The sequence below is a fragment of the Streptomyces sp. NPDC090088 genome (assembly GCF_044747345.1).
Taxonomy (GTDB): domain Bacteria; phylum Actinomycetota; class Actinomycetes; order Streptomycetales; family Streptomycetaceae; genus Streptomyces.
The window spans coordinates 684152-728527 of record NZ_JBIVDZ010000006.1 but is presented as its reverse complement, the minus strand read 5'-3'; the positions used below and the strand labels follow the sequence as shown (position 1 = coordinate 728527).

The following is a 44376-nucleotide window of genomic DNA, read 5'->3' as shown; positions in this document are numbered from 1 at the left end:
CTGGCGTTGACTTTTGGCACGCTGTTGAGTTCTCAAGGAACGGTCGCTTCCTTTGTACTCACCCTCTCGGGCTTTCCTCCGGGCTTCCCTTCGGTGTTTCCAACCTTACCAGATCCGTTTTCCGTTCCGTTTCCGGTCGGAATTCATTTCCGGTGGCCGTTGGAGGGCCTTTGCCTTTTCGGTTGCCTTCCGGCTCCCTTTCGGCGATTCCGACTTTATCAGAAGTTCTTGGCCGTTCTGACCGGCCGCTCATTTCTGAGTAAATCGGGAGTGGCTTCGATGTTCGGAGAGAAGTCTCCGTTATGAAGCAGATCGATTCTAACGATCAGCCCTGAACCTGTCCAATTCTAGGCAACTGTTTGAATCTACCTCCCCACCCGACCCGTGTCAACGGGTCTTCCGGGGCGAAGAGGAGACTAGCAGCTCACGGGAGGTCTCCGCACATCAGGCGGCCGTTGGGACGAACGCACTGCGCTCGGCCTCCTCCAGGTCGCCCGTCTCGCCGACGCGCGCGGCCCGTCCGCCGAGGACGAAGACGTACGCCAGGAAGGCCAGCTCCGCTGCCACCCCGATGCCTATGCGAGCCCAGGTGGGCAGGCCGGACGGGGTGACGAAGCCTTCGATGGCACCGGAGACGAACAGGACCAGGGCCAGGCCGATCGCCATGCCCACGGCTGCGCGCCCCTCCTCCGCCAGGGCCGCACGACGACTGCGCGGGCCCGGGTCTATCAGGGTCCAGCCGAGACGGAGTCCGGTGCCGGCGGCCACGTAGACCGCGGTGAGTTCGAGCAGCCCGTGCGGGAGGACCAGGCCGAGGAAGGTGTCGAGACGGCCGGCCGAGGACATCAGGCCGAAGCCGACGCCCAGGTTGAGCATGTTCTCGAAGAGGATCCAGAGGACCGGGAGGCCGAGGAAGACGCCCAGGACCAGGCACATCGCTGCGGCCCTGGCGTTGTTCGTCCACACCTGGGCAGCGAAGGAAGCCGCGGGGTGGCTCGAGTAGTAGGTCTCGTACTCGCCGCCGGGCCGGGTCAGCTCGCGGAGCTGGCTGGGGGCCGCGATGGTCGCCTGCACGTCCGGATGCGTGCCTATCCACCAGCCCAGGAGGATCGCGATGGCGGTCGAGAGGAGCGCGGTGGGGACCCACCAGTGACGGGAGCGGTAGACGGCGGCCGGGAATCCCTGCCCGAGGAAGCGGGCGACATCGCGCCAGGAGGCGCGGCGGGTGCCGGTCACCGCACTGCGCGCGCGTGCCACGAGCTGGCTGAGGCGTCCGACGAGCTGGGGATCGGGAGCGCTGGACTGGATCAGGGAGAGATGGGTGGCGGTGCGTTGGTAGAGGGCGACGAGTTCGTCGGCTTCGGTTCCGTTGAGGCGCCGCTGCCGGCGCAGGAGCGCGTCGAGGCGGTCCCACTCGGCTCGGTGTGCGGAGACGAAGACGTCGAGGTCCATCGGGTCTGCCTGCTCCTCGGCTGGTCGTCGACTGTCTGTCTTAGCTGTCAGCTTGTCGTACTGCGGCACGATGCGCCCTCAGCTTGGCAGACTTGCTCCGTACAGGGCAGACCAGGGGAAGGCGGCGGGCGTGAGTGAGCTGGTGACGGGCGAGGCGGTGGCGCTCGAACTGCGTCCCGCGAAAGTGCCCAGCAGGGCGCTGGCGGTGCTGCTCGACCTGATCGTGGCCATGATCGTGTACATCGGGGTGACGATCGGCCTGGTGGCGGCCACTGCTTCGCTCGATGAGGCCGCGCAGATCGCGCTGTCGATCGCCACCTTCCTGTTGCTGCTGGTGGGCGCGCCGATCGCGGTGGAGACACTGAGCCACGGGCGCTCGCTCGGGAAGATGGCCTGCGGACTGCGCGTCGTACGCGACGACGGCGGGCCGATCCGCTTCCGGCACGCGCTGGTGCGTGGTGCCCTCGGTGTGGTCGAGATTCTGATGACGTTCGGGGTCGTCGCCTGTATCTCCTCGCTGGTCTCGGCGCGTGGGCGGCGACTGGGCGACGTGTTCGCCGGGACGCTGGTCGTGCGGGAGCGGGTGCCCGTCGGGCAGGCCCGTTTCATTCCGCCGCCTCCGCCCTGGCTGGCCGGACGATTCGGTGAGCTGGACCTGTCGGCGGTGCCGGACGGGCTGTGGCTGGCCGTACGGCAGTACCTGACGCGGATGCAGCAGCTTGATCCGCAGGTCTCCTGGGCGATGGCGGAGCGGCTCGCGACCGATCTCGCGAACCGGACGGGGACGCCGGCTCCGCAGGGCATTCCGCCGGCCGCGTATCTGGCGGCGGTGGTGCAGGAGCGGCAGGCCCGTGAGGCCCGGCGGGCCTTCGCCGAGCATGCCGCCTCTTCCGCCCCCGGGGCACCCGGCACGTTCGCTCCGCCGGCGCCGACTGCTCCCCATGGGTACGGCCCCCCGGTGCCGGGTGCTCCGTACGGATACGGACAGGGCTACGTTCCCCCGGTTCCTCACCAGGGCTACGCCCCTCCGGTGCCGCTGGCCCCTGCGCCTCCCACCCCGTATCAGCCCGTACCGCCAGTGCCGACTGCGATGTATCCGCCGCCGGTGGAGCAGGCTCCGGCCCCAGCACCCGTCCCTCCGCCGACGCCGACGCCGACGACCGAGCGGCCGTCCACCGGTTTCGTACCGCCGGCGTAAGCACGACCCGGCACATCCAGCGCATCCACCACATCCGGTCCGTCCGGCCCTCCGGCGCGTCCGGCGTGGTCAGTCGTGGTCGGTGGTCAGTGGTCAGTGGTCAGTGGTCAGTCGTTGAAGACGGACGGTGGCGACTGCAGGTCCTCCAGCTCGATCCCGGGCGCTGCCAGGACCACGTCGCCGGCGAGGTGCACGGTGTGCTGTTCACCGGTGTCCAGGGCTGTGACCTGGTATTTGTCCACGGTCAGGGGGCCATTGTCAGTGGCGTGTGTTTCTCTTTCCAGCAAGGCCCAGGACTGGTCCACGGTGCGTGGGGCGAGGACCGGGGCCGTGAAGGCCACGAGGCGTACGCGGGTCGCGGCGGCGGAAGGGGTGAGGCGCAGGAGGCGGGCGGTGGCGATCAGGAACGCGGGGGACGTGCCGGTGAAGGCGTGCGCGCGCACATTGCCTTCGGTGGCTTGAGTGCCGGTGGGGTCCGTGCGGACCCAGGTGACGCCGTCGAGGGCGGCGGCGCGCACCTGCCAGCTCCCGGCGTGGAGTTCGAGGCGGATGGGGCGGCCGAGTTCGTCGAGGGCGAGATCGACGGAACCGGTCTGGTCACCGGAGGGGGTGGTCACTTGGGAGACATAACGCCAGCCGGAGGGGCCGGGGGCGCACTGGAAGTGTTCTTCGCCGAGGGGGGTGTGATCGTGCGGATCGTGGAGCGAATAGCGGCCGCGGGGCATGGGGGTCCTGGGGCTTGACGGGGGAAGGGTCCGGCGCCCGGTCCGGTCGTACGGCCGGAGGGGTGGTCGGCGGACCAATGGGACAGGCCCCCGGCACGGGGGTGCGGGGGCCTGTCCCGGTGGACCGGAGGACCTGCCTCCGGGGAGCGCGTCCGGTGCACGGGCGCGTTCCCCGGGGGTCGGGGCTCGGACTCGGTACCGGACTCAGTAGCGGTAGTGGTCCGACTTGTACGGACCCTCGACCTTCACGCCGATGTACGAGGCCTGCTCGGGGCGCAGCGTCGTGAGCTTCACGCCGAGCGAGTCCAGGTGCAGGCGGGCGACCTTCTCGTCGAGGTGCTTGGGCAGCGTGTAGACGCCGACCGGGTACTCGTCGGGCTTGGTGAACAGCTCGATCTGGGCCAGCGTCTGGTCCGCGAAGGAGTTGGACATCACGAACGACGGGTGGCCGGTGGCGTTGCCCAGGTTCAGCAGGCGGCCCTCGGAGAGGACGATGAGCACCTTGCCGTCGGGGAAGGTCCAGGTGTGGACCTGCGGCTTGACCTCGTCCTTGACGACGCCGGGGACCTTGGCGAGGCCGGCCATGTCGATCTCGTTGTCGAAGTGGCCGATGTTGCCGACGATGGCCTGGTGCTTCATCTTGGCCATGTCCGAGGCCATGATGATGTCCTTGTTGCCGGTCGTGGTGACGAAGATGTCGGCCTTGTCGATGACCTCGTCGAGGGTCGTGACCTGGTAGCCGTCCATGGCCGCCTGGAGCGCGCAGATCGGGTCGATCTCGGTGATGATCACCCGGGCGCCCTGGCCGCGCAGGGACTCCGCGCAGCCCTTGCCCACGTCGCCGTAGCCGCAGACGACGGCGGTCTTGCCGCCGATCAGGACGTCGGTGGCGCGGTTGATGCCGTCGATCAGGGAGTGGCGGCAGCCGTACTTGTTGTCGAACTTCGACTTGGTGACGGCGTCGTTGACGTTGATCGCCGGGAAGAGGAGGACGCCGTCGCGCTGCATCTCGTACAGGCGGTGGACGCCGGTCGTGGTCTCCTCGGTGACGCCGCGGATCTCGGAGGCCAGCTGGGTCCACTTCTGCGAGCCGTCCGTGATGGTGCGGTGCAGGAGTTCGAGGATGACGCGGTGCTCGTCGGACTCGGCGGTGTCGACGGACGGGACCTTGCCGTCCTTCTCGTACTCGACGCCCTTGTGGACGAGGAGGGTGGCGTCACCGCCGTCGTCGAGGATCATGTTGGGGCCGCCGGTGGGGCTGTCCGGCCAGGTCAGCGCCTGCTCGGTGCACCACCAGTACTCCTCCAGGGTCTCGCCCTTCCAGGCGAAGACCGGGACACCCTGCGGGTTGTCCACCGTGCCGTTCGGGCCGACGGCGATGGCGGCGGCCGCGTGGTCCTGGGTGGAGAAGATGTTGCAGGACGCCCAGCGGACCTGCGCGCCCAGGGCGACCAGGGTCTCGATCAGGACGGCGGTCTGCACGGTCATGTGCAGGGAGCCGGTGACGCGGGCGCCGGCCAGCGGCTGCGCGGCGGCGTACTCCTTGCGGATCGACATCAGGCCGGGCATCTCGTGCTCGGCGAGGGTGATCTCCTTGCGGCCGAACTCGGCCAGGGAGAGGTCGGCGACCTTGAAGTCCTGTCGGTTGTCGACAGTCGTCATTGCGAACTGCTCCTCGGGGTTGGGACGAGGGTGGGTACGGCTGGTCTGCGCGGCGGCGGACACAGGGTGCCCGAGAAGAGGACACAGGCATGCCCGCGTGCGCGCAGCGCAGTCCGTCGGAGGCCCTCTCTCCCTCGGCCGGTCCGTGTGGGACCGCCCGACCGCCATCAGCAGCGACGTCTGGCTCCGTCCCAAGCTACACCGGAGGAGCGGGCGGCCCCCAGTCCGCCTCCGAACAGTTCACGCCGTTCGAGGGGTGGGGACGGCGCGGAAGAGTGCGGGCCCGCCTCCCCGAGTGGGGAAGCGGGCCCGTGCTGTCGGCCAGGGATCAGTGGCCGGCCGGATGCGGGGTGGGGCCGCCCGGGGTGGCCTTCGGGTCGGGGCCCTTGGCGGCCTCGGCCTCGCTGTAGATGTCGGGTTCGAGGTAGATCACGCGGGCGATGGGGACGGCCTCGCGGATGCGGGCCTCGGCGGCGTTGATGGCCTTCGCGACCTCGGCGGCCGTGTCGTCGTGCTGGACGGCGATCTTGGCGGCGATCAGGAGTTCCTCGGGGCCGAGGTGGAGGGTGCGCATGTGGATGATGCCGGTGACCGTGTCGCCGTCGACGATCGCGGCCTCGATCTTCTTGACCTCCTCGACGCCGGCGGCCTCGCCGAGGAGGAGGGACTTGGTCTCGGCGGCGAGGACCAGGGCGATCAGGACGAGCAGCACGCCGATGCAGACCGTGCCGATGCCGTCCCAGACGCCGTCGCCGGTGAGCAGGGCGAGACCGACGCCGAAGAGGGCGAGGACGAGGCCGATGAGCGCGCCGAAGTCCTCCAGGAGGACGACGGGCAGCTCGGGGGCCTTGGCGCGGCGGATGAACTGGGACCAGGACAGCTTGCCCCGCAGTTCGTTGGACTCCTTGATGGCCGTGCGGAAGGAGAAGCCCTCGGCGATTATGGCGAAGACGAGGACGCCCACCGGCCAGTACCAGTGCTCCACCTCGTGCGGGTGGCTGATCTTCTCGTAGCCCTCGTAGATGGCGAACATGCCGCCGACCGAGAAGAGGACGATCGAGACGAGGAAGGCGTAGATGTACCGCTCGCGGCCGTAGCCGAAGGGGTGTTGCGGGGTCGCCTCGCGCTGGGCCTTCTTGCCGCCGATGAGCAGCAGGAACTGGTTGCCGGAGTCGGCGAGCGAGTGGACGCCCTCGGCGAGCATCGACGAGGAGCCGCTGAACGCGAACGCCACGAACTTCGATACCGCGATCGCGAGGTTGGCGCCGAGTGCCGCCACGATCGCCTTGGTGCCGCCTGACGCGCTCATGTGTTCGCGTTGTCCCTTCTCGTACTCGTCTTCGCCGGCTCTCGTCTTTGCCCGTGCTTTGCCGGTGGGCCATTCTTGCAGCCCTGTCCCGGGAGGGACGCGGGCCCCTCAGATGATCACCGTGGCACGGAAGACCGTGCCCGCGCCCGACACCTCGGCCTTCTCGCCCGCGGGAACGAACACCGACTGCCCGGGGGCGAGGTCGTACTCGCCCGTGCGGACCGTGCCGGCCGTGCAGAGCAGGATCTGCGGGGTGGGCAGGGTCAGGTCGTGGGCGGTGGTGCCCTCGGGCAGGACGTACCGGGAGAGCCGGAACTCGTCGATCGGCGTCTCGTAGACCTCCTCGCCGTCCGGGGCCGCCTCGGGGCGCAGCACACCGGCGTCGGCCGCCTCGAAGCGGACGATGCGCAGGAGTTCGGGGACGTCGACGTGCTTGGGGGTCAGGCCGCAGCGCAGGACGTTGTCGGAGTTGGCCATGATCTCGACGCCGAGGCCGTTGAGGTAGGCGTGCGGGATGCCGGCGCCGAGGAAGAGAGCCTCGCCGGGCTGCAGCCGGACGTAATTCAGGAGCATCGCGGCGATCACACCGGGGTCGCCCGGGTAGTGGTGCGCGATGTCGGCGTACGGCAGGTAGTCGCCGCCGAGGCGGGTGCAGGCGGCCGTCGACTCGGCGACCGTGTGGGCCATCTCCTCGCGGTCGGCGGTGAGGATCGCGGTGAGGACCTCGCGCAGGGCCGCTTCCTCGGGGTGGGCGCGCAGCAGGTCGACGTACGGCTTGAGGGAGTCGACGCCGAGGCCGTCGAGGAGTTCGGCCGCCTGCTCCGGAGCGCGGAAGCCGCACAGTCCGTCGAACTCGGTGAGCGCGCAGATCAGTTCGGGCTTGTGGTTGGCGTCCTTGTAGTTGCGGTGCGGGGCGTCCACCGGGATGCCGCGCCGCTCCTCGTCCTCGTAACCCTCCCTGGCCTGCTCCAGGTCGGGGTGGACCTGGAGGGAGAGCGGGGCGCCGGCGGCGAGGATCTTGAGCAGGAAGGGCAGGCGCGGGCCGAACCTGGCCACGGCCGCCTCGCCCAGCTCGGCCTTCGGGTTCGCGTCGATGATGTCGACGAGCGTGCCGCGCTCGGTGCGCGAGGGGGCGCCCGGGTGCGCGCCCATCCACATCTCCGCCTGCGGCTCGCCGCTCGGCTCGACCCCGAGCAGCTTCGGGATGGCGGTCGGGGAACCCCAGGCGTAGGGGCGGATGGTGTTGTCGAGGCGGTCCATGACTTCTCTCTGCGCTCTGCCGGTTCTGTCTGCGTAAGGCGCGGTACGGCGGCGAGTCACGTCGTGCGGCGTCGCGCGGCGATCGTGTTCACCTTGTGTTCCGCCACCGGTCCGCCCTGGTACGGCCCTCAGGCCGTCCTTCGTACGGCGGGCCCGGTGTCGGTGTCCACCTCAGGCCCCGGAAGCGAGCGTGAGGTAAACGGCGGCGAAATCGGTGACGGCGATCAGTTCCGCCAGGGTCTCCAGCTCGTCGCCCGCCTCGGGCTCCAGTTCGCTGATCGGGGTGTCGTGGCCGAGGGCGAGGTCGCGGGCGGCGGGCGCGGCGGTGAGTCCGCCGATGGGCCGGTCGCGGAGCAGCACCACGCGCGCGTGCAGCGCGGGCGCCTCCTCCACGCGGTCGCGGAAGAAGTCGTCGGGGTCGGCGCTGGCGGCGAGCGGACCCGCGAGCAGGGCGGTGTGGGCCGCCAGGGCCTCGGGGAGTTCCGCGACCAGGGCGGGGCGGCCGGCCAGTTCGGCGAGGGCCGCGGCGAAACGGCGGCCCGCGGGGCCGGCGGATTCGCCCTCCGTCCAGACCACGGGGAGCGCGTCGGCGAGTTCCGAGGCGAGGGTCTTGGCGGGGTTGCTGTAGGTCACGATGGCCGGGCCGCAGCGCTCGGCGATGTGGTCGAGGCGGTCGGCGACCTTCTCCAGGGACTCCGGCGGGGCGGTGAGCAGGCCGATGCGGTCGAGGAGCGCGAGCAGTGGGGTGAGCAGTGCCCACAGGACGCCCGGGGAGGAGCCGGCGAGGGGTTCGCCGTGGTCGTACGGTGCTGTCGCCATCGGCATGAACAGGCCGTGGGCGCCGGCCACCGCCTCGGCGAGCGGGGTGCCGGCGGGGGCGACGGCGGCGACCGAGCAGCCGCGCCGGTAGGCCTGGTCGGCGAGGAGGGAGAGGCTGGGTTCGGTGCCGTCCGGGGTGGCGATCAGCAGCAGGTCGACGGATCCTGCCCAGCCCGGGAGCTCCCAGCGCAGGGCGCCGGCGGCCGGGGCGACGCCGGTGGGGGCCAGGCGGGTGACGGGGCTGCCGGGGCCGGCCAGCGTGCCGAGGAGGTCGGCGGCGTGGGTGGCGGCGACTCCGGGGCCCGCGATCAGGACGGCGCGCGGGCGGCCGTCAGGCTTCAGCTCCTGGACACCGGCCTCGGTGGCGTGCCGGGCGGCCGTACGGACGCGGGCGCCGGCCTCGGCCGCACCGCGCAGCAGACCTCGGCGGTCGGCCTCGGCGAGGCCCTCCGGGGCGTCGAGCAGCGATTCGTCGAGCATGGGAGCGGCCTCCGGTTGCCGAGGTCCTTGTCCTGGTGTGGTGCGGTTGTGGGAATTGCTGCTGTGCTGCTTACGCCGGGCGGCGGGCCTCGTCGACGAGGAGGACGGGGATGCCGTCACGGACGGGGTACGCCAGGCCGCAGTCCTGACCGGTGCAGATCAGCTCGGCCTCCTGCTCCTTGAGGGGGGCGTGGCAGGCCGGGCAGGCGAGGATCTCCAGGAGGCCGGCTTCGAGCGGCATGGGGTTTCCCTTCGGGGGCGGGATGTTCGCGTGCGGTCAGGTTACCGCCGGTGGGGTGGGTTGGGCTGGCCACGGGTGACGGGTGACCGTCCGCCGGAGCGACCGCCCAGGGGGCTCAGCCCCTGATGATCGCCAGTACCTCGTCCCGCACCTTCGTCATCGTCGCCTCGTCCCTCGCCTCCGCGTTCAGGCGGAGCAGCGGTTCGGTGTTGGAGGGGCGGACGTTGAACCACCAGTCGGCGGCGGTGACGGTGAGGCCGTCGAGGTCGTCCAGGGTGAGGTCGTCGCGGTCTCCGTAGACCGCGCGGATCTCCGCGAGGCTGGCCCGCTGGTCGGCGACCGTGGAGTTGATCTCGCCGGAGCCGGTGTAGCGGTCGTACTGGGCGACGAGCGACGACAGGGGTGCCGTCTGGCCGCCGAGGGCCGCGAGGACGTGCAGGGCGGCCAGCATGCCCGTGTCGGCGTTCCAGAAGTCCTTGAAGTAGTAGTGGGCCGAGTGCTCGCCGCCGAAGATCGCGCCGGACTTCGCCATCTCGGCCTTGATGAAGGAGTGGCCGACCCGGGTGCGGACCGGGGTGCCGCCGTTCTCCCGGACCACCTCGGGGACGGTCCAGGACGTGATCAGGTTGTGGATGACCGTGCCCTTGCCCCCGTTCTTCGCCAGTTCGCGCGCGGCGACGAGGGCGGTGATCGCCGACGGGGAGACCGGCTCGCCGCGCTCGTCCACGACGAAGCAGCGGTCCGCGTCGCCGTCGAAGGCCAGGCCGAGGTCGGCGGACTCCTCGCGGACGCGCCGCTGAAGGTCGACGATGTTGGCGGGGTCGAGCGGGTTGGCCTCGTGGTTCGGGAAGGTGCCGTCCAGCTCGAAGTACATCGGGACCAGGGTCAGGGGCAGGCCCTCGAAGACCGTCGGGACCGTGTGGCCGCCCATGCCGTTGCCCGCGTCGACCACGACCTTCAGGGGGCGGATGGAGGCGAGGTCCACGAGGGAGCGCAGATAGGCCGCGTAGTCCGTCAACGTGTCGCGGGTGGTGATCGTTCCCGGCGTGGCGGCCGGTTCGGGGGCGCCCTCCTGCGACCAGCGCTCCGCCAGCTCCCGGATCTCCGCCAGGCCCGTGTCCTGGCCCACCGGCGCGGCGCTCGCGCGGCACATCTTGATGCCGTTGTACTGCGCCGGGTTGTGCGAGGCCGTGAACATCGCGCCGGGCAGGCCGAGGGCGCCCGAGGCGTAGTACAGCTGGTCGGTCGAGCACAGGCCGATCTCGGTGACGTCGACGCCGCGCGCCGCCGCGCCGCGCGCGAAGGCGCGGGTCAGACCGGGCGAGGAGGGTCGCATGTCATGGCCGACGACGATCGCGGCGGCGCCGGTCACCTGGACGAACGCGGCGCCGAACAGTTCGGCGAGCCCCTCGTCCCACTGGTCCGGGACCACCCCGCGCACGTCGTACGCCTTCACGATCTGCGACAGATCAGCAGCCACGGGCCAACCCTCCTGAATTCCCATCGGTCGCCCCAAACTACCTGGCCCGGGTAAGGGCCGGACGCGGATCCCCCGGCGGACTCCGGACCGACTTCCCGAGGACATCCCCCCGTGATCCGCGACGATCCGACACCGGTCCGGCTCGGTCCGAAACCTGCCCTGCACGGTCCGGTGTCCGCTCCATTCGGTCCGCCGTCCGCCCGATTCAGTCCGATGCGGTCCAACACGGTCGATGCGGCCCAACGCAATCGATGCGGTCCGAGGCGAACCGATGGCACAGCCCGACTCGCTCCGGCGCTGCCCGACTCACTCCGATGCTGCCCGACACACGCCGAGCCGCCCGGTGGCGCCCATACGCGCGCCACCGCGATTCAGACGCGATCGCACACGATCAGCCAGAACCAGCGACGCAACCCGGCGCGTTCCGGACCGCTGCCCGACGCACTCCGAGCCGTCTCGACGCGCTTCGAGCCGCCCCGAGCCGCCCCAAGGCACAGCAAGCCACCCCGATGCGCGCCGTCGCGATCAGGCGCAGCCGGCCAGGACCAGCCACGACTTGCCGCGACCGGACAAGACCGGCCCTCCCGAGGCCCGCCCCGTGCCCCTCGCCCCCAGCCTCACCCTCACCCTCACGGCAGCATCCACCCCAGCACCGGCGAACTCTGTCCCACCACGATCAGGCACATCACCAGGAGCAGGCCGAGGCTCCACGGCAGTACCTTGCGCAGCAGGTCGCCCTCGCGGCCGGCGAGGCCGACGGCGGCGCAGGCGATCGTGAGGTTCTGCGGGGAGATCATCTTGCCGAGGACGCCGCCGGAGCTGTTGGCGGCCGCGAGGAGTTCCGGTGAGAGGCCCGACTCGTGCGCGGCGCTCACCTGGAGGGCTCCGAAGAGGGCGTTGGCCGAGGTGTCGGAGCCGGAGACGGCGACGCCGAACCAGCCGAGGACCGGGGAGAGGAAGGCCAGACCCGCGCCGGCCGCCGCCACGAAGTGGCCGATGGTGGCCGCCTGTCCGGAGAGGTTCATGACGTAGGCGAGCGCGAGGACGGACGTCACGGTGAGGATCGCGAACCTCAACTCCCGTACCGTCGCCGCCCACTCCGTGACCGCCACGCGCGCGTGCACCCGCAGCACGGCCGCCGTGGCCACGCCGGCGAACAGGACGAGCGTGCCGCCCGTGGAGACGACCGGCCAGGTGAAGAGGTTTCCGCCGACCGGTTCGCCCTTCGGGTTGACGACGTCCAGGAAGGGCCAGTCGTAGACCTGGGTGGCCCGCGCCAGCCAGTCCTTGACGGCGGGGATCTGGGCGACGGAGAAGATCACGACGATGAGGGCGTACGGGGCGTAGGCGCGCAGGACTTCGGGGCGCGGGTCGGGTTCGTCGAGGTCCGCGCTGCGGGCGCCGGTGAGCACGGCCGCGCGGACCTCCTCCGTCGCGGGCACGCGCGCGTGCGGTACGGCGAGCAGGGCGGCCGTGCCGGCCAGGGCGGCGCAGATGTCGGCGAGTTGGGCGGAGAGGTAGTTGGAGGCGGCGAACTGGGCGACGGCGAAGGCGGTTCCGCACGCCAGGGCGGGGACCCACGTCTCACGCAGCCCGCGCGCGCCGTCGACCAGGCCGACCAGCACCAGCGGCACCACCAGGGCGAGCAGCGGCGTCTGGCGGCCCACCACCGAGGCGACCGAGTCCAGCGGCAGCCCGGTGACCTGGGCGAGTGTCACCACGGGAGTGCCCATCGCGCCGAAGGCGACCGGGGCCGTGTTGGCGACCAGGGAGACCACGGCCGCGCGGACCGGGTCGAAGCCGAGGGCGACGAGCATGACCGAGCAGATCGCGACCGGGGCGCCGAATCCGGCCAGTGCTTCGAGGAGGGCGCCGAAGCAGAAGGCGATCACCAGGGCCTGGACGCGCGGGTCGTCGGAGAGTCGCCCGAACGAGCGACGCAGCACGTCGAAGTGCCGGGTGCGGACCGTCATCCGGTACACCCACAGGGCGTTGACGACGATCCACAGGATCGGGAACAGGCCGAACGCGGCGCCCTGGGTGGCGCTGGAGAGCGTCTGGCCCAGGGGCATGCGGTAGACGAGCGTCGCGACGAGTACGGCCGCGAGAAGGCCGCACAGGCCCGCCAGGTGGGCTTTCGTACGGACACCGCCGAGCAGGACCAGGACGATCAGCAGCGGCAGGGCGGCGACGAGGGCGGACAGACCGAGCGAGCCGGCGACGGGTTCCAGTTCCTGGACGTACACGGGCGCCTCCCCGGATTCCGACATGCGGAAAGCGATTTCCCGCCGACGGTTACCCGGAATGGTCGTGTCCGTGACAAGCACACGTCAATGGGCGTGCGTCACTGAACGGAACGCGAGCAGAGGGGGATCGCAAGAGAAGGAACGATTCGCCACCCACAGGGGTGCCGACTGTTCCGAGGGGACGTCAGTTGTCCGGTGACCGCAGCACCCGCAGATGGCCGCGCCGCGCGACCTCCATCGGGTCCGCGCCGCGTCCGCCGCCGCCCGCCTGGGCCGCGCGCTCCTGCGGGCGGGCCGCCTCGCGCACCGCGTTCGCGAGCGCCTCCAGGTCGTCCCCGCTCGGCCGCGCGGGCGCGGAGCCGTCGAGGAGCCGGACGACCTCCCAGCCGCGCGGGGCGGTGAGGCGCTCGGAGTGCTCGGCGCACAGGTCGTAGCAGTGGGGTTCGGCGTAGGTGGCGAGCGGGCCGAGGACCGCGGTCGAGTCGGCGTAGACGTACGTCAGCGTCGCGACGGCGGGTCGGCCGCAGGCGGTTCGCGAACAGCGACGTACAGGGCTCACGACGTTGGACGGTACCGCACTCTTGAGCGGGCCGCGACGACTCTCCCCCAGGTCACTCCACCGTGTCGTGTTGTGAGACGCCCCACACACCCCTCCGGACACGCCTCGCTGACCTGGGTGGACGGTGCCGTTCGGGATCTCGGGCGGCACCGCATCCGGTCATGACTCGGTACAAACACCGTCAATTGCCTTGAGTTCGTCGGTCTCGTAGGGATACGGAAACGAGCCCAACCTTGGCTGGAATGGTCATCCTGCGACATGTCGCTCCGGGGGGTGTTGGCGCGCGGAGCGGCACGGCGGGAGCCCGCGAGGACTACGCTTCACCAGTGATGGAGAACCGTGTACCGCCCCGTGCCGCCGACCCCGGGCCTCGTCGACGCGATCGCCACGGTCGGGGAATGCGCGGGCCGATCGCGCCTCCTCAGGTGCCGCTGGCCGCGAGCCGCGCCGACGTGTTCGCGGACCTGGTGCAGGACTCCGTGGAGCGGCTGGAGCGGCGCTGGCCGCAGCTCGCCGACATCGATTTCCTGGTCCTCGAAGTGCCCCGGCTCCAGGACCGGCACGGGGAGAGCTGGAGCGACGAGGCGGTGCCGCTGGGCGGCATCATTCCCGCGCGCGAGGGACGGCGGGCGCGGGTGGTCGTCTACCGGCGGCCGGTCGAGATCCGCACCAAGGGACGCGACGAGCGGGCCGCGCTGGTGCACGAGGTCGTGGTGGAGCAGGTCGCCGAGCTGCTCGGACTCACCCCGGAGACGGTGGATCCCCGGTACGGCGAGGACTGAGCACCCGGCGCCCCCGCCCCGCATCACTTCTGCAGCACCGACACGTCCTGGTCCGCCTCCGGTACGGCCACCGTGCCCCGGTCGTCCGGGAGGGTCTGGATCGTGAAGCCCGGAACGCCCTCCTCGGTGGCCGCCAGGGTGCGGGCGCCGTAGACCGGGGCGCCGGAGAGCGGTTCCACGGTCAGGGCGTAGGTGCCCTTGAGGCCGGACGGGACCGGGGCGGCGATGTCCTGGGTGGTGCCGGACTTGATCGTGAACGTCTTGGACACCGCCGTGCCGCCCTCGCTGCCCGCCGACGCCGTGACCTTGACCTGTGCGGTGCCGGTGGGGGCGGTCAGGGAGAGGGTGGTGCCCTTGCCGCTGTTGTCGGCGGACGTCGCGCGCGTGCCGATCGGCGCGGTCGCCGGGATGTACGCCGTCTCCTGCTTGCCGGGCTTGCCGCGGGTGACGCGCAGGGCGGCGACCACCGGCACGGACTGGTCGGTGGGCGTGAGGATCAGCGAGCCCGCCTCGCCGCGCGTGACGTCACCGAGGTCGGCCGCGGTGGTCATGCCCGACTTCACGTGCAGCGTCTCGTTGCCGGCCGGGGTGATGGTGCCGTCCGGGGAGGCGAGGCGCACCTTAAGGTCCGCGTCGTTGTCGCCGGGGGTGAAGGCGATCAGCCGCACGTCCGTGGCGTCCTTGGGGATGCCGGGCAGCACCAGGCTGCCCGCCGGGTCGGCGGCGGCGGCCAGCCAGTCGCCGCCGGTCTTGTCGTCCAGGGCCTGCACGCTCGCCCCGACCCGGCCGCTGCGCACGTTCACGTGCACGGTCAGGTCGGTCTGCCGCTCGTCGGAGAGCGTGGACAGCAGGACCGGCTCGCTGGCGTTCGGCGGGACCGTGATGCCCTCCCCCACCGTGGACTTGAGCTGGCCGTCCTTGCCGTACAGCTCGATGTCGACGACGGCGGCGCTGTCGTCGGGGTTGGTGAGGTGCACGTAGTCGGTGCGGCTCGCGGCGGTGCTGGCGCCGGGGAACCAGAAGTCGGTGTCGGCCGGCGTGCAGTTGACCCCCTGGAGGCCGCGTCCGGTGCCCGCGGCGACCTCGGTGGTCTCCTGGACGGTCCAGCCGGACGCGTACTTGCCCTCGGCGGTGCCGACGTAGGCGGGCCCGTCGGCGCCGGAGGTGTCACCGGTGACCGGGGTGCCGGGCGCCTTCGGGGTGAGGACCGGCTTGGCGGCCTTCTTCTTGCCGCCGCCCGTCCCGTCCGCGGACTGCTCGGTGGCCGCCTGCAGCGCGGCCTTGCCGTCGCTCGCGGCGCCCTTGGTGACGGGCGTGAACGACGTGTACGAGGTGTCGGCGATGTCGGACAGGCTGGGCGCCGGGCACAGCAGCGTGGTGCGCTCCACGGGCAGCTGGGCGGCCGCCTCGGCGGTGTGCGCGGGGGTCGCGGCCGGCTGGTCGAGCGCGGCGAACCCGGTGACCGCCGCGAGGGCGGCCGTACCGGCGAACAGGGACAGGGTGGTGCGGTTCACTGCTGCTGGCTCCCGTCGTGGTGCTCGCCGCCGGTGCCGTGGTGCTGCTGGGCGGCCGGGTCATAGGCGGGGTCGTAGCCCTGCTGGTACGTCGGGTCGTACTGCGGCTGCCCCTGCTGCCCGCCGTAGGCGTACGGGTCGTACTGGCCGGTCTGGTAGGGGTCGTACGTCTGCTGGTCGTAGCCGCCGGTCTGGTACTGGCCGGTGCCCGGGTCCTGGTACTCGGCCGCGTAGGCGGCGTTGTATCCGTCGGCCGCCGGGTACGACGCCGGGTCCCACTCGTCGTACGACTGCTGGTGCGGGACCGCGACCGGGGGCTGGTCCCCCTCGGCGTCCGGAACGGGCACCGGGAAGTCGGTGCCGTCGTCCGGAGCCGTCTCCTCCTCGGCCTCCGCCTGGGCGCGCAGGCGGCGGGCGCGGCGGCCCTCGCCCTCGACGGCCTGGGCGGGGATCGGCTGCTCCTCGGGGAGGTCGTCGTCGACGTCGCGGCGGCGGCCCGGCAGGGCGAGGACGACCAGGACGACGGCGAGCGCGCCCTGCGCCCACAGCCAGGCGATGTGGGCGACCGGGGTGTCGTAGGTGACGTCGAGCTTCCCGCCGGAGGAGGGCAGCGCGAAGCCCTGGGCCCAGCCGTCCACGGTGGTGCGGGTGAGCGGCTTGCCGTCCAGGGTGGCGGTCCAGCCGGCCGCGGCCGAGTCGGCCAGGCGCAGGATCCGGCCGTCGGCGCCGGACGGGACGGTGGTGTGGATGTCGACGGGTCCGGCGGCGACGGAGACGGGCGTGCCGGAGCCGTTGGCGGAGACGATGGTCGCGCGGGAGACCTGCTGGTCGACGCGCCACAGGGCGCCGCCGTCCTGCTGGCTGAGCCGGCTCAGGCCGGGCGTGGCGTCCAGCACGCGCGTGACGTCACGGGGTGCGCCCTTGTGGACGAGCACGTAGCGCACCGCGAACCCGCCGAGCTGGTCGGCCTGGTCGGCGCCGGAGCCGGCGACCAGGTTGGCGACGACCTTGTCGAGCTGGGCGTTCTCGCCGTCGGCCGCGGCGGCCTCGGCGTCTCCCATGCGGGCGCCGGAGCCGCGCACCAGCATGTAGTCCACGTGGGCGGTGCTGTCGCTGTCGAGGACGAGGGTGCGGACCTGGTCGGTGGTGCCGCTGTCCTCGGCCACGAACGCGGGCACCTGGGTGGGGTCCCGGCGCTCGACCGGGCCGTCGGCGCCCGCGATCATCCAGCCGGCGGCGAGCAGCAGCGGGCCCGCGGCGGAGGCGAAGGCGATCAGGGCGGCGACCGGCTGGCGCCAGCCGAAGCTCTGCTCGGCGACCCGCGCGCGTGCCCCGTCGGCGCCGAGCGCTGCGGCGGACAGGATCGCGATGCCGTAGACGAGGGTCGCGGGGCCCGCCCAGGTGGAGCCGTTGGAGAGCACCGCGAAGACCAGGCCGATCAGGGCGACCACCCAGGCGGTGCGGACCGCCGACTGGCGCTCGGAGCGCAGCAGGGCGGCCAGCGCGGCCAGGACGACGCCGATCAGCATCAGCCCGTCCACCGTGCCGGGGCCGCCCGGGCTGGCGCCGAGCAGGTCCAGGGCGGAGGCGGCCGAGGCGCCGTACTCCAGTCCGGCCTCCTTGAAGAAGCCGGACGGCAGCAGGGTCAGCGACCAGGGCGCGAGGACCAGCAGCGGGGTGCCGAGCTGGACCAGCAGCCGCAGGCCGGAGGCGACCAGGTCGGTGCGGCGGATGGCCAGCACGGCGACGCCGAGGACCAGGGCGATCGGCCAGACGATCGGCGTGAACGCGGTGGTGATGGTCAGCAGCAGCGCGTACGCCCAGGTGGCGCGCCAACTGCCGCGCGCGCCGGAGGAGTTCGCGAGGCCGCCGGCCGCGACGCCCGCGCGGGCGATCAGCGGCAGCAGGATGGCCAGGACGGCGGTGCCGATGCGGCCGCCGGCGAGGGCGCCGGTGGCGGCGGGCAGGAAGGCGTAGGCGATGGCCGCCCAGGCGCGCAGCAGGCGCGAGGTGACCAGCGGCCGGGAGGCGAAGTAGGCGGTGAATCCGGCGAGCGGCACCGAGCAGACCAGCAGCACGGTGACCGCGAGCCCGGTCGAGCCGAACAGCAGGGAGGCGAACGAGGCGACGATCGCGAGATACGGCGGGGCGGACGGGGTGCCGCCGGCGCCGACCGCGTGCCAGGCGTCCAGGTAGCGGGACCACAGCTCGCCGGAGGTGCCCGGGGCAGGCAGCAGGGCGCCGCCCGCGAGCGCGCCGGTGCCGAGCAGGGCGCGGCAGGCGACCAGCGCGAACAGCAGCAGCACCAGGAAGAGCACCGGGCCCGGCTTGCGGGCGATGCGCTTGAGGCGGGCGAACTGCTCGATCTCCAGGAAGTCGGCGTCGTCGCCGCCGGGGCCGGACTCGACCGCGCCGCCGTGCCGGCCGGCCGCGGAGATCTCGTCGTCGCCGCCGAAGAAGTTGCCGGCGACCTGTTCGACGGTGGCCCGGACGGTGGCGCCGGGCGGCGGGAACAGCGGGCGCAGCTCGCCCTTGTCGAGCTGGGAGGGGCCGCGCCTGCGCCGTCCGGCGATGATCCGCTCGGGCCGCAGCAGGGTGCCGAGCAGACCGCGGATCTCGTCGAGGGCCTGTCCGGGGACCTTGCCGACGAGGTAGGCGACCGTGCGCAGCAGGGTGCCGAGGACCAGGCGGAACAGGATCCAGGGCAGCGCGGCCGTGCGGGCGTTGACCAGCAGGGTGTAGATCGCGCCGGCCTTGTCGACCTTGTGCGGGGAGGTGGCGGTGCGGCCGGCGCAGTCGACGGCGCGGCGCTCGCGGGAGGCGGCCTCGGCGTGCCGTACGAGCGCCTCGGGGGCGACCAGGACGCGGTGGCCGGCGTTGTGCGCGCGCCAGCACAGGTCGACGTCGTCGCGCATCAGGGGCAGCCTGCGGTCGAAGCCGCCGAGCTCCTCGAAGACGTCGCGGCGGACCAGCATGCCTGCGGTGGAGACGGACAGCACGGGGCGCACGTGGTCGTGCTGGCCCTGGTCCTGCTCGCGGCGGTCCAGGCCGGTCCAGCGGCGGCCGGAGTTGGCGATGGTGACGCCGACCTCGAGGAGCTGCCTGCGGTCGTACCAGCCGCGCAGCTTGGGGCCGACGATCGCCACGTCGTCGCGGCCCAGCTCCATCTCGTTGTCCACGACCCGCAGCAGCTGGGCCAGGGCGTCGGGTTCCGGGGCGCAGTCGTCGTGCAGCAGCCAGAGCCACTGGACGGGCTCGCCGTAGGGCAGTTCCGGCATGTCGTACGCCTCGTCGCGCCACTGGCGCGTCACGGGGTCCCAGCCGCTGGGCCGCTTCAGGTACGGCAGCTCGTCCGGGGTGAGGACGGGCGCGGTGCGGCTGACCTCCTCGACGGCCTGGCCGAAGCCGGTGCGGCGGGCGAGGTGCAGCACGTTGCCGTCGCCGAGGGACTCGGTGAGCAGCCGCGCGGAGTCGTCGGCGCTGCCGGTGTCGGCCGCCACCGCGTACTGGACGGGGCGCTCCTGGCCGAGCAGCCCGGCGAGCGCGTCGGGCAGCCAGCGGGCGCCGTCGTGGGAGACGAGGACCGCGGTCACCACATGACGCGGAAACTCTGGTGTGGCAGCGGTGTCTTGGGCTGCCGTGTGGCTGTGCACGGACATCGAGGTACGGGCCCCGGTTCGATGGACTGCGGTGGACTCCTGCGCCCGCTGGTGGCGGCGAGGCGTCTCGGACGAGCGACCACACTATCGGCTGGGCATGTCGACGGCCCGCCGCCTGTGGATAACCCACCGGCGACGGGCCGTTAGCGCAGATCAGATGTGTGCGTTGTGTGGACGCCCGCTTCACGCGCCCGCTTCAGACGGCGGCCTTCTTGAGCCGGCGGCGCTCCCGCTCGGACAGTCCGCCCCAGATGCCGAACCGTTCGTCGTTGGCGAGGGCGTACTCGAGGCACTCGGAGCGCACCTCGCAGGCGAGGCAGACCTTCTTGGCCTCTCTGGTGGAGCCGCCCTTCTCGGGGAAGAAGGACTCGGGGTCGGTCTGGGCGCACAGCGCGCGCTCCTGCCAGCCGAGTTCCTCGTCCGCGTCGTCGACCAGCAGTTGCTGCACCAGCTCGGTCATGTGCGCCCCTCGTCTGTCTTTCGCGTCCCCGTGCCTGGCCGTTACCGATTTCGGCTGAACGACACGAGTGAAATTACAAGTGTGCTGCTCCGGGCGAGTCAAGCCGAGATCTGCTATTGGGCCCGTTATTCACTCTGCGGAACCAAGGCCGAGCGGAAAGTGTTCAAATCGCCATAAACCTTGACATGCAGACGAGACCCATGAGGGCCCCCGACCCCATACAGAGGCTGTACGAAGAAGGACGCCCAGATGTTCGATCGCGTTCCGAGGTGGCTCGCGCGCCCGGTTGTGCGCCATGTGTCCCGGGTGGTTGATGAACAAACCTTTCGGCAGCCAGGTGAACCGGATGAGGTGAAACATGTCCCACATACCGGGCGTCGAGTTGACACGCGAGGTGTGAACCGATGTGCTTGTGGGCATGCTCGCGAACTTGGCGCTCACCTCGACCCGCACCGCCGGGTCCCACGGTGCTGCCCGTGCTCGCTGTAGCTGTTGCTGTTCCAGCTGTTGAGCCGTAGCCACACCCCGGCCGCTCCAGCTGCAGACCGAGTCCCCCGGACTCGGTTTTCGCATTTCGTTCCCCTCTGACCTTCTTCACTGAGGAACCACGCACCCCCATGAACAGCGACAACGACCTCCAGATCGCCGGCGACATCCTCGAAGTCCCGCACCTGCTGCAGCCCCCGCGCGAGCACCCGGTGACCGTGGCCGAGTTCGTCGGCCTCGCCCGGGCGATCGCCGCGGACCGCGCGCAGTGGGAGCACCTCGTCGAGTACGACGCGACCAGCCGCTGGTACCACCGGCTGCGCACCGGTCCCGGCTACGAGGTCTGGCTGCTGTCCTGGGTGCCCGGACAGGGCAGCGGACTCCACGACCACGGCCGCTCCTCCGGCGTGCTGACCGTCCTGGAGGGCACCCTGACCGAGCGCACCGAGCGGGGCACGCGCGCGTTGGGCGCCGGCGCGCAGCGGGTGTTCGCGCCGGGGTACGTGCACGAGGTGGTGAACGACGCGCTGGAGCCGGCGGTGAGCCTGCACGTCTACTACCCGGGCCTGACCGACATGCCCATGTACACCACGCAGAGCTGCGAGGCGCGTCCCGTGACTGCGTGACGCGTTGTCGGACCCGCCTGCAAGACTTGGCGCATGCGCATTGTGGTTCTGGCAGGCGGTATCGGCGGTGCCCGGTTCCTGCGCGGTCTGAAGCAGGCCGTGCCGGACGCCGACGTGACCGTCATCGGCAACACCGGGGACGACATCCACCTCTTCGGGCTGAAGGTCTGCCCGGACCTCGACACGGTGATGTACACGCTCGGTGGCGGCATCAACGAGGAGCAGGGCTGGGGGCGGGCCGAGGAGACCTTCCACCTCAAGGAGGAACTCGCCGCCTACGGGGTGGGCCCGGACTGGTTCGGGCTCGGCGACCGGGACTTCGCGACGCACATCGTGCGCACCCAGATGCTGGGAGCCGGATACCCGCTGAGCGCGGTGACCGAGGCGCTGTGCGACCGCTGGAAGCCGGGCGTCAGGCTGATCCCGATGACCGACGACCGGGTCGAGACCCATGTGGCCGTCGAGGTCGACGGCGAGCGCAGGGCCGTGCACTTCCAGGAGTACTGGGTACGGCTGCGGGCGTCCGTGCCCGCCCACGCGGTCGTGCCGGTCGGCGCCGAGCAGTCCAAGCCGGCGCCCGGCGTCCTGGAGGCCATCGCCGAGGCGGACGTGATCCTCTTCCCGCCATCCAACCCGGTGGTCTCCGTCGGCACGATCCTCGCGGTGCCCGGCGTCCGGGAGGCGATCGCGGGCGCCGGGGTGCCGGTGGTGGGCCTCTCCCCCATCGTCGGGGACGCGCCGGTGCGCGGAATGGCCGACAAGGTGCTCGCGGCGGTCGGCGTGGAGTCGACGGCCGCGGCGGTCGCCGAGCACTACGGCTCCGGACTGCTGGACGGCTGGCTCGTCGACACCGTGGACGCGGACAGCGTGGCGCGGATCGAGACGGCCGGCATCCGCTGCCGGGCCGTACCGCTGATGATGACCGACCTGGACGCGGCCGCGCAGATGGCGCGGGAGGCGCTGGCGCTGGCCGAGGAGGTGCGCGGGGTATGACCGACGCGACGACCGGGGGGACCGACGCGGTGCCCGGGTACCGGGTGTGGGCGCTGCCCGGGATCCCCGAGGTCCAGCAGGGCGACGACCTGGCGAAGCTGATCGCCGCGGCCGAGCCGGGTCTTGCCGACGGGGACGTGGTGATCGTCACCTCCAAGATCGTGTCCAAGGCGGAGGGGCGGATCGTCGAGGCGACCGACCGGGAGGCCGCCATCGACGCGGAGACCGTGCGGGTGGTGGCCCGGCGCGGGACCTTGCGGATCGTGGAGAACCGGCAGGGTCTGGTCATGGCGGCGGCCGGGGTGGACGCCTCCAACACCCCCTCCGGGACCGTGCTGTTGCTGCCGGAGGACCCCGACGCGTCCGCGCGCGCGATCCGCGCGGGGCTGCGGGACGCCCTCGGCGTCAACGTCGGGGTCGTCGTCACCGACACCTTCGGGCGACCCTGGCGCTCGGGGCTCACGGACGTCACCATCGGCGCCGCCGGGGTGCAGGTGCTGGACGATCTGCGCGGGGGCGTGGACGCGTACGGCAATCCGCTGGTCGCGACGGTCGTCGCCACGGCCGACGAGCTGGCCGCCGCCGGTGACCTGGTGAAGGGCAAGGCCACGGGGATGCCGGTGGCCGTGGTGCGCGGCCTCGGGCACATCGTCGCCGAGGACGGGGACCCGGGCGGGAGCGCACGCGCGCTGGTCCGGGACGCGGACAGCGACATGTTCCGGCTCGGCACGTCCGAGGCGGTCCGGGAAGCGGTGACGCTACGGCGCACGGTGCGGGCGTTCACCGACGATCCCGTCGACCCCGGGGCGGTACGGCGGGCGGTCGCCGCGGCCGTGACGGCGCCGGCGCCGCATCACACGACGCCGTGGCGGTTCGTGCTGCTGGAGTCGGAGGAGGCGCGCGTCCGGTTGCTGGACGCGATGCGGGACGCCTGGATCGCCGACCTGAGGAAGGACGGCAAGTCGGAGGAGTCCATCGCGAAGCGGGTACGGCGGGGGGACGTGCTGCGCAACGCGCCGTATCTGGTCGTGCCCTGCCTGGTGATGGACGGGTCCCACACGTACGGGGATCCGCGGCGGGACGCCGCCGAGCGGGAGATGTTCGTGGTCGCGGCGGGGGCCGGGGTGCAGAACCTGCTGGTGGCGCTGGCCGGGGAGCAGTTGGGGTCGGCGTGGGTGTCGTCGACGATGTTCTGCCGGGATGTCGTGCGGGATGCGCTCGCGCTTCCGGCCGAGTGGGAGCCGATGGGGGCGGTCGCGGTGGGGAAGGCCGCGGAGGCTCCGCGGGAGCGGCCGGTGCGGGAGGTCGGGGACTTTATCGAGGTGCGGTGAGTTGCTTGCGCCTGTGGGGGTGGGGGTGTTGTGAGTGGGCGAGTGCGGGTGGAGTGTGGCTGATCGCGCCCACGCGGCGGTAGCCGCATATCGGACACAGCCCCGCGCCCCCAAAAAGACGGGGCGCTTGAGGCCTAGGATTCTTTGAATGGCTGGTCGGTTTGCTCCTCGGCCCACGCGTGTGACTGTGCGGGGTGGGCAGGTTGTCGTGCCTGCCGGTGTGCCGAAGCAGGCGGTCGCGCCGGGGCGGGTACGGGTGTGGAAGCCGGGCGGGGCTCTTGATCTGGGGCTGGTGCTGGGGCCGCTGCGGCGTGGGCCCGGGGATCCGACGTTCCGGGCCACCCGGGACGGGTCGGTGTGGCGGGCCAGCCTGACGCCGGCCGGGCCGGGGACGCTGCGGGTCGCCGGGTACGGCGGTGAGGTGCGCGGGGAGGCCTGGGGGCCGGGGGCCGAGTGGCTGCTGGAACGGCTGCCGGAACTGCTCGGCTCGGCCGACGATCCTTCGCTCTTCGTACCCCGGCACCGGGTCGTGGCGGCCGCCCGGCACCGGCGGCCGGGGTTGCGGCTGACGCGGACCGGGCTGGTGCTGGAGTCGCTGATCCCGTCGGTCCTGGAGCAGAAGGTCACCACCGACGAGGCGTACCGGGCCTGGCGGTCGCTGGTGCGGAAGTTCGGGGAGCGGGCGCCCGGGCCCGCGGGGGTGGGCGAGCGGCCGATGTGGGTGATGCCGGCGCCGCGGACCTGGTCCTTGATTCCCTCCTGGGAGTGGCACAAGGCCGGCGTCGACGACAAGCGGGCCTCCACGATCCTGCGGGCGGTGCGGGTCGCCGCGCGGCTGGAGCAGGCGGTGGGGATGACGCCGGAGGCCGCCCAGGCACGGCTGGAGGTGGTGCCGGGGATCGGGCCGTGGACGTCCGCGGAGACCGTGCAGCGCAGTCATGGGGCGGCGGACGCGGTGACGGTCGGGGACCTGCATCTGCCGGGGATCGTGGGGTGGGTGCTGGCCGGGGACCGGTATGCCGATGACGCGGCGATGCTGCGGTTGCTGGAGCCGTATGCGGGGCAGCGGCATCGGGCGGCTCGGTTGATTCTGCTGAGCGGGCAGACGCCGGCACGGCGGGCGCCGAAGATGCCTCGCGGGGACATCGGGCGGTTGTGAAGTGCGGGTGGCTGGGGTGGGGGGTGTCGCTTACCGGCGCTGGCAGGGTGCCGCTGCGCCCACCCGTGCCGCCCTGCGGCACGCCTGCCCGCAGCTACGTAGCTGCGGCGAGTACAGCGCCCCGTATAGGGGCGCTGGGGGTCCCCCCGGCCGAAGGCTGGGGGGAGGAACTGCGCGACCAGCCCCCACGCGCCCGCAGACGTACGGCTACTGGTCCGAGGAGAACCGCACCGCCCCCGCCGGGATCCGGGCGTCGCACCACACCCGCGCGCCCTCCTTGAGTTCGTTGTCGGCGCCGATGACCGCGCCGTCGCCGATGACCGTGCCCGTGAGGACCGCGCGTTCGCCGACGCGGGCGCGGTTGCCGATGAGGGAGTCGGTGATGACCGCGCCGGTCTCGATGACGGCGCCCGGGAGGATCGTCGAGCCGAAGACCCGCGCGCCCTGCGCCACGAACGCGCCCTCGCCCACCACCGTGCCGCCGGTCAGCTTGGCGTCCGCCGCCACCCGTGCCGTGGGCAGGATCAGGCGGTCGCCGCAGCGGCCGGGGACGGCGGGGGACGGGGCACGGCCCAGCACGAGGTCGGCGGAGCCGCGGACGAAGGCCGCGGGCGTGCCGAGGTCCAGCCAGTAGGTCGAGTCGACCATGCCCTGGAGATGGGCGCCGGCCGCCAGCAGCTGCGGGAAGGTCTCCCGTTCCACCGACACCGGACGGCCCTGCGGGATCGTGTCGATGACCGAGCGGCGGAAGACGTACGCCCCCGCGTTGATCTGGTCGGTGACGATCTCCTCCGGCGTCTGCGGCTTCTCCAGGAACGCCAGGACCCGGCCGGTCCCGTCGGTGGGGACCAGCCCGTACGCGCGCGGGTCCGTCACCTTCGTGAGGTGGAGGGAGACATCGGCGGCCGTCGACTCGTGCGTGGCCACGAGGGCGCGGATGTCGAGCCCGGTCAGGATGTCGCCGTTGAAGATCAGCACCGGGTCGTCGGGGCCGGAGTGCAGCCGGGACGCCACGTTGCGGATCGCGCCGCCCGTGCCGAGCGGTTCCTCCTCGGTGACGTACTCGATGTGCAGGCCGAGTGCCGCGCCGTCGCCGAAGTACGGTTCGAAGACCTCCGCCAGGTAGCTCGTCGCGAGGACGATGTGGTCCACGCCCGCCGCTCTGGCTCTGGCCAGCTGGTGTGTCAGGAACGGCACGCCCGCCGCCGGGACCATCGGCTTGGGCGTGTGGACCGTGAGCGGGCGCAGCCGGGTGCCTTTGCCGCCGACCAGGAGGATCGCTTCTGTCACCTGTCGTCTCTGCTTCCTGCCGGGACCGGCCGAAACTCTGTGTCGGCCGGCCAGTGTATGCAGACCGTGCGACGGCGCCCTCGACGGCCGCGCGGAGGCGCGCGGTATCGGCATGCGGTTTTCCCCCGACTGTCCCCGACGGCGTTGAACGCGGCCCCCGTGCTCAGCGCCCCTGGAGGTGCGCGGAGCTGGTCCGGGCCGAGCCGAGCTTGGCGTAGAGCTTGGCGCCAGGACACTCGGTGGCGTACCCGTCCCTATGGCCGGAGATCACGTTCAGTCGTACGTTCTTCCCCTTTGGGTAGAGATTGCCACCTCCGGACTTCAGATATGTCTTTCCCTTGGGATTGGCCCCGAAGAGCCCGAGCTTCCACGCGGTGAGCTTGGCGACGGCGGTCACGGCGGCGGCGGACGGCTTGTGCGAGCCGTAGGTGCCGATCACCGCGATGCCCATGCTGTTGTTGTTGAAGCCCAGGGTGTGGGCGCCCCTGACGGCCTTCGCCACTCCCCCGGCACGGCCCTCGTAGATGGTTCCGCACTTGTCGACGAGGAAGTTGTAGCCGATGTCCCGCCAGCCCATGCTCACCACGTGGTAGCGGTAGATACTGCGGATGACCGACGGGGCCTGGGAGCACGTGTAGCCGTTCCCGGAGGCGGTGTGGTGGACGAAGGCCGCCTTGATCTTGCCCGTGTAGACGAACCCCCTCTCGCGCAGCGACTCGTCGGCTCCCCAGCCTCGGCGGGTGACGATCTTCGGGCGCGGTCCGATGTACGGCCTGGCGAGCAGGGCGTCGGTGTCGTTCAGTTCGGACAGTTCGCGTTCGGTGTCCTCGCGGCTCAGCGCGGGGATCTCGGTGGTGTCGACGTCCGTGAGGTCGGCGTTGACGGCCGCCGACGCGTCGTCCTCGGTGTTGGTGCGGGGGCCGTCGGCCGGCTCGTCGTAGGGCGGGGTGTCGTCGCCGGGGTCGACGAGTTCCAGGCGCAGTCCCGCGGGCAGCAGGTCGCGCCCGACGACGGACGCTCCGCCGGCCGGGCCCGAGGCGTCGTCGGCGTCGGCGTCGACTCCGTCCCCGTCCCGCTCTCCGGCGCGTACGCGTACGTCCACTCCGTTCGAGTCGCCGACCCACAGGGGTGCGGTGGCGCCGTGGACCCGGCCCGAGGCGGCTTCCGCGGTGCCCGGGTCGGCGCCGTGGTCGGCGTTGTGGGTCTCGACGTCCTGCCAGCCGGACCACCGGCCGGTGGCGGTGGACCGGGTGCGGACCTGGACCCGGCCGTCGAGTGCGGTCCCCGGGTTGTCCCAGACGACGCCGACGAGTGAGAAGGGCCGTACGTCGGCGCTGTACGCGCCCTGCTCGGGGGCCTGGCCGAGGACGCGTTCGCGGGTGCGGGGGGTGAGGGGCAGCGACTGGGTGCTGCCGCGGAGGGTGGTCGTGGTGGTCCGCTCTGCCGGTGCGGCGACGGCGGACGGCACGTTCAGCACGGCCGGCGGGAGGGTGAGGGCCGCCGCGCAGGTGACGCCGATCGAGGAAGTCAGGAGTCCACGCATGCCCCTGATATTGAACATAGTCATACATATCTGTCCATACGGGATCTGACGGCCCGTCGGGAACGGTTGCGCCGAACCGGTGGCCCCGCCGGCCGGTGCGGGCAGCGGGCGCGGCGTACGCTTGCGCGGGTGAACGCCACCGATCGCACCCCTGCCGACCTGCTGCGTTCCGCGCTCGCCGCGGATCCGGGACGCCCCCTGGTGACCTTCTACGACGACGCCACGGGCGAACGCGTCGAATTGTCCGTGGCCACCTTCGCCAATTGGGTGGCCAAGACCGCGAACCTGCTCCAGGGCGACCTGGCGGCTTCGCCGGGCGACCGGGTGGCCCTGCTGCTGCCGGCGCACTGGCAGACGGCGGTGTGGTTGCTGGCGTGCTCGTCGGTGGGTGCGGTGGCGGACGTCGCCGGCGACCCGGCCGCGGCCGACGTGGTGGTGAGCGGGCCGGACTCGCTGGAGGCGGCCCGGGCGTGCCGGGGCGAGCGGGTCGCGCTCGCGCTACGACCGCTGGGCGGACGCTTCCCGACGGTCCCGGACGGGTTCGTGGACTACGCGGTGGAGGTGCCGGGCCAGGGGGACCGGTTCGCGCCGTTCTCGCCCGTGGATCCCGAGGAGCCCGCGCTGATCGTGGCGGGCGCGGAGATGAGCGGCGCCGAGGTCGTGGAGCGCGCGCTCGGGGACACGGCGGGGCTGGATCTGACCGGGCCGGGGTCGCGGCTGCTGTCGGGGCTCGGTTTCGACACCTGGGAAGGGCTGAGCGCGGGGTTGTACGCGCCGCTCGCGGCCGGGGGGTCCGTGGTGCTCTGTCGGCACCTGGGGGAACTGGGCGAGGAAGGGATCGCGAAGCGGATCGAGAGCGAGCGGGTCACCGCTTCGGCGCGGTGAGGTCCTCGTTCACCTGCGGGCCCAGGTAGGTCCGGTCACCCGAGTGGAGTAGTTGCCGCCGCCTCCCAGGGCCGCCCCAGGGCACTGTTGAGGGGTGACCGACGTCGTAGGGGCATCCGCCACCGGGGACGGGCTTGCCCGGCGGCGGCGAAGGCGTTGGATACGGGGGACGGCTCTCGGAGCCGGTGTCGTGGTGGTCGCCGCGCTCGGGGGCGGCTGGGCGCTGTACGCGAAGCTGAGTCACAACATCACCGCCGACGACGCGGCCGCCGCGGAGCTCGCCCGGTACGAGCGGGAGCGGCCCACCGCGCTGGTGCGGGGCGCGCAGAACATCCTGGTGATCGGGTCGGACTCGCGGGCCGGTGAGGGCAACCGGCGCTACGGCAAGGACTCGGGCACCGAGCGGTCCGACACCGCGATCCTGCTGCATCTGGCCGCCGACCGGCACAGCGCCACGGCGGTGTCGCTGCCCCGGGACCTGATGGTGCACGTGCCCGGCTGCCTGCGCGGCGACGGGCGCCGGAGCGAGCCCTCCTTCACCCTGTTCAACTCGGCCTTCGAGGTGGGGGGTTCGGCCTGCACGGTCCGTACCGTGGAGAAGCTCACGGACATCCGCGTCGATCACTACGTGGTCGTCGACTTCAGCGGGTTCAAGAACATGGTCGACGCGATCGACGGGGTGCAGGTGTGCCTGAAGGAGCCGATCGACGACAAGGCGGCCAAGCTGCGGCTGCCCGCCGGGCGGGTCACGCTCGACGGGGAGCAGGCGCTGGGGTACGTACGGGCGCGCAAGTCGCTCGGGGACGGCAGTGACACCGAGCGGATGGACCGGCAGCAGCAGTTCCTGGGGGCGCTCGTCAACAAGGTGCAGAGCGGTGACGTACTGCTGAACCCGGCGAAGCTCTATCCGCTGCTGAACGCGGCGACCTCCGCCCTCACCACCGATCCGGAACTGGCCAGTCTGCGGGGTTTGTACCAGCTCGTTCGGGGGCTGCGGAACACCCCCACCGAACAGGTGCAGTTCCTCACCGTTCCGAGGGAGCCGTATGTGTACGACTCCAATCGTGACCAGCTCGTGGAGGGCCGGGCGGACGCGCTGTTCGCGCTGCTGCGGGCCGACCGGCCGGTGCCGGTGACCAAGAAGAACGCTTCCTCCGCCGAGGACTCCCGGTCGCCCGCGTTTCGCGGGAACACCGCCGCCGAGGACAGGTGCGAGTGAGGCACCCGCCAAGGCGGCGAACTTCCGCGCCGTTCATTGTCAGTTAAATGAGATGGATTGCCCGCTTGTAGGGAGGATGAATTTGTCACTGGCGTCACTCGACGCTGAACTGGGCGGATAGTGTGAGCGCTCCGGTGCACCCGGCCGCGAGGTCCGTCCTGGGGTCGTGCACCGCGAAACGTGACCGAGCGCCTTGATGGGGGGAAGGCGCCGCGTGGCCCCGACGGAGGATTCAGACAACCGTGGACGCGCAAGGCCGTGGGCGGGCGGACAACATCGATCCCGCAGACCAGTGGGTACTCAACCCGAACACCGGTGAATACGAACTGCGACTGACTCCTTCCGCACCGCAGTCGTCACCGCAGTCGTCGGTACCCGGACCGCGCAGACCGACGCCGTCGCGCCCGGCCGCGGGCGGGACGCGGGAGGCGGCGAGCCGGGAGACAGCGAACCGGGAGGTGCCCGGGCAGCGCCGGCGGCGCGCCGAGCCCGAGCCGCCGGCCGGCCGGCGTTCGCGACGGCCGGTGAAGAAGAAGTCGAAGGCCAAGAAGGCCCTGCTGTGGACCGGCGGCTCGATGGCCTTCGTGCTGGTCGCCGTCTCGGCCGCCGGCTACCTCTACATCAAGCACCTCAACGACAACATCACGTCCGTCTCCGACGACGGCGCGAGCACCGGTGGCTTCAGCAAGGACAAGGCGATCAACCTGCTGATCATCGGCACCGACAAGCGCACCGGCGCGGGCAACGAGGGCTACGGCGACACCGGCAGCGTCGGGCACGCCGACACCAACATCCTGCTGCACATCTCCAAGGACCGCTCCAACGCGACCGCGTTGAGCATCCCGCGCGACCTGATCGTGGACGTCCCGGACTGCCCGACCGAGCAGTCCGACGGCAGCCAGAAGGTCATCGCGGGCACGACCGACGTCCGCTTCAACACCAGCCTCGGCCAGGACGGCCGTACGGCCAGCTGCACCGTGCGCACGGTGACCGAGCTGACCGGGATCCAGCCGGACAACTTCATGGTCGCCGACTTCAACGCGGTCAAGACGCTGACCGACGCGGTCGGCGGGGTCGAGGTGTGTCTCGCCAAGGACATCGACGACAAGCAGTCGCATCTGAAGCTGTCCAAGGGCACCCACAACATCTCCGGCGAGACCGCGCTGGCCTTCGTGCGCACCCGGCACTCGGTCGGCTTCGGCGGCGACCTGAGCCGGATCCAGCTCCAGCAGCAGTTCCTGAGCGCGCTGATGCGCAAGCTCAGCTCCAACTCGACGCTCACCAGCCCGGGCAAGCTGCTGAAGCTGGCCGAGGTCGGCACCAAGGCGCTCACCGTCGACTCCAAGCTGGACAGCATCGGCAAGCTGAAGGACCTGGGCCTGGAGCTCGGCAAGCTCAACCCGAAGAACCTGACCTTCACCACCATCCCGGTGCTGGACAACCCGGCCGAGAAGGTGAAGGCGACCGTCGTGCTCAACGAGTCGAAGGCGCCCGCGGTCTTCCAGGCGATCAAGGAAGACGTGTCCTTCACCGCGGTCAAGAAGAAGCAGGCGAAGGCCAGCAAGGACGCGGCGGCCGCCCGGCTCAAGGGCACCAAGTCCGCGGCCTCCGAGGTGCGGGTGCGGATCCTCAACGGCGGGGCCCCGGCCGGCAGCGCCCAGGAGACGCTCAGCTGGCTGCAGAACGACAAGGGCGTCCTCAAGTCGGAGAACGCCGGCAACGCACCCGCCGAACTCAGCAAGACCACGCTGGAGTACGCCCCCGACCAGGCCGACCAGGCACGTGAACTGGCCAGTCTCATGGGGCTGTCCGGCTCGGCGATGAAGCCGGGCAAGAGCGTGACCAACTCCCAGGGCCTGCCCGCGATCACGCTGACACTGGGCAAGGACTTCCAGGGGGCAGGAGTGTCCCTCACCACACCGACAAAGGCGCCGGACGTGGACAGCAAGACGACGGCCGACAAGGTGACCTGCGCCAAGTAGTGACGAGCGGGCGCCCGGTAGCGGGGAGTTGCCCCCTCGCGACACCAAGTCATACCGAATAAGCAGGTAACCCTATGGGTCCGTCACGCGTCTAACCGGGCGCGGGGCGGACCCGTGTGGTCCGTGGTGCGTCCGACGGGGGGCGTTGGCGGCGGGCCTGTGTGCGCAGGGCGGGGAGGGCAGGGAGTTGACGCAGAGCGATGTGCGGGGGGAGGTGCCTGCGGTCGAGGACACGATGTCCCTCGCACCGAAGGCACCTGACACGCCGGGCGGATCCGGCGGCGGGCGTCGCAAGGACGGCTCGGGCGACGGCGCCGGCGGCGGCGCGAAGGGCGCCCGGCGCAAGCGCGCACGGCGTGCGCTGCGCTGGTCGGCGGCCGTGCTGTCGGTGGTGATCCTCGGTACGGCCGGTGCCGGTTACCTCTACTACCAGCACCTGAACGGCAACATTCAGAAGGGCCGGCGCGACATCGGCGACGCCAAGGCACGCAAGACCGCGGCCAACGCGGCCGGCCAGACTCCGCTGAACATCCTGCTGATCGGCTCCGACAGCCGTAACTCCGACGAGAACGTGAAGCTCGGCGGCGCCAAGTACGACCGGGGCAGCCCGCCGCTCGGCGACGTGCAGATGCTGATCCACCTGTCGGCGGACCGGAAGAGCGCGGCGATGGTGAGCATCCCCCGGGACACCCGCGTCGACATCCCCAAGTGCACCGACCCGAAGACCGGCAAGGTGTACCCGGCGACCAACACCATCATCAACGAGTCGCTGGCCCGGGGCGGCGCCGGCTGCACGCTGGCCACCTGGGAGAACCTCACCGGGGTCTACATCGACCACTGGATCACGATCGACTTCGCGGGCGTGGTGAACATGGCGGACGCGATCGGCGGGGTCGACGTCTGTGTGAAGCAGAACGTGTGGGACCGGCCGACGGCCGCGGTGCCCGGCGGCTCGGGGCTGAAGATGACGGCCGGCACGCACAAGGTGAAGGGTGAGAAGGCCCTGCAGTGGCTGCGCACCCGGCACGCCTGGGGCAGTGACCCGCTGCGGGCCAAGGCCCAGCACATGTACCTCAACTCGATGATCCGCACGCTCAAGGGGCAGAACGTCTTCACCGACACCGGCAGACTGATGGACCTGGCCGAGGCGGCCACCAAGTCGCTGACGGTCTCCGAGGAGATCGGCACCCCGAAGAAGCTCTACGACCTGGGCATGCAGCTCAAGTCGGTGCCGACGGACCGCATCACCTCGCTCACGATGCCGAACGTCCAGGACCCGCAGAACAAGGACCACCTCGTGCCGGACGGCACCAACGCCGACAAGATGTGGCAGATGCTCCGCGACGACGTGGCGTTCGACAAGAACGGCAGCGCCGAGGAGAGCAGGAAGAAGACCACGGCGAGTGCCGAGCCGGCCAAGGAGCCGTCCGTCTCCGCGGGCAGCCTCGGCGTGCTGGTGCGCAACGCCACCGGTTCCGCCACCGAGGCCGCGGTCCCCGGCCGGGCCCGGACGCTCTCCCAGGAGCTGGCCGCCAAGGGCTACACCAGGGCGGCGGCGGACACCTCGGGGGCCGCTGCGTCGGTGGAGAAGACGGTCGTCCAGTACCCGAGCGCGGACCTGCGGGGAGATGCCCAGGCGGTCGCCAAGGCGCTGGGGATCCCCATGAGCCAGGTGAAGCAGACCACCGATGTGTCGGGCGTCACGCTCGTCGTCGGTGCCGACTGGCGGGACGGCACGGCGTACCCGAAGCAGTCCGCGCCGAAGGCCGGTGACCTGCCCGACAACGCCGACGCCATCAACGGCTCGGACACCAAGCAGTGCATGGACGTGTACGCGCCCTATCGCTGGTGACGGGCACCATCGGGCGGTTCACACAGGTCCGCACAGGTACGCACAGGTGAGTCCTAGACGCCTGCATGACACTGCCGCCGTGCTCAGGAGCCCGGAGTCCCGGGCGCGGCGGCAGGTGTGAGCGGGAGGGCGGGCAGTGGTGCGCAGCAGTGTGCGGGGGGAGGTGTCGGATGTGGTGTCCGCGGTCGAGGACACGATGCCCCTCACGCCCCAGACCGACGGTGACGGGCAGGGCGGCGGCAGACGGCGCGGGGACGGCGACCGCGGACGCCGCAGACGCCGTGTCGTGCGCTGGACGGCCTCGGTCGTGGCCCTGGCCCTGGCCGGCACCGCCACCGCCGGGTACCTGTACTACGAGCACCTCAACGGCAACATCAAGAAGGAGACCCTGAACATCGGGGACTCCAAGGACCGCGCCACGAAGACCAAGGCGAACGCGGCCGGGCAGACCGCGCTGAACATCCTCCTGATCGGCTCCGACGCCCGCGACACCGCCGAGAACCAGAAGCTGGGCGGCGCCAAGGACATCGGCACCGCCGCCCGCGCCGACGTCCAGATGCTGCTGCACGTCTCGGCCGACCGCACCAACATGTCGGTGGTGTCGATGCCCCGCGACACCCTGGTCTCCATTCCGAAGTGCACCGACTCGAAGACCGGCAAGGTCTACGCGGCCACCGCCGACACCATGACCAACGCCTCCCTGGAGCGCGGCGGCCCCGGCTGCACGGTGGCCACCTGGGAGAAGCTCACCGACATCCACATCGACCACTTCATGATGGTCGACTTCTCGGGCGTGGTGTCCATGGCGGACGCGATCGGCGGGGTGCCGGTGTGCGTGGACGCCAACATCTACTCGCACACCTCCACCGGGCACGGCTCGGGCCTGAAGCTGAAGAAGGGCACCACCGCCGTCAAGGGCAAGCAGGCCCTGCAGTGGCTGCGCACCCGCTACGGCTTCGAGGACGGCAGCGACATAGCCCGTACCAAGGCCCAGCACATGTACATGAACTCGATGGTCCGCCAGCTGCGTTCCAACGCCACCCTCAGCAACCCCGACAAGCTCCTGGGGCTCGCCGAGACCGCCACCAAGGCGCTCACGGTAGACACCGGCCTCGGCACCGTCACCAAGCTCTACGACCTGAGCAAGGAGCTGAAGAAGGTCCCCACCAACCGCATCACCATGACGACGATGCCGTGGGTGTACTCCTCGGACGGCAACCGCGTCCTGCCCAAGCCCACCGACGCGGACAAGCTGTGGCGGCTGGTCCGCGAGGACATCGCGCTGGACGGCAAGGACAAGAAGAAGACGACGGCCACGACGAAGGTCACCGACAAGGCGGCGGCCGACGACAAGATCGCCGTACAGGTGCAGAACGGCACGAGGAGCAGCGGCGAGAGCGCGGTCACCGGCCGGGCCGCCGCCGTCACCGCGCTGCTGGTCGGCAAGGGATTCACCGAGGCGGCCGCCGACGCCTCGGCGCTGCTGAGCGAGGACCGGACGCTGGTGCGCTATCCGAGCGCGGACCTGGCGGGCGACGCCCAGCGGGTGGCGAAGGCGCTGGGCATCCCCACGAACCAGGTGAAGAAGTCCACGGACGTCTCCGGGGTCACGCTGGTGGTCGGCGCCGACTGGCGCTCGGGCAGCAAGTACACCGCCGACGACGACACCACCCCCGCCTCGGCGAGCGCCCTCAACGCCTCGGACACCAAGGCGTGCATGCACGTCGACCCGGACTACACCTGGTAGTCCGGGCCGTACGGGGGCCGGTGCTCAGCCGGTGGCCGAGCTGAGCACCGCGGGACGGCGGGAGGCGATGACCCGCTTCGCCAGTGACCTGGGGCTGGTCAGGAAGCCCCAGCCCCACGACATGTGCATGGTGGCGAGGGCGACGGGGATCCGCAGCCGGGCCTTGAGCGGCAGCCCCCTGCCGGCCGGGACGGACCCGGCGACGATCGCCGCGAGATAGCCGGCCGGGACGACGAAGGCCAGCGGGTGGAGCGTGGCCCCGATGAGGAGGCCGGAGACTATCGCGCACACCGCCAGCGGCGGGGCGAGGTAGCGCAGGTTGATGGAGCCCTCGTGGTAGCGGGCGACGACGTGCCGCCAGCGGCCGTAGTCCTTGTACTGCTTGGCGAGGGCCCGCACGCTCGGCCTGGGGCGGTACGACACCCTCAGCTCCGGCGAGAACCAGATCAGCCCGCCGGCCTCGCGGATCCGGAAGTTCAGCTCCCAGTCCTGGGCGCGGATGAACTCCTCGTTGTAGCCGCCCTGTTGCTCCAGGGCCTCGCGCCGGAAGACGCCGAGGTAGACGGTGTCGGCGGGGCCGGCCTCGCCGCCCGTGTGGAAGGCCGCGTTGCCGACGCCGATCTTCGAGGTCATGGCCGCGGCGACCGCGTGCTCCCAGTCGTTCTCGCCCTCGGCGTGCATGATGCCGCCGACGTTCTGGGCGCCGGTCTCCTCCAGGAGGCGGACGGCGGTGGCGATGTAGTTCGGGGAGAGCATGCCGTGGCCGTCGACACGGACCACGATCGGGTGCCGGGACGCCTTGATCGCGGCGTTCAGCGCGGCCGGGGTGCGGCCGGTCGGGTTCGGGACGGTGTGCACGCGGGCGTCTTCCGCCACGAGCTCGGCCGCGATCTCGTCCGTGCGGTCCTTGGACGGACCGAGGGCGATGACGACCTCCAGCTCGCCGGCGTACTCCTGCGCGAGGATCGCTTGGACGGCCCCGCGCAGATGCCGTTCCTCGTCGAGGACGGGCATGATCACGGAAACTGCGGGGTGCCGCACGTCGGGCTTGGCGTTCATAGGGGGCTCACGTTACCGCGAACGGGGGACACCGGTGCGCGCCGCCGGGGCCGTAGCGCGGGCTGAAGGTCGTATCGGCCTACCGTGCTCCTGGATCCCACGTACGGCCTCGTCCGGAGGTGTCCTTTGGCCGCCAGCCCGCCCCGGTCCCCCGCCCGGCCCGCCCGGCCGCAGCGCAGACCGCAGCCCACCCGTCAGGCCCCGCGGCCGCCGGTACGACCCATGAGGCCCCGGCGGCCGCGCTGGGCCATGCGGGCGGTGACCACACTCTCGGTGGTGGTGCTGGCGTCGGCCGGGATCGGGCACTCGGTGATGGCCAGCCTGGACGCGGACATCGCGCGGGTCGACCCGTTCAAGGACATGAAGAACCGTCCCGCCGCGGGTCACGGCATGAACGTGCTGCTGGTCGGCACCGACGGCCGCGACCAGGTCACGGAGCAGGAACGGCGCAGGTACCGCCTGGGCGGGGCGCCCTGCCACTGCACCGACACCATCATGATCGTGCACATCTCGGCGGACCGGGAGCGGGCGACGGTGGTCAGCCTGCCGCGCGACTCGTACGCCGAGGTTCCGCCGCACGTCGACGAGACGACGGGCCGGACGCACGCCGCGCATCCCATCAAGCTGAACGCGGCCTACGCGGAGGGCGGCCCGCAGCTGACGGTCCGCACGGTCGAGGACATGACCCATCTGAAGATCGACCACTATCTGGAGGTCGACTTCATCACGTTCATGCGGACCGTGGACGTGCTCGGCGGGGTCCGGATCTGCACCGCCCAGCCCCTGAAGGACTCCTACACCGGCCTCAACCTCTCCCCCGGCACGCACACCCTCAACGGCGGCCAGGCCCTGCAGTACGTCCGGGCCCGGCATGTCGACGGGGCGAGCGATCTGGGCCGGATGAAGCGGCAGCAGCGGTTCCTGGCCGCGCTGATCGAGCAGGTGTCGGCGAACGGGGTGCTGCTCAACCCGATCAAGTTCCGGGACGTGACCCGGGCGGTGCTCGGTTCGGTGCGGGCCGACACGGGGTTCGGCACGGACGAGCTGCTGGACCTCGGGCGGGCGATGCGGAACTTCTCCCCCTCCTCGTCCGAGTTCACGACCGTGCCCATCGGGCAGCTGGCGTACCCCGTGAAGGGCATCGGCTCGACGCTGAAGTGGGACCGGGCCCGGTCGGACCAGCTGTTCCGGTCCCTGCGCGACGACCGGCCGCTGGAGCCGGCGGCACCGCCGAATCCGAAGCCGCGCGGTCCGGTGCCGGCCACCGTGGAGGTGGCACCGGCCCAGATCCGGGTCCAGGTGGAGAACGGCACCGGGACGGCGGGGCTCGCGCGGCGGATGGACGCGGCGCTGGCGGCGACGGGCTTCGCGACGACCCACCAGCCGGTAACCGCGGCACGGCACGACGTACGACGGACGGTCATCTCCTACGACCCGCGCTGGGACCGTTCGGCGCGGTCGCTTGCAGCGGCTGTGCCGGGGAGTGAGGTGCGGGCGGTGAAGGGGATGGGACCGGTGCTGCGGGTGACCGTGGGGGCCGACTTCAATGGGGACGTGCGCAAGGTGCGGGCGGACGATCCGGCGCCGCAGGGGGAAGCGGCGGTTCTGCGGGGTGACGAAACGGTGTGCTGAGGATTGTGCTTCGGCTGCGGGTGAGTGGGGGCTGGTCGCGCAGTTCCCCGCGCCCCTAAAAGAGGGGCACTGCGGCGAGCGCCCCTTCAGGGGCGCGGGGAACTGCGCGAGCAACCACTACGGAACCCGCACCCGGACGACGGCGCTCGCTCAGTCCTCGAAGCCCTCGGCGATGCGGCGCTCGCGCAGTTCCCTGATCTCCCGCCGCCGCGCCAGCCGGTGCGTGCGCCTGATCTGAGCCTCCTGGTAGCGGCGGCGGTCCTTCTCGGTCTCGGGTACCACCGGCGGCACCCGGCGCGGCTTGCCGTCCGCGTCCACCGCCGCGAAGACCAGGTAGGCCGAGCCGACCTGGGTCGCCGGGGCCGACTCGTTCCAGCGCTCGGCCAGGACCCGCACGCCCACCTCCATGGAGGTCCGGCCGGTCCAGTTGACCTGGGCCTTGACATGGACCAGGTCGCCGACGCGGACCGGCTCCAGGAACGCCATCTCGTCCATGGACGCGGTGACGGCGGGACCGCCCGAGTGGCGGCCGGCGACCGCGCCCGCCGCGTCGTCGACGAGCTTCATGATCACACCGCCGTGCACCGTGCCGAGGAGGTTGGTGTCGTTGTGGGTCATGATGTGGCTGAGGGTGGTCCGGGACGCGGACGTCGGCTTGCCGGGTATGTCGAGTTCCGCCTCGGGGGCCTGGTCTGTCATGGCCCCCACCTTATGCCGAAGCGACATTCGCGGAATTTGTGTCGGGTTCGCAACAGCGGTGACCTGATTTTCCGACGACCCTTGTAACTGGCACTACCGCTGCCTGCACACTGGGGCCCATGAACGAATGGCCCCAGGAATGGTCGAACGACAGCCGCGGCAACCGGTACGGCCGCGGCAGCGCCGGCGCGCAGCCTGAGGGCGCCCGCGTGATGCGCCAGGTACGGCGCGGAGACCCGTCGGCACCGCCGTACGGCGCCCCTCAGCAGGGCGGCGGTTACGGCGGGGTCCCGCAGCAGCCGTCGTACGGCAACGCGGGCGGGTACGACGGCGGCGGGTACGACAACGGCGGCGGGTACAACGACGGCTACAACACCGGCCAGGTCTACGGCGGCGGCCCTGGGGGCGGGGGACCCGGCGGCGAGTACGAGCGTGGACCGCGGCGGGCTCCGAACTGGCGCAAGCGGATCAAGTGGACGGCGATCGTCGTCCTCAGTGTGGTGATCGTCACCTCCGTGTCGACCTACTTCTGGGCCGACTCCAAGCTGCACCGGGACGTCGACCTGTCGAAGGTGATCGACCGGCCCGCGGCCGGCGACGGCACCAACTACCTGATCGTCGGCTCGGACAGCCGCCAGGGCCTGTCCGACGCGCAGAAGAAGGAGCTGCACACGGGCTCCGCCGAGGGCAAGCGCACGGACTCGATGATGATCCTGCACGTCGGCGACAGCGGCGACACCCTGATCTCACTGCCGCGTGACTCGAACGTGGAGATCCCGTCGTACCAGGGATCGACGTCCGGCAAGGTCTACAAGGGCACCGGCCGGACCACGAAGCTGAACGCGGCGTACGCCGAGGACGGTCCGACCCTGCTGGTCCGCACGGTCGAGTACAACACCGGGCTGCACATCGACCACTACGTCGAGATCGGCTTCGCCGGCTTCGCGAACATCGTGGACGCGGTCGGCGGGGTGACCATCGACATCGACAAGGGCTTCAAGGACAAGTACTCGGGCGCGGACTTCAAGGCGGGCAAGCAGACCCTGAACGGCGAGGAGGCCCTCGCCTTCGTCCGCACCCGGCACGCCTTCGCCGCGTCGGACCTCCAGCGCACCAAGAACCAGCAGAAGTTCCTGGCGGCGCTGGCCCACCAGGTGGCCACCCCGGGGACGATCCTGAACCCCTTCAAGCTCTACCCGACCCTCGGCGCGGGCCTGGACTCCCTCACCGTCGACAAGGACATGTCCCTGTGGGACCTGGGCTCGATGTTCTTCGCGATGAAGGACGTCAACGGCGGTAACGGCGTCTCGATGAACATGCCGATCTCGGGCTCCACCGGCGGCAACCTCGTCTGGGACAAGGCGAAGGTGAAGACCCTGGTCGACGAGCTGAACAACGACCAGAAGGTCACCGTCTCCGGCAACTAGCGAACACCTAGGCCGTAGCGGCGGCGAGCAGTGCCACATGGGGAAGGGCCAGGCGCCCTTCCCCATCGGCGTATCCGGCGGCGAGCCGCTCGTACTCCTGCCTGATCCGTACGACCGTCCCCGCTTCCTGCGAGGTCAGCACCAGTCCGATGGTGGCCACCCCGCCGGCGGCCCCGCCCCACCACTCGTCGAGCCCGGCCCGGTGCTCCCACTCCAGTTCCGTGGCCTCGGCACGGCGGAACCCGGCCTCCGCCAGCAGCGCCGCCAGACCCTCGGCGGTGCGCGGGAAGTCCTCCGCCGGATCGAGGCGGGGCAGCCGCGCCGGCGGTACGGCACCGCCCGCCGCGCAGGCCTGCCCGAGCAGCTCCTGGCCCGCCCCGCGCCGGGCCGCCCAGGTCGTCACGGCGAGCCGGCCTCCCGGGCGCAGGACGCGGCGGAGCTCGGCGAGGGCGGCCCGGGGGCGGCCGAGGTGGTTGAGGACGAAGTTGCCCACGACGGCGTCGAAGGTGCCGGCGGGGAAGGGCAGTTCGGGCAGTACCGCGACCCGGGCGTCGACGCCGCGCCCGCGGGCCGCGGCCACCATGCCGGCGTCCGCGTCCACGGCGGTCACCCGGGCGCCGCGGGCCAGGGCCGACAGCGCCGCCGTGCCCGTTCCGGTGCCGACGTCGAGGAGCCGTGTCCCCCCGGTGACGCCCGCCGCGTCCAGCAGGGGGGTCACGGGGTGGGCGCACAGCCGGGCGAAGCTGTCGGCGTAGGCGGCGGCCCGGCCGGCCCACATGGCCCGCTCGGCGGCGTCGAAGGTGTCGGCGGTCATGGGGGCAAGCGTGCCGGGTCATACGTCAAGGGCACCCGGGCGGGGTGCCCTTGACGGGGTGGGGCGGGGTGTCACATGGAGACGCCCGCCATCGAGCGGCACATCTCGGCGCAGCGGCGACACGCCTCCGCGCAGCGCTTCATCTGCGGGTCGTCCGGCATGGTCATACACGCCTCGGCGCACATGTCGCAGGCCTTGGCGCACATCGCGCACATCTCGGGCGAGAGCGGCGAGCGCCGCATCATCATGTCGGCGCACATCCGGGTCATCTCGGAGCAGTCCATCAGCGCGCGCATGATCCGCATGTGGGCGGGGCCGCCCTCCATGGACATGCAGGAGCTCATGGTCTCCTCGCACATCGTGTGGGTGGCCATGCACATGTTGACGCATTCCTGCATCTGCTTGGACATGGCCGTCATGGGTCCGGTCTGGGTCATGGCTCCTCCAGGGGAGGGGGGGAGGGCCCGGGGCGGGCCCCGTTCGCTTTCGTTCCTAAGCCCGACCGGCCGGTAGTGCCATTCGGGGCGGCCATGGAAAAGGCGCCCCGAGGGGCGCCTCTTCGCCGGATCCCGGTGCGGTTACGGCAGATTGCGGGCCATGACGATCCGCTGGACCTGGTTGGTGCCCTCGTAGATCTGGGTGATCTTCGCGTCGCGCATCATGCGCTCGACGGGGTAGTCACGGGTGTAGCCGTAGCCGCCGAGCAGCTGGACGGCGTCCGTGGTGACCTCCATGGCGACGTCGGAGGCGAAGCACTTGGCCGCCGCGCCCTGGAAGGTGAGATCGGCGTCGCCGCGCTCGGAGGCGGCCGCGGCCTGGTAGGTGAGGGCGCGGGCGGCGGTGATCTTCATGGCCATGTCGGCGAGCATGAACTGGATGCCCTGGAAGTCGGCGATCGGCTTGCCGAACTGCTTGCGCTCCTGGACGTAGCCCTTGGCGTAGTCGAGGGCGCCCTGGGCGACACCGAGCGCCTGGGCGGCGATGGTGATCCGGGTGTGGTCGAGGGTCTTCATGGCGGTGGCGAAGCCGGTGCCCTCGGCGCCGATCATGCGGTCGGCGGGGATGCGGACGTTGTCGAGGTAGACCTCGCGGGTCGGCGAGCCCTTGATCCCGAGCTTCTTCTCCGGGGCGCCGAAGGAGACGCCCTCGTCGGCCTTCTCGACGACGAAGGCCGAGATCCCCTTGGTGCGCTTGTCCGGGTCCGTCACGGCCATCACCGTGTAGTAGTCGGAGACGCCCGCGTTGGTGATCCAGCGCTTCACGCCGTTGAGGACGTAGTGGTCGCCGTCGCGGACCGCCTTCGTCTTCATGCCGCCCGCGTCGGAGCCCGCGTCCGGCTCGGAGAGGGCGTACGAGAACATCGCGTCGCCCTTGGCGAGCGGGGTCAGGTACTTCTTCTTCAGGTCCTCCCCGCCGGAGAGGATCACCGGGAGCGAGCCCAGCTTGTTCACGGCCGGGATGAGGGAGGAGGAGACGCAGGCGCGCGCCACCTCCTCGATCACGATGACCGTGGCGAGCGCGTCGGCACCGGCCCCGCCGTACTCCTCGGGGACGTGCACCGCGTGCAGGTCGTTGGCGACCAGGGCGTCGAGCGCCTCCTGCGGAAAGCGGGCCTCCTCGTCGACCGCGGCGGCGTACGGGGCGATCTTCGCCTCGACCAGCGCGCGGACGACGTCACGGAGCATGTCGTGCTCCTCGGACGGGCGGTACAGGTCGAAGTCAGCCGATCCGGCCAAGGTCTCTCACTCCAGACGCAGTGGTGCTGACGCTAATTACTGTTAAGTAACTCAAAGTTTAGAACGCGGCCCACGGATAGGTCACGTGAGCTTGGCGACAGCGGGAAAGTTGCCCGGAAGACGGCCCGGTTATGCTCGGGCCGCAGCCCGCACCACCGTCCCCGAGCTGGAGCATCCATGAGCCTCAAGATCACTGTGATCGGCACCGGCTATCTCGGCGCCACCCATGCCGCGGCCATGGCCGAGCTGGGCTTCGAGGTGCTCGGTCTCGATGTCGTGCCCGAGAAGATCGCGATGCTGGAGCGCGGCGAGACCCCGATGTACGAGCCGGGCCTCGACGAGCTGCTGCGCAAGCACGTGGCCGGCTTCGAGGGCTCCAGCGGACGGCTGCGCTTCACCACCGACTGGGCCGAGGTCGGCGCCTTCGGCGATGTCCACTTCGTCTGTGTGAACACCCCGCAGAAGCACGGCGAGTACGCCTGCGACATGTCGTACGTCGACTCCGCGATCGCGTCGCTGGCCCCGCATCTCACGGAGCCCGCGCTGGTCGTCGGCAAGTCGACGGTGCCGGTCGGTTCGGCGGAGCGGCTGGCCGCGTACCTCGCCGAGCACGCGCCCGCCGGGGCCGATGCCGAGCTGGCCTGGAACCCGGAGTTCCTGCGTGAGGGCTTCGCCGTGAACGACACGCTGCACCCCGACCGGATCGTGGTCGGCGTGCGCGGCGAGCGTGCGGAGAAGCTGCTGCGGGAGGTGTACGCGACGCCGGTCGGCGAGGGGACGCCGTTCGTGGTGACCGACTTCCCGACGGCCGAGCTGGTGAAGACGTCCGCGAACTCCTTCCTCGCCACGAAGATCTCGTTCATCAACGCGATGGCGGAGGTGTGCGAGGCCGGCGGCGGTGACGTGGTGAAGCTGGCGGAGGCGATCGGGTACGACGACCGGATCGGGAAGAAGTTCCTGCGGGCCGGGATCGGGTTCGGCGGCGGCTGCCTGCCGAAGGACATCCGGGCGTTCATGGCACGCGCCGGTGAGCTCGGTGCCGACCAGGCGCTGACCTTCCTGCGCGAGATCGACTCCATCAACATGCGGCGCCGGGGGCAGATGGTCGAGATGGCCCGGGAGGCGCTGGGCGGGGGGTCGTTCCTCGGGAAGCGGGTCGCGGTGCTCGGCGCGACGTTCAAGCCGGACTCGGACGACGTGCGGGACTCGCCGGCGCTGAACGTCGCCGGGCAGATCCATCTGCAGGGCGGGCAGGTGACGGTGTACGACCCGAAGGGGATGGAGAACGCGCGGCGGCTGTTCCCGACACTTGGCTACGCCGTCAGCGCCGGGGAGTGTGTGCGGGGCGCCGATGTGGTGCTGCATCTGACGGAGTGGCGGGAGTTTCGGGAGCTGGATCCGGCGGCGCTGGGAGAGGTGGCCGCGGACAAGGTGATCCTTGACGGGCGTAATGCGCTGGATCCCGAGGTCTGGCGGCGAGTTGGATGGACCTATCGCGCCATGGGGCGTCCGACCGCGTAGGTCTGCGGGTGGGTGGGGGCTGGTCGCGCAGTTCCCCGCGCCCCTGACGGGGCGCTTCAGTGCGGGGCGCTTCATAGACATAGGGCCAGGCGACACCGGTTCGGCCGAGGCTCAGTCGGCCGAACCGGTGTCTTGTTGCATTCTGCACCACTGGGCACTCGCGTCGCGGGGGAACCGGCTGTGTGTTACGTGTCCTTGGCGCGGTAGCGGCGCATCTTGGCGCGGGCGCCGCACACCTGCATCGAGCACCAGCGGCCGCGGCCGGCGGGGCTGCGGTCGTAGTAGGCCCAGTGGCAGGTGTCGGCCTCGCAGGCCTTGAGGCGGGTCCAGGTGCCCTCGACCAGGGACGTGGCCACGGCGGCGGCGATCCGGGAGAGGAGCGGGGCCGCGTCGGCGGGGGTGAGGGTCGCCGAGCCGTCGAGGGGGTCGACGGCGAGGTACAGGGGGGCGTGGGCGAGGAGTTCGCCGAGCGGCGTGACCTCGCGGTGCGGGGGGTGGCCGGCGTGCGCGAGGAGCGTGGCGCGCAGGG

The 44376-nt window shown here is 71.4% G+C and carries 36 protein-coding genes (1 of these 36 running past the window's edge); 15 read left to right on the top strand and 21 right to left on the bottom strand.

Features of this window, described 5'->3' with window-relative positions; all coding sequences use genetic code 11:
* A partial coding sequence (locus ACIPSJ_RS31115; protein WP_359213107.1) for a hypothetical protein occupies positions 1–306 on the top strand: 306 nt, incomplete at its 5' end.
* Positions 307–444: 138 nt separating this feature from the next.
* On the opposite strand, the gene ACIPSJ_RS31110 is transcribed toward ACIPSJ_RS31115, so the two are convergent.
* On the bottom strand, positions 445–1452 hold the full coding sequence (locus ACIPSJ_RS31110) for a stage II sporulation protein M (RefSeq protein ID WP_401350950.1): 1008 nt from the start codon (positions 1450–1452) through the stop codon (positions 445–447).
* A 130-nt stretch (positions 1453–1582) separates the two neighbouring features.
* Between ACIPSJ_RS31110 and ACIPSJ_RS31105 the strand changes: the two genes are divergently transcribed.
* Positions 1583–2650 (top strand): RDD family protein, encoded by a 1068-nt coding sequence (locus ACIPSJ_RS31105; RefSeq protein WP_401350948.1) that lies wholly within the window; start codon positions 1583–1585, stop codon positions 2648–2650.
* 107 nt (positions 2651–2757) lie between these two features.
* Here ACIPSJ_RS31105 and ACIPSJ_RS31100 read toward each other — a convergent pair whose 3' ends face one another.
* From ACIPSJ_RS31100 to ACIPSJ_RS31060, 9 genes are all read right to left on the bottom strand, one after another.
* The gene (locus ACIPSJ_RS31100) at positions 2758–3375 is read right to left on the bottom strand and encodes a hypothetical protein (RefSeq protein ID WP_359213101.1); all 618 of its coding nucleotides are present in this window, start codon (positions 3373–3375) and stop codon (positions 2758–2760) included.
* A 204-nt stretch (positions 3376–3579) separates the two neighbouring features.
* A complete protein-coding gene (gene ahcY, locus ACIPSJ_RS31095; RefSeq protein WP_401350946.1) occupies positions 3580–5037 on the bottom strand; it encodes an adenosylhomocysteinase in 1458 nt (485 codons plus the stop codon).
* A gap of 328 nt (positions 5038–5365) precedes the next feature.
* Positions 5366–6346 (bottom strand): cation diffusion facilitator family transporter, encoded by a 981-nt coding sequence (locus tag ACIPSJ_RS31090; RefSeq protein ID WP_401350944.1) that lies wholly within the window; start codon positions 6344–6346, stop codon positions 5366–5368.
* Between the two features lie 108 nt (positions 6347–6454).
* Positions 6455–7606 (bottom strand): mannose-6-phosphate isomerase, class I, encoded by a 1152-nt coding sequence (gene manA, locus ACIPSJ_RS31085; protein WP_401350942.1) that lies wholly within the window; start codon positions 7604–7606, stop codon positions 6455–6457.
* Between the two features lie 171 nt (positions 7607–7777).
* Positions 7778–8905: an SIS domain-containing protein gene (locus ACIPSJ_RS31080; RefSeq protein WP_401350941.1), complete on the bottom strand. Its 1128-nt coding sequence runs from the start codon at positions 8903–8905 to the stop codon at positions 7778–7780.
* A 70-nt stretch (positions 8906–8975) separates the two neighbouring features.
* Positions 8976–9146 (bottom strand): Trm112 family protein, encoded by a 171-nt coding sequence (locus tag ACIPSJ_RS31075; RefSeq protein ID WP_015659983.1) that lies wholly within the window; start codon positions 9144–9146, stop codon positions 8976–8978.
* Between the two features lie 115 nt (positions 9147–9261).
* Positions 9262–10626: a phosphomannomutase/phosphoglucomutase gene (locus ACIPSJ_RS31070; RefSeq protein WP_359213084.1), complete on the bottom strand. Its 1365-nt coding sequence runs from the start codon at positions 10624–10626 to the stop codon at positions 9262–9264.
* A 629-nt stretch (positions 10627–11255) separates the two neighbouring features.
* Complete coding sequence (locus ACIPSJ_RS31065) at positions 11256–12872, bottom strand: L-lactate permease (protein WP_401350991.1); 1617 nt, start codon at positions 12870–12872, stop codon at positions 11256–11258.
* 184 nt (positions 12873–13056) lie between these two features.
* Entirely contained in the window at positions 13057–13431 is a 375-nt protein-coding gene (locus tag ACIPSJ_RS31060; protein WP_359213081.1) for a DUF3499 domain-containing protein, read from the bottom strand.
* A 329-nt stretch (positions 13432–13760) separates the two neighbouring features.
* On the opposite strand from ACIPSJ_RS31060, the gene ACIPSJ_RS31055 reads away from it, so the two are divergent.
* Positions 13761–14213, top strand: coding sequence for a metallopeptidase family protein (locus ACIPSJ_RS31055; protein WP_355717486.1), 453 nt, complete (start codon positions 13761–13763; stop codon positions 14211–14213).
* Positions 14214–14236: 23 nt separating this feature from the next.
* Here ACIPSJ_RS31055 and ACIPSJ_RS31050 read toward each other — a convergent pair whose 3' ends face one another.
* The 3 genes from ACIPSJ_RS31050 to ACIPSJ_RS31040 form a co-directional block, all read right to left on the bottom strand.
* The gene (locus tag ACIPSJ_RS31050) at positions 14237–15727 is read right to left on the bottom strand and encodes a DUF5719 family protein (RefSeq protein ID WP_401350939.1); all 1491 of its coding nucleotides are present in this window, start codon (positions 15725–15727) and stop codon (positions 14237–14239) included.
* Complete coding sequence (locus tag ACIPSJ_RS31045) at positions 15724–19386, bottom strand: glycosyltransferase (RefSeq protein WP_401350937.1); 3663 nt, start codon at positions 19384–19386, stop codon at positions 15724–15726. The genes ACIPSJ_RS31050 and ACIPSJ_RS31045 overlap by 4 nt, the downstream gene beginning before the upstream one ends.
* Positions 19387–19582: 196 nt before the next feature.
* Entirely contained in the window at positions 19583–19846 is a 264-nt protein-coding gene (locus ACIPSJ_RS31040) for a WhiB family transcriptional regulator (RefSeq protein ID WP_003975777.1), read from the bottom strand.
* 617 nt (positions 19847–20463) lie between these two features.
* Here ACIPSJ_RS31040 and ACIPSJ_RS31035 point away from each other — a divergent pair.
* The 4 genes from ACIPSJ_RS31035 to ACIPSJ_RS31020 all read left to right on the top strand — a co-directional run bounded on the left by ACIPSJ_RS31035 (position 20464) and on the right by ACIPSJ_RS31020 (position 24441).
* On the top strand, positions 20464–20958 hold the full coding sequence (locus ACIPSJ_RS31035) for a cysteine dioxygenase family protein (protein WP_359213073.1): 495 nt from the start codon (positions 20464–20466) through the stop codon (positions 20956–20958).
* Positions 20959–20991: 33 nt separating this feature from the next.
* Positions 20992–21951 carry a 2-phospho-L-lactate transferase gene (cofD, locus tag ACIPSJ_RS31030; RefSeq protein ID WP_359213070.1) on the top strand — a complete coding sequence of 320 codons (960 nt, stop codon included), beginning with the start codon at positions 20992–20994 and terminating at the stop codon, positions 21949–21951.
* Entirely contained in the window at positions 21948–23282 is a 1335-nt protein-coding gene (locus tag ACIPSJ_RS31025; RefSeq protein WP_401350935.1) for a coenzyme F420-0:L-glutamate ligase, read from the top strand. The genes cofD and ACIPSJ_RS31025 overlap by 4 nt, the downstream gene beginning before the upstream one ends.
* Before the next feature lie 148 nt (positions 23283–23430).
* The gene (locus ACIPSJ_RS31020) at positions 23431–24441 is read left to right on the top strand and encodes a DNA-3-methyladenine glycosylase family protein (protein WP_401350933.1); all 1011 of its coding nucleotides are present in this window, start codon (positions 23431–23433) and stop codon (positions 24439–24441) included.
* 207 nt (positions 24442–24648) lie between these two features.
* Here ACIPSJ_RS31020 and ACIPSJ_RS31015 read toward each other — a convergent pair whose 3' ends face one another.
* Both ACIPSJ_RS31015 and ACIPSJ_RS31010 read right to left on the bottom strand, forming a co-directional pair.
* A complete protein-coding gene (locus tag ACIPSJ_RS31015; protein WP_359213061.1) occupies positions 24649–25731 on the bottom strand; it encodes an NDP-sugar synthase in 1083 nt (360 codons plus the stop codon).
* A 163-nt stretch (positions 25732–25894) separates the two neighbouring features.
* A complete protein-coding gene (locus ACIPSJ_RS31010) occupies positions 25895–27292 on the bottom strand; it encodes a peptidoglycan recognition protein (protein WP_401350988.1) in 1398 nt (465 codons plus the stop codon).
* Positions 27293–27403: 111 nt separating this feature from the next.
* On the opposite strand from ACIPSJ_RS31010, the gene ACIPSJ_RS31005 reads away from it, so the two are divergent.
* From ACIPSJ_RS31005 to ACIPSJ_RS30985, 5 genes are all read left to right on the top strand, one after another.
* Positions 27404–28159: a TIGR03089 family protein gene (locus ACIPSJ_RS31005; RefSeq protein ID WP_359213058.1), complete on the top strand. Its 756-nt coding sequence runs from the start codon at positions 27404–27406 to the stop codon at positions 28157–28159.
* 94 nt (positions 28160–28253) lie between these two features.
* Positions 28254–29378, top strand: a complete 1125-nt coding sequence (locus ACIPSJ_RS31000) for an LCP family protein (protein ID WP_359213055.1) — start codon at positions 28254–28256, stop codon at positions 29376–29378.
* 242 nt (positions 29379–29620) lie between these two features.
* The gene (locus ACIPSJ_RS30995; protein WP_401350932.1) at positions 29621–31360 is read left to right on the top strand and encodes an LCP family protein; all 1740 of its coding nucleotides are present in this window, start codon (positions 29621–29623) and stop codon (positions 31358–31360) included.
* Positions 31361–31595: 235 nt separating this feature from the next.
* Positions 31596–33212 carry an LCP family protein gene (locus tag ACIPSJ_RS30990; protein ID WP_401350930.1) on the top strand — a complete coding sequence of 539 codons (1617 nt, stop codon included), beginning with the start codon at positions 31596–31598 and terminating at the stop codon, positions 33210–33212.
* Positions 33213–33408: 196 nt separating this feature from the next.
* A complete protein-coding gene (locus ACIPSJ_RS30985) occupies positions 33409–34959 on the top strand; it encodes an LCP family protein (RefSeq protein ID WP_401350986.1) in 1551 nt (516 codons plus the stop codon).
* Between the two features lie 24 nt (positions 34960–34983).
* Here ACIPSJ_RS30985 and ACIPSJ_RS30980 read toward each other — a convergent pair whose 3' ends face one another.
* Positions 34984–36018 carry a glycosyltransferase family 2 protein gene (locus tag ACIPSJ_RS30980; RefSeq protein ID WP_401350928.1) on the bottom strand — a complete coding sequence of 345 codons (1035 nt, stop codon included), beginning with the start codon at positions 36016–36018 and terminating at the stop codon, positions 34984–34986.
* 249 nt (positions 36019–36267) lie between these two features.
* Between ACIPSJ_RS30980 and ACIPSJ_RS30975 the strand changes: the two genes are divergently transcribed.
* Positions 36268–37650, top strand: coding sequence for an LCP family protein (locus ACIPSJ_RS30975; protein ID WP_401350984.1), 1383 nt, complete (start codon positions 36268–36270; stop codon positions 37648–37650).
* Between the two features lie 150 nt (positions 37651–37800).
* Here ACIPSJ_RS30975 and ACIPSJ_RS30970 read toward each other — a convergent pair whose 3' ends face one another.
* The gene (locus ACIPSJ_RS30970; RefSeq protein ID WP_359213043.1) at positions 37801–38349 is read right to left on the bottom strand and encodes an acyl-CoA thioesterase; all 549 of its coding nucleotides are present in this window, start codon (positions 38347–38349) and stop codon (positions 37801–37803) included.
* A gap of 119 nt (positions 38350–38468) precedes the next feature.
* On the opposite strand from ACIPSJ_RS30970, the gene ACIPSJ_RS30965 reads away from it, so the two are divergent.
* Positions 38469–39776: an LCP family protein gene (locus ACIPSJ_RS30965; RefSeq protein ID WP_401350926.1), complete on the top strand. Its 1308-nt coding sequence runs from the start codon at positions 38469–38471 to the stop codon at positions 39774–39776.
* Between the two features lie 7 nt (positions 39777–39783).
* Here the strand turns inward: ACIPSJ_RS30965 and ACIPSJ_RS30960 are convergent, their stop codons facing one another.
* The 3 genes from ACIPSJ_RS30960 to ACIPSJ_RS30950 all read right to left on the bottom strand — a co-directional run bounded on the left by ACIPSJ_RS30960 (position 39784) and on the right by ACIPSJ_RS30950 (position 42326).
* The gene (locus ACIPSJ_RS30960; RefSeq protein WP_359213037.1) at positions 39784–40590 is read right to left on the bottom strand and encodes a class I SAM-dependent methyltransferase; all 807 of its coding nucleotides are present in this window, start codon (positions 40588–40590) and stop codon (positions 39784–39786) included.
* A 71-nt stretch (positions 40591–40661) separates the two neighbouring features.
* Positions 40662–41027: a four-helix bundle copper-binding protein gene (locus tag ACIPSJ_RS30955; protein WP_355717395.1), complete on the bottom strand. Its 366-nt coding sequence runs from the start codon at positions 41025–41027 to the stop codon at positions 40662–40664.
* Positions 41028–41168: 141 nt separating this feature from the next.
* The gene (locus ACIPSJ_RS30950; protein ID WP_359213033.1) at positions 41169–42326 is read right to left on the bottom strand and encodes an acyl-CoA dehydrogenase; all 1158 of its coding nucleotides are present in this window, start codon (positions 42324–42326) and stop codon (positions 41169–41171) included.
* 177 nt (positions 42327–42503) lie between these two features.
* On the opposite strand from ACIPSJ_RS30950, the gene ACIPSJ_RS30945 reads away from it, so the two are divergent.
* Entirely contained in the window at positions 42504–43847 is a 1344-nt protein-coding gene (locus ACIPSJ_RS30945; RefSeq protein WP_401350923.1) for a UDP-glucose dehydrogenase family protein, read from the top strand.
* Between the two features lie 185 nt (positions 43848–44032).
* Here ACIPSJ_RS30945 and ACIPSJ_RS30940 read toward each other — a convergent pair whose 3' ends face one another.
* Positions 44033–44376: the 3' portion of a CGNR zinc finger domain-containing protein gene (locus tag ACIPSJ_RS30940; protein WP_359213029.1), read on the bottom strand. Its footprint extends 163 nt past the window's final position; only the last 344 of its 507 coding nucleotides appear in the window; its start codon lies beyond the right edge, outside the window; the stop codon is at positions 44033–44035.

Bases quoted from the DNA above. Each gene is read 5' to 3' on its own strand.
- ACIPSJ_RS30955 (WP_355717395.1), bottom strand. From the start codon at position 41,027: ATGACCCAGACCGGACCCATGACGGCCATGTCCAAGCAGATGCAGGAA.
- ACIPSJ_RS30960 (WP_359213037.1), bottom strand. From the start codon at position 40,590: ATGACCGCCGACACCTTCGACGCCGCCGAGCGGGCCATGTGGGCCGGC.
- manA (WP_401350942.1), bottom strand. From the start codon at position 7,606: ATGGACCGCCTCGACAACACCATCCGCCCCTACGCCTGGGGTTCCCCG.
- ACIPSJ_RS31110 (WP_401350950.1), bottom strand. From the start codon at position 1,452: ATGGACCTCGACGTCTTCGTCTCCGCACACCGAGCCGAGTGGGACCGC.
- ACIPSJ_RS31055 (WP_355717486.1), top strand. From the start codon at position 13,761: ATGGAGAACCGTGTACCGCCCCGTGCCGCCGACCCCGGGCCTCGTCGA.
- ACIPSJ_RS31025 (WP_401350935.1), top strand. From the start codon at position 21,948: ATGACCGACGCGACGACCGGGGGGACCGACGCGGTGCCCGGGTACCGG.
- ACIPSJ_RS31045 (WP_401350937.1), bottom strand. From the start codon at position 19,386: ATGTCCGTGCACAGCCACACGGCAGCCCAAGACACCGCTGCCACACCA.
- ACIPSJ_RS31080 (WP_401350941.1), bottom strand. From the start codon at position 8,905: ATGCTCGACGAATCGCTGCTCGACGCCCCGGAGGGCCTCGCCGAGGCC.
- ahcY (WP_401350946.1), bottom strand. From the start codon at position 5,037: ATGACGACTGTCGACAACCGACAGGACTTCAAGGTCGCCGACCTCTCC.
- ACIPSJ_RS30970 (WP_359213043.1), bottom strand. From the start codon at position 38,349: ATGACAGACCAGGCCCCCGAGGCGGAACTCGACATACCCGGCAAGCCG.
- ACIPSJ_RS30990 (WP_401350930.1), top strand. From the start codon at position 31,596: ATGTCCCTCGCACCGAAGGCACCTGACACGCCGGGCGGATCCGGCGGC.
- ACIPSJ_RS31010 (WP_401350988.1), bottom strand. From the start codon at position 27,292: ATGTTCAATATCAGGGGCATGCGTGGACTCCTGACTTCCTCGATCGGC.
- ACIPSJ_RS31090 (WP_401350944.1), bottom strand. From the start codon at position 6,346: ATGAGCGCGTCAGGCGGCACCAAGGCGATCGTGGCGGCACTCGGCGCC.
- ACIPSJ_RS31020 (WP_401350933.1), top strand. From the start codon at position 23,431: ATGGCTGGTCGGTTTGCTCCTCGGCCCACGCGTGTGACTGTGCGGGGT.
- ACIPSJ_RS30975 (WP_401350984.1), top strand. From the start codon at position 36,268: ATGCGGGCGGTGACCACACTCTCGGTGGTGGTGCTGGCGTCGGCCGGG.
- ACIPSJ_RS31100 (WP_359213101.1), bottom strand. From the start codon at position 3,375: ATGCCCCGCGGCCGCTATTCGCTCCACGATCCGCACGATCACACCCCC.
- ACIPSJ_RS30980 (WP_401350928.1), bottom strand. From the start codon at position 36,018: ATGAACGCCAAGCCCGACGTGCGGCACCCCGCAGTTTCCGTGATCATG.
- ACIPSJ_RS30965 (WP_401350926.1), top strand. From the start codon at position 38,469: ATGAACGAATGGCCCCAGGAATGGTCGAACGACAGCCGCGGCAACCGG.
- ACIPSJ_RS31035 (WP_359213073.1), top strand. From the start codon at position 20,464: ATGAACAGCGACAACGACCTCCAGATCGCCGGCGACATCCTCGAAGTC.
- ACIPSJ_RS31040 (WP_003975777.1), bottom strand. From the start codon at position 19,846: ATGACCGAGCTGGTGCAGCAACTGCTGGTCGACGACGCGGACGAGGAA.
- ACIPSJ_RS30945 (WP_401350923.1), top strand. From the start codon at position 42,504: ATGAGCCTCAAGATCACTGTGATCGGCACCGGCTATCTCGGCGCCACC.
- ACIPSJ_RS30985 (WP_401350986.1), top strand. From the start codon at position 33,409: ATGCCCCTCACGCCCCAGACCGACGGTGACGGGCAGGGCGGCGGCAGA.
- cofD (WP_359213070.1), top strand. From the start codon at position 20,992: ATGCGCATTGTGGTTCTGGCAGGCGGTATCGGCGGTGCCCGGTTCCTG.
- ACIPSJ_RS31075 (WP_015659983.1), bottom strand. From the start codon at position 9,146: ATGCCGCTCGAAGCCGGCCTCCTGGAGATCCTCGCCTGCCCGGCCTGC.